Source organism: Streptomyces sp. O3 (genome assembly GCF_054788135.1).
This window is the reverse complement of the sequence record NZ_JBTVYK010000063.1, coordinates 1-42743: the sequence shown is the minus strand read 5'-3', so window position 1 is coordinate 42743 and position 42743 is coordinate 1. Positions and strand designations below refer to the sequence as shown.

Genomic DNA, 42743 nt, shown 5'->3' with positions numbered 1-42743 from the left:
TGGCCACCCTGCTCGGCCGCGCCGGGCGGTGCGGAGGCGGGCGGCGCGGCTGTGGCGGGCGCGGACGCCGAGGGCGCGTCCGGGCCCGGACGGCGGGTGCGGGTCGTGCTCGTCGACGACCACCGGATGTTCCGTACGGGCGTGCAGGCCGAGATCGGCCAGACCGAGCGCACCGGCGTCGAGGTCGTCGGCGAGGCGGCCGACGTCGACCAGGCGGTCTCCGTCATCACCGCCACCAGACCCGAGGTCGTCCTCCTCGACGTGCACCTGCCGGGCGGCGGCGGCGTCGAGGTCCTGCGCCGCTGCGCCTCCCTGATGACCGCGCCCGAGAACGCCGTGCGCTTCCTGGCCCTCTCCGTCTCCGACGCCGCCGAGGACGTGATCGGCGTGATCCGCGGCGGCGCGCGCGGCTACGTCACCAAGACGATCACCGGCACGGACCTGGTCGACTCGATCTTCCGCGTCCAGGAAGGCGACGCGGTGTTCTCGCCCCGGCTGGCGGGCTTCGTCCTCGACGCCTTCGCCTCGACCGACGCCCCGCCGGTCGACGAGGACCTGGACCGCCTCACCCAGCGCGAACGCGAGGTCCTGCGCCTGATCGCCCGCGGCTACGCCTACAAGGAGATCGCCAAACAGCTTTTCATCTCCGTGAAGACGGTCGAGTCCCATGTCTCGGCCGTACTGAGGAAGCTTCAGCTCTCCAACCGGCACGAGCTGACTCGGTGGGCCACGGCCCGCCGTCTGGTGTGAGCCGCAGCTCGAACCACACCGTCTTGCCGATGCCGCAGGCGCGTGGCTCCGCGGCCCAGGCGTCCGCGAGCGCGGCGACCAGGGCCAGGCCCCGGCCGGAGACGTCGTCCGGGGCGGCCTGACGGGGCTGCGGAAGCGTCCCGTTCGCGTCGGACACCTCCACGCGGAGCCGGTCCGCCGCGAGTGCGCACCGGGCCCAGATCTCCCGGCCCGGCGAGACCGTGGCGTGCCGGTACGCGTTCGTCGTCAGCTCGCTGAGCAGCAGTTCGGCGGTGTCGGTCACCTCGTCCGGGAGCTTCCACGCGCTGGCCTGTTCGCGCAGCAGCGCCCGGACCAGGCCCACGCTGCGCGGGTGCCGCGACAGTCGCCACTCGATGTCACGCGGGGGAGGGGGAGTTCGCTCGTTCACGGGCAAAGCGTGCTGGTCACGCCCTACCGTGGGTGAGTAGCCACACGGGTACAGAGGGTTCCTGTACCCGTCGTGGACCTGAGAGGTGGGGTGCCGTGACCGAGGGGAACTCTCAGCCGGCCTGGCGTTACTGCGGCAGCCAGATCAAGCTCTGGCGCGCGGACGCGGGGGTGAGCCGCCAGTCGCTCGCCGACGAGGCGAGCTATGACTACGAGTACGTCAAGTCCATGGAGAACGGCCGCAGACGGCCGACGCTGCGGTTGTTGCAGGTGGCGGATCAGTTGTGCGGCGCGGGTGGGAAGTTGCGCGCGGCGCATGAGCATCTGAAGCCGGAGCCGTTCGCTGAACGTGCGCGCGAGTACGTGCTGATCGAAGCCGAGGCGATCACGATCCAGTGGTACGAGCCGTTGCTCATCCCTGGCCTGCTCCAGACTGAGGCGTACATGCGGGAACTGTTCGACGACAACTGCCCTGCTCTGGACGAAGAGACGGTGGCTGAGCGGGTGGCAGCCCGACTGAAGCGGCAGGAGAAGCTGACCAGCAGGCCGCCAACGCACTTCAGCTACGTGATCCACGAGGCGGCGCTGCGTTCGATGGTGGGCAGTGATGAGGTCATGAAGGGCCAGCTCGGCCACTTGCTGGGGGTGGGCAAGCGGCGTCACCTGTCGATTCAGGTTCTGCCCTTCGCCCTTGCGCCTGCTGCGGCACTCAACGGGCCGATGGTGCTTGTGGAGACCGCTGAACACGAGCGGTGTGCCTTCGTGGATGGGCAAGAGACGGGTGCACTCTACGGCGATGGAGGCAAGCTCAGCATCCTCACCCAACGCTATGGCATGATCCGCATGCAGGCGCTCAGCGTTGAGGAGTCTGCCCGGTTCATCAGGAAGGTGGCGGAGGAGCTGTGAGCAACCAGCTGTCGTGGTTCAAGTCCAGCTACAGCGACTCGTCGGGCAGTGCCTGCCTCGAAGTCGCCTACGCCTGGCGGAAGTCCAGCTACAGCGACACCGAAGGCAGTGACTGCCTCGAAGTCGCCGCCTGCCCGCACGCCGTGCATGTCCGGGACTCGAAGCTTGGGGCTCAAAGCCCCCAGTTCGCCGTGGCCGCCGACGCCTGGGGCGCGTTCGTGGCGCACGCGCGGGGGGTCTGACAGTCGGGGCTTGAGCTTCGAGGTTCGGGGGTCGAGAGTCGAGCTCCCTTTATGTGGAATGGGTGGGTAGTTAGAGAGGGTGTGACCACCCTCCCTCCCTTACCAACGCGCGTGCGTGCCAGCCGATATGACTATTGGTGATCGGATTGCCACGGGGTGTCGCGAGGCTCTAGGTTCGCCACAACAAGCGACCCCGGCGGGTGTTAGCGCACCGACCGGGGTCTGACCTCAAGATCGTCAGGAGCGATCCCGTGGCTTCCGAAGACCTTAACGCGCCCCTGCCCGCGTCCGTACACCCCATGGCCAACCCCGGTTTCGGGAAGCGCTCCGCGCCTGATCAAGAGCCCCGTCGGCCGGGCGAGTTCGGCCATCTGCCCGCGCGTGCCGCGTACGTCGCCGGGTTCCTCGACCGGCTGGTCGAGGGGTCAGCGATGGACGCCAAAACCCTCGCCAAGGCGATCCCGCTCTACGGTCAGCAGGCCGTCCGTACCGCGCTCAACGAGCTGTCGGCGGCCGGGCATCTGCGCCGGGTGCGTCGACGTGCCGAGACGGCGGACGGGACTACGCGGTGGGTGTTCCACACGTTCTGGTCCCGAACCGCACGGGATGACGCATGGTGGTCGCGCGTCATCGACGGTGACGTGCCGTCACCGTCACTGTCGCCGCCACCCCCGCCCCCGCCCCCGCAGCGGCAGGCCGACGCCGAGACGCGGCAGCACGCGCGGCCCGCGCCGCAGGATCCGAAGCCGCAGGATCCGACGCCGCAGCCGTCGGCCGCGTACGCCGCACTCGCGCGGGTCGGCCGCGCCGAGCCCCGTATGGCGCTGTCCGCAGCGGACTGCGCGGCGCTGGAAGAGCTGGCCGCCGAGTGGCTCGCGCGGGGGGCCAGCGCGGGCCAGCTCGTACAGGCGCTCACGGCCGGGCTCCCCGAGCCGGTCCACTCTCCGCGCGCCCTCGCGCACCGGCGGCTGACCAGCAAGATGCCGCCCGAGCTGCCAGCGGCCGGTGCGTCTCGCACGCTGCTGGAGTGCACCGACTGCGGCGTCCCCGGCAGCCCGGCCGCCCTGCCGGGCGGCCTGTGCCGCGCGTGCCGTACGGCCCCGGACCCGGCCGCAGGACGGCCCGCGTCGCCAGCCGCGCGTGCGCGACTCGACGCCGCTGACGTGCGCGAGCGCACGGACCGGCTGCGCGGCACTCTGGCGGGTACTGGGCGAAGTGCGAGGGGCGTATGAGCGCGCAGCCGGTTGAGCCGCAAGAGACGAGCGCCTACTACCAGCTCCGGGACCTCGCCAACGTCATCGTGGACGTGGCGGATCGGCGGGGTGAGCGCGTGCGTGCTGATGTCGGCGGTCAGGCGATCCGGGTCACGTTGGCCGACTCGTCTCCCCGTCACGGACGCATCGTCCCGATCCTTGCCGCTGGCGGCAGACTCCCGAGTTGTTCGGACCGTCGTGGTCGACGGTGCACCGACGCTTTGTCGAGTGGAGCGAGGCCCGAGTGTGGGCCAAGCTCCACCGCCTGGTCCTCGATGAACTCGGCTCGAACGGCGACCTCGACTGGTCGCGGTGCGCGATCGACTCGGTGAACATGCGGGCGGTGAAAGGGGGGACCTGACAGGCCCGAATCCTGTAGACAGGGGCAAGAAAGGATCAAAGATCCACTTGATCACCGAGCGGACCGGTCTGCCCCTCTCCATCGGAATCTCCGCCGCGAACACCCATGACAGCCAGGGACTTGAAGCCCTGGTCCGGGACATACCGCCGATCCGCTCGCGCCGCGGCCCCAGGCGGCGCCGTACCGCCAAACTCCACGCGGACAAGGGCTACGACTACGACCACCTGCGCCGATGGCTCCGCTCCCGCAACATCACACCCCGCATTGCCCGCCGAGGGATCGAGTTCTCAACCCGCCTGGGACGGCATCGGTGGACCGTCGAGCACACCGTGAGCTGGCTGGGCGGCTTCCGCCGCCTGCACCGCCGCTACGAGCGCGGGGCCGAACACTTCCTCGCCTTCGTCGGCATCGCCGCCGCCCTCATCTGCTACCGCCGACTCGCAAGGTAGCTACACCTGCACACGTACCAGGTCAGCGCCACTCGGGCGGAATGTTGGAGAGCTGCTTCAGCAGGTCCCAGCCGGCCGGCCGGACCTTTGGGTCGTGCCACTGAGCGCCATTGGCGACCCAGAATCCACGTAGTTCGCGGACCTGCGACACGTTGTCATCGCCGATGCCGGACTCGTTGTAGCAGCAAGGGCAGATGACGTACTGCGGCACGCCGTACTCGTTGAACACCGCTTCGCCAACGTCGTACCCGCAGATCCGGCAAGCGGTCTCGGTCTTGTCTTCCACGCTCATCTCGACCACACCCTACCGACCGACGCCAGATGCAACGACCTCTTAGTAGTGGTAGCGGGCCTTCAGGATGACGATTTCTTTCTCGGTGGCCCGGTAGATGAGGCGGTGCTCGTCGTCGATGCGGCGAGACCAGTAGCCGGACAGGTCGCCTTTCAGGGGTTCGGGCTTGCCGATGCCGCCGAACGGGTCGCGCTGGACCTCTCCGATGAGGCGGACGAGTCTACGGAACAGCTTCTTGTCGGTCGCTTGCCAGTGCAGGAAGTCGTCCCAGCCGCTGGGGCGGAACCTCACGTCCCTCACCGATCGGGCTCGCCTTCCGTCAGGGCCTCCAGCTCCTCCAGGGTCTTGGTGACCATGGGGGTGTCGGCTGCCTTGTCATCGGCGACGGCGGCCATGAGGCGGGCGGCGTTGGCCGGGGACCGCAGAAGGTAGACGGTCTCCTGCCAGGAGCGGTAGTCGTCGGCGGACATCAGGACGGCGTCGCCGTTCTTGGACGCGATCTCCACCGGCTCGTGGTCGTCGTTGACCTGCTGGATGAGCGGGAACAGGCGGGCGCGGGCGTCGCTGGCGCTTATGGCCATCGGGCTCCCCTCTCGTCAGTGGTACGGGATCATCGTACCGCTCTTGGCGTCTGAGTGGTACGGATTTCTGGTACGACTGGTACGGCTGGTGCGAGGGGGTCGGTCAGGCCACTCTGGGTCGGGTCGCCGAGCGTTCAGTCAGCGCACCAGCAGGTCGATCACGCCCGTCAGGTCCTCCTCGCCGCTGCCCTTGGCCAGGCGGCGGCGCATCAGCTCGAAGTACGGGCTGAGCAGGTCCGTGCTGACGCCCTGCTCCTCGGCCGTGCTCAGGATCGTCGGAGTGGCGGCCACCTGCATCGCGAGATTGGAGACGACGTCCTTGGCGTAGTCGCCGCTGCGCAGCTGTTCGGCGGTCTGGTGAACTGCCGGAGCCATCGCGGTCAGCCAGTCGGCGAGCAGCGGGGCGAGCGACGCGGGGGCGATGTCTTCCTTACGGATCAGGGCGAAGGCGTGCGCGGCCCCGGAGAACATCCCGTACATGGCGCTGAGCAGGGCCACGTCGTGCAGGGCGGCGAAGCCCGCGTCCTCGCCGACGTAGGTGGTGCCGTCCGGGACGCCGAGCACGTCCCGGTACCGCTCGAACAGCTCCCGCGAGCCGCTGTAGAAGGTGTAGGCGCCGGTCTCCGGGACGCCGATCATCGGCGGGACCGCCATGATCCCGCCGTCCAGGTAACGGGCGCCGCGCTCGCGGGCCCACTCGGCGCGGGCGCGGGCCTGGGCGGGGGTGCTGGTGGTCAGGTTGACCAGGTCACGGCCGGTCAGGTCGACGCCGGTCAGCGTCTCTTCGACCGACGCGTCGTCCAGCAGGCAGACGACGACCAGGGGGTTCGCCGCGACTGCCGCGGCGGCGCTGTCCGCGACCCTCGCGCCCTCGGCGGCGAGCGCCGCGGCGCGGGCCGGGGTGCGGTTCCAGACGGTGAGCGGGTGGCCTGCGGCAAGCCAGGCGCGGGCCAGCGCGGTTCCCATCGCGCCGAGGCCGAGCAGGGTGACGGGGGTCTTCTCAACGGCGTTCTGTGTCATGTCGATTAGGCTGGCCGAGGGCCCGGAGGTGATCAAGTACGCACTTCCGAGTGGGTGGTTACTTCAGGGTGAGCGAGCAGGTCAGAAGGGCGGGGCATGGCAACGCTGAACCGGCCGGGTGCATCAGGCGAACAATCCTGCGGGGTCGAAACCGCGATAGAGGTGATCGGCGGCAAGTGGAAGGTGCTGATCCTCTGGACGCTGCACGAGCGACCTCGCCGCCGTTTCGGCGAGCTGCGCCGACTGCTCCCAGGGGTCACTGAGAAGGTGCTCGCCTCCCACCTGCGCGAGATGGAGGCGGACGGCGTCGTGGACCGCGTCTCCTACGACGAGGTGCCGCCCCGCGTCGAGTACTCGCTGACCGAGGCCGGTGAGCGCCTCAACGAGGCGCTTGAGCCGTTGGCCGTGTGGGGGCGTGAGCGGCCGACCGGTTCCCGTGCGGGAACGGGGCCAGGCTCGTCAGACCACTCGGGTAGCCGCCGCGAACGGCATGGAGCTGATGGGGGAGACCTTGACCGGGCTGCTCGGGTTGGGGGCGTGGATCATCTGGCCGTTGCCGATGTAGAGGCCTACGTGGCTGAGGCCGGAGTAAAAGAAAACCAGGTCGCCGGGGGCGAGTTCGGAGCGTGAGACGCGGCGGCCCGCGTTGACCTGGGTGTAGGTCGTACGGGGCAGGGAGACGCCCGCCGAGCGATAGGCGGCCTGGGTGAGGCCCGAGCAGTCGAAGGCATTCGGGCCCGTCGCGCCCCAGACGTACGGGCTGCCGACGGCGTTGCGGGCGTAGGCGATGGCCTGGGCGGTGCGGGAGGAGCTGGGGGCGGGGGCCGCTGTGCCGCCTCGGGGCGCGGCGGGGGGCGCGGCGGGCTTCGCCGCAGCGGAGGGCGCGGGCGTGGGCGCGGGGGTGCGCTGGGGTGCGGGCTCGGCGGCGCGCGCTCGGTCCGCGGCGGCGCGCGCCTCCAGGGCGCGGGCGCGTTCTTCGGCGGTCAGCTGGCTCAGGAGACGCTTGGCCTTGTCCAGCTTGTTGGTGATCGTGGCTTTGTGGCGCTTCAGTTCGGCCTGGCGGGCGCGGAGTTCCCGCAGGCGGCCGTCCGCCTTGGTGTGCAGGCGGTCGACCGCGCGCAGCTGTTTCCGTACGCCGGTGATCGTGGCGGCCTGGCGCAGGCTCGCGCGGTCGGCGAGGGCGGCGCGCTCCAGGTAGTCGTCCGGGTCGGAGGCGAGGGCGAGCTGGAGTGCGGGGGCGACGCCGCCGGTGCGGTACTGGGCGGTGGCGGCCGAGCTCAGTGCCGTACGGGCGTCGTTCAGCTCCTCGGTCTTGCGGGCGGCCTCGTCCTGGAGGGCGTCGACCTCGCGCCGGGCCGCCGTGGCCTTCTCGGTGGCCCCGTTGTACTTCTCGGTGGCGATCTCCGCCTCCTGGTACAGCTTGTCCACCTTGGCCTTCACCTGGGCCGGGGTGAGCCGGGGCTCGGCGACCGACGCGCCCTCGAAGGCGGTGGCGCTCGCGGCTCCGGCCAGGGCGAGGGTGAGGGCGGTGCGCGCGGTGGCGCCGTTGAGCGGGGACTGCTTGGGCTTGCGATGAGCGGCCACGGAGTCGTCGTCTCCCTATGTATCCCTACGTACGCATCCGGCGGCGGCCCGCACAGGGGAGCGGGACGCCGCCGGACCTTTCGGCGGGGGTGACCGACTGCCGTCCGGGGCGGTCCGGTCGGCGGTGGGGAGCCGGTCACCTGGGGAGGGACGCTAGCCCCGCGATCCGGGAGCGGGCCGGTGATTGTGCGTAAGTAGTGCTAATGCGTGAAGCGGTGACTGGATGGGACCGACTGGGTTCCGAGTGTGACGGGCGCGGGCGGGCGTTGTGCGCCGAGGTGACCGATGGCCCTGACGGGGCCCACCTGGCCGCCGTGGCGTGGTAAGGGCCCGGCTAGGCGGCGGTCGGCGTCGACGGTGAGACCGTCGCTGTCGGCCCCGTCACGGTGCTGTACGTTCTCGCTGCCCAGCGTCTGGGGAAAGGTTCACGCTGCGGGGCCAGCGGGGTACGTTGGGCAGGCGGGACACCCGCAGTGGGACGGGGAAGCTGCGAAGGGGGAGGCATGGCGTATCTCGTGGAGCTACCGGTCACTGTGGCGGGCGGACCGCCGGAGATTGTGAAAGTCCAGATCGAGCAGGCCGGAGACGGTCTGGTCCAGGTTGCCCGGCCGGGACAGGTCGTGGCACGAGCCACGAGGTCTCTGAGCGACATGCTGGCCGGGGTTCGGCCGGTGGCGCAGAATTTCGTCGAGGGCTTTCGCGGCATGGTGGACGCACCCGACGAGATTGGCGTCGAGTTCGGAGTGTCTCTTACCGCCGAGGCGGATGTGGTGATCTCCAGCACGGCGGCCCAGGCCAACTTCAATGTCACGCTTACCTGGCACAGATCGTCAGCCGGTGCCTCCGATTCCACCGCACCCGCGCCACCATCGGAGCCTGCGCGGTGACGCCGTTAACCCCCGGCACCGTGGAGGGAACCGGGCCGAAAGCCCTCGACGCGGCCGTACTGCGGATCCGCACCGCACAGGGCGAGCCTGTGGGCCTGGCATTCCTGGTGACCACCGAACTGGCCCTCACCTGCGCCCATGTAGTGTCCGCAGCGCTCGGCACTCCGGAGGACGCCGTGCCTGCCACCTCCGCACGGCTCCACGTCGACCTGCCGCTACTGCCTGCATCCGGACCGGGCGGGCAAGGCGTCACGGCCAGCGTTGAACACTGGGTGCCGGCGCAGTCGTCCGGCACTGGGGACGTGGCTGTGTTGCGGCTGAGCGCTTCACTGCCCGGCGGCCGCCCGATCCGGCTGGCTGAGGCGCAGGACGTATGGGGACACCCGGCGCGGGCCTTCGGCTTCCCCACCGGGCGGGCTGGAGGGGTGTGGCACTCCGGCGTGCTGCGGGCGCGGCAGGCCAACGGATGGGTGCAGGCCGATCTGGCCGAGAACGGCTACCGCGTCTCCAGAGGCTTCAGCGGCAGTCCTGTGTGGGACGAGAAGCTCGTCGGCGTGGTTGGCATGGTGGCGGTGGCCGAGGTCGACGAGCCCCCAGTGAGCTATCTGATCCCCACCGACGGTCTGCTGGAGGCCTGGCCCGAGCTGCGCGGCCTGGCCCTGCCTCCGTCGCCGTTCCGGGGCCTGTCGGCGTTCCGGGAGGCCGACGCGCCGGTCTTCCACGGCAGGCGAACGGAGACCGACGAGCTTGTCGGGATGCTGCCTGGCGCACAGTGGACCACCGTCGTCGGTCCCTCCGGCGCGGGTAAGTCGTCGCTGGCCATGGCCGGGGTGCTGCCGCGGCTGAGGGAGGCCGGCACCTCGGCGGTCGTCATGCGGCCAGGCTCCGGCAGCAGTCCGCTGTCCGCCCTCGCCGCCGCACTGCTGCCGCTGCTGGAACCCGAGACGTCCGCGACGCAGCGGCTGGAGCGGATCCCTGCCCTGGTCGGCAGGCTCGCCGCGGACAACGGGCTGGCCGATGTCGTGCCCCCACTGCTCGACCGGCACCGAAGCCGTCAACTGCTCATTGTGGTCGACCAGTTCGAGGAACTGCTGGCGCTCGCACCCGCAGCCGTCGATGAACTGGCCGGTGTCCTGTTCGGCGACACACTGCCGGGTACGGTCAGGGTGCTGACCACACTGCGGGCCGATTTCCTTGAGGCGGCCCTCGCCCATCCCCGCCTCGGGCGTGCCCTCAGCCGACAGGTCTACGCCCTCGGTCCGATGGGTCCCGAGGGACTCCGGGACATCATCACGGTGCCGGTCGATGACGTTCCCGGCGTGTCTTACGAGCCCCACCTGGTCGACCGCATCCTGGCAGACATCGGCAGCGACGCCGGCGCCCTGGCTCTGCTCGGTTTCACCCTCGATCTGCTGTGGCAGCGGCAGAGCGGCGGCCTCTTGACACACCAGGCGTATGAGGAACTCGGCGGTGTTACCGGTGCATTGGGTGACCATGCCGACCAGGTCTGGACGGAATATGTCCCGGCAGCGGACGAAGCGGCTGCCCGGCGGCTGTTCACCCAGCTCATACGGGTGCCGATAGGGGCAGCGGCGGCGACACTGCGCACCGTGCCCTGCTCGGAGCTCGGCGCGGACGAGTGGCGAGTCGCGCAACGGCTCGCAGCCACCCGGCTGCTCGTCACGGGCCGCAGCGCCGAAGGCGTCGAAACCGTGGAGCTCGCACACGAGGCACTGATCAGTGGCTGGGGCAAGCTGCGCGGCTGGGCTGAGGAGGACCGTTCGTTCCTGGCCTGGCGGGAGACACTGCGGCACGACATGGACCGTTGGGAGCGTGGCGAACGTGCCACCGAGCTCCTGCCGACCGACCTCGCGCTGGCAGGTGCCCAGCGGTGGCTGCGCGAGCGCGGCACCGACCTGAGCGAGGCCGAACGCGACTACCTGGAGCGGGGGCGACGCCATCGACGGTCGCGGACCCGCAGACGGCGGGCGTTCGTCTCCGGGCTCGCCATCGTCATCGCGCTGGCGCTGGTCTTCGGAGGGCTCTGGCTGTACGCGCGCGGGCAGAGCCAGGAACGTGAGGCGATCGCCAACTCCCGCGCGCTGACCCAGGCGGCACAGAACGAGGAGCTCTACGATCCGGCGCAGTCGGTGCTCCTGGCCATCGCCGCGTATCAGGCTTCCCCGACGCAGGAAGCGCGTAACGAACTGTTGCGGAAGTACGTGACCCACGGGAGCTCGGCCCGTGTGCTCTCCGGGGTGCCGGGGAATATCAGATGGCTGGTGGCAAGCCGGGACGGCGATGTGCTGGTGGCTCAGGACAGGCTGGGCGGGCTCATGGTTTTCGTGCACGCCGCCAAGGGCAGGGTGCGCAGCGAAATGGTGGCCCAGAACGTGAAGGTGCAAGACGTCATGGTCTCCGGGGACGGGCGCCGGGCCGGTTTCGTCGCACTCGACGGAACCGTCTCGTGGTTCGACGTGAACGCGGACGCGGAGCAGATCGCCGGTCCGGTGCACAAGCTTCCCAAAGTGCGGGGGGTGGGGCCTCGTTCACAAGGTGGCAGGGCCGCGTTCTCGACAGACGGACGGATGATTGCTGCCAGAGCGATGAACGCCAAGGGCAAGGGACGTCTGGTGTGGTGGAACCTGGACGACGGCACTGTCGGCGGCGCGCTGCCCTCGCCGCCCTCCCTGGAGCCCGTGATCTGGTTCGGCCCGGACAACCGTTCCCTACTGATGAACGAGCCCCAACCGGAGAACGGCACCACCACCAAGGATCCCGAGCAGTACAAATGGCGTTTGGTGTCCGTCGACCTGGACACGGGGGCGAGCCGGACCGTGGTGAAGGATTCGAATGCCCCCCTGCTGGTCTCCGGCGACCGGACAGGGGCAGTGGCCTGCCACCACCAGAGCGGCAAGTCCGACTACATCCTTCATCGTGTCGCCGACGGCACCCCGCAGGGGCGCCCCTACCGCGACGAGGGGGGCTTCGACTGCAACATGGCGGCCACCGACGAGAAGGGGCACCGGATCGCCCTCAGCCGCACGCGCTCTGGGTCCACCACCCTGCATTTGGTGGACCTGGACCGGGGCGCTTTGGTCACCCGGGCGGTGCCGAGACCATCCGACATCCCGCTCGAGGAGCTGGTGTCGATCGGTGGAAAGCTGCATGCCGTTGGGTACAGCGGTATGAGCATCGCTTATACCGCATTCTCCCCGTCCCCTGGGATACTTGACGTCGGAAAGCAGGTGCTCACCCACGACGGCAGCAAGACGATCACCGTTCTGCGGGACGGCTCCCAGCTGCAGCTGCGGTCCGTGTCCAGCGACCGGCTGCTCGCCGAGGTCCCCCGCCCCAAGCCGTACTGGGACGGAGGGAAGAGCCCGATCAGGCTCAGCCACAACGGCAGGACCTTCGCCAGCCGCCAGGGGAGGAACACCGTCTCAGTCCGTGAGGTCTCCACCTTCCGCGAGACGGCACGGATATCCACCGCCAAGCCGCCCGAACCGGATCTCGACGATCCCAAGAGGGATCCCAAGTGGACGGGTTTCGACTACTTTTTCGACCGAGCTGGCTACCTGGTGACCGTTTCGGGCACCAGGGTGCAGCAGTGGGACCCGAGCACCGGCGCAATGCGCGCGCACTTCGACGCCGAGGTCTTCCGCCCCAAGACCACCGGCGATGTGCCGAAACTGGCCGTCAGCAGCTACCCAGAGGCGAACCATGTGGCCGTGCTCGTCGCAGACGATCCCGTCGTCCGAATCGTTGACCTGACCACAGGCCGTACGGCCTCGACGGTCAAGACGGTCGACGATGCCCAGAACATCCAGTTCGACGACACCGGCCGCTACTTCGCTCTGACCCGCGACGCGGATGCCGTCGAGCTATGGCGGCGCGACCCGCTCCGCAAGGAGATGGGCCCGCTGCGCGGCGTCGCCATGGATTCCAGGAAAGCAGTGACGCCAAGCGAGTTCCTCGGCGGCGCAGGCCGCTTCCTCGACCACGAGGGCCGCTTTGTGATGGCCGCCAACAGCACTGTGCAGACCTACGACATCGAGGAGCACCGCTACCTCGACTTCTACAACTTCGGCCGTGTCGCCTCCAGCAGTTCCAGCTCCTGGTACCCGTATTCGTTCGTTGATGTCTCGAAAGACGGAAGGACCGTGATCTACGCAGACGAGCGCGGCAATGGCGCTCCACTCACCCTCGACCCGATCCAGTGGCAGCGCGAGCTGTGCCGCACCATCGCCTACCGCACCTTCACCACCGACGTGCAAGACCGCCTTCCCTTGCAAGTATCGGCGCGTTCGGTCTGCCCTGATCCCTAACGAGCCCGTGCATGGCTGGGGGTGGCGCGTTTCGCGCATGTGCTCGCGGCGGCGCTCGGTACGCAGCCGATGGCCGGGCGCGATGGTGCAGCCCCGTTCGGCCAGGAGGGGGCGCACTTCACTAGGCTCCACCTCATGGACGTACTGATCAATGTCTTCGTCGGTCTGCACATCATCGGCATCGCCTCGCTGCTCGGCGGTTTTCTGACGCAGATGAAGGCGATGAGCGCGGGCGCGGCGCGGTTCACGCCCGCGATGCTGCACGGGGCGCTGACCATGCTGGTCACCGGGGTCGTGCTGGTCGGTCTGAACCAGGCCGACGACAACTCCGTCAACAACGTCAAGATCGCCGTGAAGATGGCGGTGCTGATCGTGATCCTGGCGCTGGTGTACGTGAAGCGCGACGAGGAGAGCGTCGACAAGTCGATGTTCGGCGCGGTCGGCGCGCTGACCGTGGCGAACATCTTCATCGCCACGGTCTGGACCTGAGGCCGGGCCTGGGGCCGGACCTGAGACCCGGGCCTGAGGGTCGGGTGGGATGCGACGACGGCTGCCCTCGGAAGGGCAGCCGTCGTCGGTCAGCGCGGCGTCAGTTCAGGGATCTGAAGCCGGACAGGCCGGTGCCGATCTTGTTTCCGCTGCCCTGGATGTTCGGGTAGAACAGCAGGTTGCCGGAGGCGTCGACGGACCAGATCGACGGGTTGCCGTCGCCCAGTACGTCCGGGACCGAGGTGACCAGCGGGCGGTTCGTCGTCGTCCAGCCCGTGCCGATCTGGGCGCGGTCGGCGCGTACGGCGAGGCCCTCGCCGTTCGGTCCGGTGCCGGTGTAGCGGTACAGCTCGCCGCTGCTCTTGTAGCGGGCGAGCAGGTCGACGCGCCCGTTCCCGCTGGCGTCGCCCGGCGCGGCGAGGTCGTAGCCCGACCAGCCGCCGTCGCCGATCAGCACCGGGGGCTGCTCCAGGTACTCGTCCAGGTAGCCGGACGGCGAACCGAAGTAGAGCCAGAGTTGGTCGCCCTGCTTCACCAGCAGATCGGGGTGGCCCGGCCGGTCGTCGGGGCCGATCACGCCGTCGCCGTCGGTGTCCAGCGGGCCGTCCACGTCGCCGATCGCGAGGATCTGGTCAGCGCCCTGCCAGTGGTCGTTCTCCGGCTCCCAGACGTTCAGCTCGCGGATGTCGCCCGTGTCGACGGCTCCCGCTCCGTCGTTGGCGTGGACCCACATCCGGTCGCGCCGCTCGGTGGCGTCGGGGGCGAGGACCAGCAGATCCTCGATGCCGTCGTCGGTCCAGTCGCCGCGGCGGGTGGTCTTGGCGTCCCGGTAGTTTCCGGCCGCCGAGGCCGCCTCGCTGGCCTGTACGGCGTTGCCCGCGCCGTCGCCGAAGTAGCGCCGGAGGGTTCCGTCGCCGTCCACGGCCCACAGGTCGGGGTGGCCGTCGCCGTTCAGGTCGCCGGGCTTGTCCGGGACCGCCGCGCCGTTGACGTAGAAGAGATACGCCTTGAGGTCGGACTTGTTCTTCGCGCGGTCGAGGCTGCGCACGAACAGGTAATGGGAGCCCGCCTTGGCCGGGGTCAGCTCGACGGTCACGCCGCCGTTCAGCGTGGACGGCGTGAGGGTGCGCACGGTCGAGTCGAGCGTGGACCAGTACTCGTACGAGGCGACGTCCTTGGCCTCACCGGGGGTGATCCGGAATGCGCCCTTGGTGCGCACGGCACCGGTGTCCACCGGCCAGCCGTCCTCGCCGTCCGGGAACTCCGTGGAGCTGACCGTGGGCGGGGTGCTGGGACGCTCGGGGTCGAAGACGAAGCGGCAGCCGGGCGCGCCCTTGGTGGGCGTCCAGTCCGAGTACAGCGAGCCGTCGTTGGCCTGTGCCTTCCAGGAGAAGTTGCCCTTCGCGGTGCCGAGATGCGGCAGCAGCGTCGACTTGGCGACCTTGAGCTTGGCGACCGCGCCCGAGGTGACGGGGACGATCTTGTTGACGATCATCACCCCGTTCGGGTCGGAATTGGGGTGGTGACCGGTCGCCCAGAGATGGAACTTGACGTTGACGGTGCCGCCGTCCGGGTCGCTGCCCTTGGCCGTCAGGTAGATGTCGGTGTCACCGATGAGGCCGTACGGGGCGGTGTCGCCGCAGCCCGCGCTGTTCTTCGTACTGGGAATGGTGTCCAGGCTGGAGGGCGCGGCGGGCGGCGAGTTGTACTGAGTGGAGATCACCGCCGTCTTGGCGTCGAACTTCTTCCAGCCGAAGGTGTCGCTCTCGCTGGCCTTGAGGCCCAGTGTGATGGTGTTCCACTTCTTCGCCGAGGCCTTCTTGGCCGCGTCGAGCGTGGAGAACTCCAGGTTTCCGGCCGGGCAGGAGGACGACCAGCCCTTGGCGGCGGTCACGCTGTCCTGCCTGGTGCTCCAACTGGGCTGTTTGTTCCAGGTGGTGGAGGAATTGATAGTGCCGGTGAGGTAGAGCCCGACCCACTTCTTGGTGCAGGACCAGGAATGGCTGTTCTTGATTCGGAACGTGGACTTGGTGATCGTCTTGCCGTGCAGTTTCCGGGCGTCCATGGTGAAGAACGAACGCCAAGTGCCGCCGGTGTCCGACTCGTAGCCCACGCGCGCGACGTTGTCGCTCTTGTTCCAGAAGGCGGTAGTCGGGTACTTCTTCGCGACCGCCGCCCAGTTGTTGCGGCCGCCCGAGACGTACGGGTCGATGTGCACCGGGTACACCGTGTCGGGCGCGGAAAGCAGCTCCTGGTCCGGCGTCAGCTCCAGCTTGCCGCGCTTGACGGCGGCGGGCAGCGGGGCTTCCTTGGCGCCGACGGCCGGAACGAAGCCCTCCTCGTCGACGCCTGATCCGACGGCCGGGCCCGCGCCCGATCCCGCGCCCGATCCCGAGCCCGATCCCGAGCCCGGTCCCGTGCCCGATCCGGTTCGCGGCATCGGAGCGGCGGAGCGCGCGGAGGGTGCGGAGGGTGCGGAACGCGCGGAGGGTGCGGCGAGCGCTTCGCCGGCGGAGCGGAGTCCCTTGGGCGCGGGCTCGGCGGCGGCGCCGGAGCTGTCCCACATCATCGGGGTCGGCGCCGTGAACACCTTCTGGCCCGCCGGGTTGACGGCGGTGAGGTTGCCGGCCTTGTCGGTCTTGGTGCTGACGCCTTCGGGCTTCAGCGCGTAGCTGAGCCGCTTGAGGCGGGGGTTCGCGGCCGCCTTGCGGTTCTTGACGACCAGCAGCTGCTGGAAGCCGGTGACGCTGGCGCGCAGCTTGAGGTCGACGCCGGGCAGGACCTCGGCGTACGTCGCCGTGTCGCCGTCGAGCGTCGGCGCGGGGAGGGTCTGGTCCCAGTCCAGCGCCATGCTGCGGCCGTCGCGGGCGATGGTGGCCATGGTGGTGTCGCCGGCCTTGCCGCCGCCGGAGAACTCGATGCCCACGGCCGTGGCCTTGGGGCGTACGACGCCGTCCTTGCCGCGTACGAGCGTCGGGTCGGCGTCGACCAGGCGTCCGTTCTGGCGGACCCGGACCGGGACGGTGTGGGTCTCCTGCGTGAAGGTGCCCTCGGGGTCGGCGAACGTGCTGGAGTACTCCGTTCGCTCCGAGAGGACCTCCACCCGCCGGCCGGTCTCAGCGGCGCGCTCCAGGGCGCGCTCGGTCTCCGGGCGCTCGACCTCGGGGGCGCTGTCCGCGGCTGCGGATGTGGTGGCGGACGCGGTGGCGGGGGCGACGGCCCCCGCCAGGCCGATGACGACCGCGCAGGCGACGAGTCGGCGCAGCCCCCCGCTCGCTATGCCGCCCAATGGTGGTCTCTTCCTCAAAACTCTCCCCTCCCCGCATTCCTGACGGGCCGTCGGGAATTTCCTCGGCTCGGGAATGCGTGCGCGCGGCGGATTGTCGCGCCGCGCATCATCATCAGATCGGAGAGAAGAGTAAACGCCCCCGCTCTGACCTGACATGCGGGGCCCTTTGATCACATGTCGGAAACATTTTCCGTGCGGGAAATGCTCTTGAGTCGTTTGTCCGTCAAGTCCGACTTGTCCGGCATCAAGTCCGGGTAATCTTCCGGGTTGTTTTCAACTCACAGGGGGCGGGACATTGTTGAATCCCTTGCGTGGCGCCGCCGCGAAATCGCGTCGGAGAAAGCCACCTATAGCCAAACGACGGTGGGCCAGGGCCACGGCGGCCACCACCGCGACCGTGGTCGCCACGGGAATTCTGGGGACCGATTTCGCGGTGGCGATGGGCCGTCTGTCGCTGCCGAAGCAGGACGACGTCAAGCCCGTTCCGGTCTCCGAGGTCACCGCGAAGAAGGCGGGGGGCCGGGACGACGCCGCGCGGGACGCGCGGCGCGCGGCCGCGCCCGAGGCGAAGTGGCCCGCGGCGGCCAGCGGCGAGGCGGAGATCCCGCAGAAGCGCGGCGAGCAGCGGCGGGTGGGCAAGCTGCCCGTGTCCGTCGGCGCGGCTGAGGACGCCGGGAGCGCCAAGGACGCGAAGGACGCGAAGGACGCGAAGGGCGCGAAGAGTGCCAAGGGCGCGAAGAGTGCCAAGGGCGAGGACACGGCCGCGCCGGAGAGCGCCCAGGTCCGGATCCTCGACCGCGAGACCACCGAGAAGCTCGGGGTCGACGGCGTCGTCGTCGCGGTACAGGGCCACGGAGGCGGCGCGGACGCCAAGGTCCGCCTCACCCTCGACTACTCCGGATTCGCGCAGGCCTACGGCGCGGACTGGGCGTCCCGGCTCTCCTTCGTCCAGCTCCCGGACTGCGCCCTGAAGTCCGTGGACGCCAAGAAGTCCGGGAAGGGCGAGAAGGGCGAGAAGGCCGAGGACTGTGCCCAGCCCGCCGAGCCGCTGGCCACCGACAACGACACCGACGCGGGAACGCTGACCGCCGACGTGCCGGTCGACGCCACCGCCGAGCGGCCGGACGGCCCGCGCACCATGTCCGGGACGGCCGACGGCGGCGTGACCATGCTCGCCGCGACCGCCGGGCCCTCGGGCGGCGGCGGCGACTACACGGCCACCCCGCTCAGCCCCACCGGACACTGGGCGGCGGGCGACTCGTCCGGCGGCTTCACCTGGGCGTACGACATCCAGACGCCCGAAGCGCCCGGCAGCCTGGAGCCCGCACTGGGGCTCAGCTACAGCTCGCAGGCCCTCGACGGCCGTACCGCCGCCACCAACAACCAGTCCAACTGGGTGGGCGACGGCTGGTCGCTGACCGAGAACTACATCGAGCGCCGCCACAAGTCGTGCAACGCGGACATGACCGACGGCAACAACAAGGCCAAGAACGGCGACCTGTGCTGGGGCAGCGACAACGCCACCATGTCGCTCAACGGCCAGTCCCACGAGCTGGTCAGGGACGACAGCACCAAGACCTGGAAGCTCAAGGACGACGACGGCACCCGCATCGAGCGGCTGAAGGACACCGCCCGCGGCAACGGTGACGACGACGGCGAGTACTGGCGGATCACCACCACCGACGGCACCCAGTACCACTTCGGCTACAACCGGCTGCCGGGCTGGTCGTCGGGCAAGCCCGAGACCCACTCCACCTGGACCGTGCCGGTCTACGGCAACCAGTCGGGCGAGCCCTGCCACAAGAGCTCCTTCGCCGACTCGTCCTGCAACCAGGCCTGGCGCTGGAACCTCGACTACGTCGTCGACACCAACGCCAACGCCACCGCGTACTACTACGCGGCCGAGACCAACTACTACGCGCGCAACGCCAGCCCCTACACCGGCCTCGGCACCGTCACGAAGTACACGCGCGGCGGTCACCCGACCCGCATCGAGTACGGTCTGCGCGCCAGCGACGTCTACGCCGCCAACGCGGCCGCCGCGAAGGTGGAGTTCACCGTCGCCGAGCGCTGCCTGCCGAACTCCTCCTTCGACTGCGCGCCCGCGAAGATGACCAAGGCGAACGCCAAGCGCTGGCCCGACGTCCCCGTCGACCAGCAGTGCAAGAAGGGCGAGGACTGCAAGTCGAAGATCGCCCCGACGTTCTGGACCACCAAGCGGCTCACCAAGATCACCACCAAGGCCCTGGTCGGCTCCGGCTACCAGACCGTGGACAGCTGGCAGCTGCGCCACCAGTTCCCCGACCCCGGCGACGGCTCGACGCCCGCGCTGTGGCTCGCGGGCATCACCCGTACCGGCCACACCGGTGACACCCCGATCAAGCTCCCGGAAGTCACCTTCCTGGGGCAGCAGCTGGCCAACCGCGTGGACACCACGGGCGACGGCGTCCCGCCGATCGTCCGCTACCGCGTCCGCCAGGTGAACACCGAGACCGGCTCCACCATCGGCGTCACCTACTCGGTGCCCGAGTGCACTCCGGGCAACCTGCCCGACGAGGCCTCCAACACCAAGCGGTGCTACCCGGTCTACTGGTCGTCGGCCGACTCCCCGGCCGCCGACTACAAGCCGGTGAAGGACTGGTTCCACAAGTACGTGGTCACCCGGATCCTGGAGAACGACCTGGTGGGCGGCTCGCCGACCCAGCAGACCGACTACACCTACGTGGGCGGCGCGGCCTGGGCCAAGAGCGAGGCCGAGTTCACCAAGGCCGAGCACCGCACGTACAGCGACTTCCGCGGCTACGGCGAGGTCCGCACCCAGGTCGGCAACGGCGCCGACGGGCCCAGGCTCGACAGCCGCACCCGCTACTTCCGCGGCATCGCGGGCGCCAAGGTCGCGGACTTCGAGGGCAACGAGGTCGCCGACCACCCCGCCCACCGGGGCGTGCGGCGCGCCACGGCCACGTACGCCAACGGCGAACTGCTCTCCGAAGAGACCACCGTCCCCTGGCGCAAGGGCCCCACGGCCAGCCGCGCCAGGCCGGGCCTGCCCGCGCTCACCGCGTACATGACGGACGTCAAGGAGGAGACCGACCGCCAGCCGCTCAAGGGCGGAGGCTGGCAGCGCACCAAGTCCGAGCGGACCTTCGACGCGTACGGCATGCTCGCCGCCGAGACCGACCACGGCGACGTCGCCAAGACCGGCGACGAGTCCTGCACCACGATGACGTACGCCCGCAACAAGGGCGCGAACATCCTGGAGCTGACGGCCTCGGCGAAGACGACCGCGGGCACCTGCGCCTCTCCCGGCGCGGTGACGAGCGAAGCGCGTACGTACTACGACGGCAGCGGCACCCTGGGCGCCGCGCCCACCAAGGGCAACGCCACCCGCCAGGACGAGATCGACGGCAAGGGCACCGGCTTCATCACGGCCGCCACCACGTCGTACGACGCGTACGGGCGGCCGGTCTCGGTCAAGGACGCCGAAGGCGGCACGTCGAGCACCACATACGTCCCGGCCACCGGCCCGGTGACCAAGACCGTCGTGAGCAACCAGCTCAAGCACACCCTCACCACCGAGTTCGACCCGCGCCGCGGCGTCGCCGTCGCCGAGACCGACGCCAACGGCAAGCGGTCCGACATCGCGTACGACGCGCTCGGCCGGGTGTCCAAGGTGTGGGAGCCGGGCCGCGCCAAGGCGACGTACCCCGACTCGCCGTCGGCCGCGTACACCTACCGGATCTCGCGCACCGAGCCCGCCGCCATCACCACCACGCAGCCGCGGGGCGACGGCTCGACCGAGACCAGCTATGTGCTGTACGACGGCATGCTGCGCCAGCGGCAGACCCAGACCCCGTCGGCGACCGGCACCGGCAGGCTGCTGACCGAGTCGCAGTACGACTCGCGGGGCCTGCAGTGGAAGACCTTCGACGACTACTACGCCACGGGTGAGCCCGAGGCGAAGCTGGTGACCGGCGACGACACCAAGTCGCCCGCGGTGCTCCGCACGGAATTCGACGGCGCGGGACGGCCCACGGCCGCCGTGTCCATGAAGTACGGCACGGAGACCCGGCGTTCCACCCTGGTCTACGACGGCAACCACACCACCGCCATCGCCCCCAAGGGCGGCAAGTCGGAGACCACCGTCACCGACGCCCTGGGGCGCACCGTCGAGGTGATCGAGTACACCAACGCGGCCAGGACGGCCTCCCAGTCGGTGCGCTACGCGTACGACAAGAAGGGGCACCTCACCAAGGTCATCGACCCGAAGGGCAACGAGCGCGTCTTCACCTACGACGCGCGAGGCCGCCAGATCAAGACCGAGGACCCGGACCAGGGCGTCAGCACCGTCACATACGACGTCATGGACCGCCCGGTGACCAGCACCGACGCCCGAGGCGTCACGCTGACCACCAGCTACGACGCGCTGGGGCGCACCAGTTCGGTCAAGCGGGGTTCCACCACGCTGTCGGAGTGGACCTACGACACCGTCGCCAAGGGCGAGTTCGCCGAGGCCCGGCGCTATGTGGACGGCCAGGCGTACGTGCAGCGGGTCACCGGCGTGACGGACGACTACCAGGCCACCGGGCTCGAGGTCACGATTCCCTCATCGGAGGGCGAGCTGGCGGGCACGTACAAGTGGAGGTTCTCCTACAACAAGCAGACCGGGCTGCTGACGCAGATCGTCCAGCCCGCGATCGGCGACCTGCCCGCGGAGCGCGTGGTCACCCGCTACGGCTCGGACGACGAGGCGCAGGGGCTGACCGCGAACGGCCGCATCCTGGTCAACTCGGCCGCGTACGACGCCTTCGGGCGGGTGCAGCGCACCGAGTACAACGACCGGGCGCGCCGCCTGTACCGCAGCTGGTCCTACGACGAGCACACCGGTGAGCTGCTGCGCGTCACGACCGACCGGACGATGGCGCCTCAGCGGGTCGACGACACGCACTACACCTACGACCTGGCGGGCAACGTCACGCGCATCAAGACGCTGACCGGCCAGGGCGAGGCGCGGCAGACCGACACCCAGTGCTTCGTCACCGACGCGCTGCAGCGGATGACCGAGGCGTGGACCTCGACCGACGACTGCGCCGCTGGCCCGTCCACGGCGAACGTCGGCGGCCCGAAGCCGTACTGGACGTCGTACAGCTACGACGCGCTGGGCAACCGGACCGAGGAGACCCGCCACGACATCAGCGGCGGCGAGGACACCGTCCGGGGCTACGGCTACGGCGGGTCCGGCGCGGGCCAGGGCGGGCCGACCGCGCTGGCCTCGGTCGAGACGACCAGGGGCGGAAAGGCGACCTCGACCGACTCCTTCACCTACGACGAGGCGGGCAACACCGTCACCCGCAAGGCCGGCGGCCGCGACCAGACGCTGACCTGGAACGCGGAGAACCAGCTCGCCACGGTCGAGGAGCCGGGCAAGGCCACCACCAGCTACACCTACGACGCCGAGGGCAACCGGCTGATCAGGAAGGACGGCCAGGGCGCCACGCTGTATCTGCCCGGCGGCAACGAGCTGAAGCTCCAACCGGACGGCAAGAAGACGGGCACCCGCTACTACGACTTCGACGGCGAGACCGTCGCGGTCCGCACGGGCGGAGACCTCGTCTTCCTCTTCACCGACCACCACGGTTCGGGGACGACGGCGATCGACGCCACGACGCAGGAGGTCACGCACCGCTCGCTCGACCCGTTCGGCGCGGAGCGGGGCACGGTCAGCGCCCTGTGGCCGGTGGACCAGGGCTTCGTCAACGGCACCATGGACGGCACGGGTCTGACCCAGCTGGGCGCACGCGCCTACGACCCGAACCTGGGCCGGTTCCTCAGCGTTGACCCGATGGCCGACTTCAGCGAGTCGCAGCGGATGAACGCCTACGCCTACGCGAACAACAACCCGGTCACCTTCTCCGACCCGGACGGCCTGTTCTTCGGCAAGATCACGAAGGCCTTGAAGAAGGGCTACAACAAGGCCAAGAAGGTCGTCAAGAAGACCGTCAAGAAGGCCAAGAGGGTAGTCAAGAAGGTCAAGAAGACCGTCAAGAAGGTCGCGAGGACCGTCAAGAAGGTCGCGAAGAAGGTGAAGCGGGCCGCCAAGAGGGTGGCCAAGGTCGCCAGAAAGGTCGTGAAACGCACCGTACGGGCGGTCAAGAAGTACGCGGTCAAAACGGCCAAGTACGTCAAGCGAAAAGCCCGGAGCGTCAAGAGAGCCGCTGGCAAGGCCTGGAAAGCGACCAAGAAGGGCGTGTCCAGTGCGAAGAAATGGGTGACGTCAGGCGAGTGGAAGAAAACCGCCGCCAAGGCCGCGAGCGTGTTGGGCAAGGTCAGTACCGGGCTCGGTGTCGCGGCGTCGATCGTCACACCGTTCGCCCCGCAACTCGGGGCCGCGCTCGGCGCCGCGTCCCTGGCCACCGGAGTGGCGAGCGCGGGTCTGTACGCGGCCAGCGGTGACATGAAGAACGCGGGCACCGCGCTGGTGGGCACCGCGCTGGCCATCGCAGGCGGCGGTGCGGGCAAGGTCATCGGCGGAGCGGTCGCCAGGGTCGCCGGACCGCGGATAGGATCGGTCGCCGGCGGCGGCCTGCGAAGCCTGATGCCAGCTCACGGCAAGGCCAAGTCCTTCGTCGGAATGACCGGCAGGGTCTATTCGGCGAGATCGCAGAACGCGTGGACCGCCGGAGCGCATTTCATGGCGGACGCCCCCGGAAATCTCTGGGGGGCCACTCACTGGTGAGCCAGCCCACCTGAGGTGAGGAATACCGGTCTGTGGCGCACGGGCCACCCGTGCGCCACAGACCGGTAACCAGTCACTAGTGACTGACAGCTAGTGACCAGCAAACAGCAGCGGATGGAAAGCAGGTAAGGCGCATGCGGCTCAGTGATATTCCGGTGGGAGGGATGCTCGCTGTCTGCCTGGTGGCCGCGGCCTGCTTCGCGGCGGTGTGGATGCCGCTGATGCCGAATCGTTCCTTTCGGATCAAGGTACTGATCGGCTGTTTCGCGCCCCTGGGCATTCTGGCGGCGACGGCCGCACTCCGCGACTGGTCTCCGCAGGTCGCCATGGCGTACTACATCTGGGCTGTCGTCGCCCTGGCCTGCGCCCCCTGGGGGAAGAGGAAGGAGACCGCCGCATACGTCCGCGCGGAGTCGGAGGGACGGGGCTCCGACTACAAAAAGGAGGCTCGGGCTCTCGCCTACCGCGTGGTCGCGTATATGGTGCCGCTCTTCATCGCTCTTTCCGTCTATTTCGAGGACTTCTGATGCTCGCCGGACTGATCATGACCGTCGCGGGAACCGCCGGAGCGCTGGCCGCCGCCGCCAGGGGCGACGACACCCTCGTGGTTCTGGGGCTGGCGGCCCTCGCCCTGTCCGGCGCCCTCAAGATCTTCATGACCAGGGCTCGTGGGTAAGTGACGCGCTGGCCTCGCGGGCGGGAGCGGGCCGGTGGCGGGGCTGTGTGGGGCTGTGTGGGGAACCCGGAGCCGGGTGTCAGTGGGGACGCCTAGACTCGGTAGACGATGAGCAGCCTCTTTGACGACAGCTTCCTGGCGGACCTCAAGCCCTCGGACGAGGAGCCGCCGCCGCCCGAGGAGCACGCGCCGGAACCCGGAACCGAGCGCGAGGAGATTCCGGACGACCTCTTCGGGGGCCGGTTCGACGCGCCCGTGGACCGGGACGCGTACTACCGCGACGGCGCGCCGCGCCCCGTGGTGGACCCCGCCGCCCTGCTGGAGGGGCTGAACGACAACCAGCGCGCCGCCGTGGTGCACTCCGGGACCCCGCTGCTCATCGTGGCCGGAGCCGGGTCCGGCAAGACCCGCGTGCTGACCCACCGCATCGCCTATCTGCTCGCCGAGCGCGGGGTGCACCCCGGCCAGATCCTCGCCATCACCTTCACCAACAAGGCCGCGGGCGAGATGAAGGAGCGCGTCGCCGATCTCGTGGGGCCGCGTGCCGCCGCGATGTGGGTGATGACGTTCCACAGCGCGTGCGTCCGCATCCTGCGTCGCGAGTCCAAGCGGCTCGGCTTCACCTCCTCGTTCTCGATCTACGACGCCGCCGACTCCAAGCGGCTGATGGCGCTGGTCTGCCGCGATCTCGACCTGGACCCCAAGCGCTTCCCGCCCAAGTCCTTCAGCGCCAAGATCTCGAACCTGAAGAACGAGCTGATCGACGACGAGACCTTCGCCGGGCAGGCCGTCGACGGCTTCGAGAAGACCCTCGCCCAGGCGTACACGATGTACCAGGCGCGGCTGCGCGAGGCGAACGCCCTCGACTTCGACGACCTGATCATGACGACGGTGCACCTGTTGCAGGCGTTCCCGGATGTCGCCGAGCACTACCGTCGGCGCTTCCGGCACATCATGGTCGACGAGTACCAGGACACCAACCACGCCCAGTACGCCCTGGTGCGCGAGCTGGTCGGCCAGGCGGGCGGCGAGGCGGGCGGCCAGGCGGGCGGCCAGGGCGACGCGGATCCGGGGGCCCAGGACCCCGGCGCTGTGGAGCCGGGCGAGCTGTGCGTCGTGGGTGACGCGGACCAGTCCATCTACGCCTTCCGCGGCGCCACGATCCGCAACATCCTCCAGTTCGAGGAGGACTACCCGGACGCGACCACGATCCTCCTGGAGCAGAACTACCGCTCCACCCAGACGATCCTGACCGCCGCCAACGCCGTCATCGAGCGGAACGAAAGCCGCCGCCCGAAAAACCTGTGGACCAACGCCGGCACCGGCGCGCGGATCACCGGCTACGTCGCCGACACGGAGCACGACGAGGCGCAGTTCGTCGCCGAGGAGATCGACCGGCTCACGGACGCGGGCCAGGCCAAGCCCGGCGACGTCGCGATCTTCTACCGGACCAACGCCCAGTCCCGCGTCTTCGAAGAGATCTTCATCCGCGTCGGCTTGCAGTACAAGGTCGTCGGCGGGGTGCGGTTCTACGAGCGCAAGGAGGTCCGGGACGTCCTGGCCTATCTGCGGGTGCTGTCCAACCCGGAGGACTCGGTACCGCTGCGCCGCATTCTCAACGTACCCAAGCGCGGAATCGGCGACCGCGCGGAGGCCATGATCGACGCGCTGGCGCAGCGTGAGCGGATCAGCTTCTCGCAGGCGCTGCGGCGGGTGGACGAGGCGTACGGCATGGCGGCCCGCTCGGCGAACGCCGTCAAGCGCTTCAACACGCTGATGGAGGAGCTCCGTACGATCGCCGAGTCCGGCGCGGGACCGGCCACGGTCCTGGAGGCCGTACTGGAACGGACCGGCTATCTCGCCGAGTTGCAGGCTTCCACCGACCCACAGGACGAGACCCGGATCGAGAACCTCCAGGAGCTGGCCGCGGTGGCCCTGGAGTTCGAGCAGGACAGGGCGGCCGCGGCCGAAGGCACGGCCGAAGGCGGGGACGCGGGCGAGGGCGCGGCCACGGGCTCGTCCGGGACTCTGGCGGAGTTCCTGGAGCGGGTCGCCCTGGTCGCCGACTCCGACCAGATTCCGGACGAGGACGACGACGGCTCCGGCGTCATCACCCTGATGACGCTGCACACGGCCAAGGGCCTGGAGTTCCCCGTGGTGTTCCTGACCGGCCTGGAGGACGGCGTCTTTCCGCATATGCGCGCGCTGGGGCAGGTCAAGGAGCTTGAGGAGGAGAGGCGACTCGCGTACGTGGGCATCACGCGGGCGCGCGAGCGGCTGTATCTCACGCGCGCGACGATGCGCAGCGCCTGGGGACAGCCCTCGTACAACCCGCCGTCCCGCTTCCTGGAGGAGATCCCGGACCAGCATCTGGAGTGGAAGCGGACCGGGCCTTCGGTCCCCGCGCCGTCGGCCGCGCCCGGCAGGGGCGGCGGGTCGGGGCCGGTGTCCTCGCTGACGTCGTCGCTGTCCTCGTCGCGTGCGCGCGGCGGCCCTTCGGGCTTCGCCACGCGCCGGGCGGGCGACAAGCCGGTGGTGTCGCTGGCGGTCGGGGACCGGGTCACACACGACCAGTTCGGTCTGGGCACCGTGGTGGCGGTGGAGGGCTCGGGCGACCGGGCGCGGGCGAGCATCGACTTCGGCGACCCGAAGCCGAAGGTGCTGCTGCTGAGGTATGCGCCGGTGGAGAAGTTGTAAGGGGAGGGCCGGGCCGGACTGGGTCCGGCTTCGGGCCGGACTGGGGAGGGCCGGACTGGGCCCGGCTTCGGGCCGGGCCTCGGCTCTAGGCCGGGTTGATGCCGTGGCGGAGGAGCCAGGCCAGCGGGTCGATCGCCGAGCCGCCGCCGGGGCGCACCTCGAAGTGCAGGTGCGGCCCGGTGGAGTTGCCCGAGTTACCGGCGTACGCGATGACGTCCCCCGCCTTGACCGCGCCGCTGCGGACCTTCGTGCTGGAGAGGTGGCAGTACCAGGTCTCGGTGCCGTCCGGCGCGGTCACGATCGCCATGTTGCCGTAGGCGCTGTTCCACTGGGTGCGCACGGTGCCGTCGGTCGCGGCCATCACCGGAGTGCCGTACGCGACCGGGAAGTCGATGCCGCTGTGCACGGACATCCAGTTGATCCCGGCCTGTCCGAAGCGCGCGCTGAGCCCTCGGCGCGTCACGGGCGCGGCGAACTTGGGGCGCAGCCGCTCCTTGCGCTCCGCCTCCTCGATCTTGCGCTTCCGCTCGGCCTCCTGGCGCGCCTTGAGGTCGATGCGTTCCTGGGTGCGGCTGGCCCGGCCCGCGAAGTCGTCGGCTTCGGCGGAGAGATTGGCCAGCTGGGTGTCGAGCTGGCTGTTGACCTGCGCCGGTTTGACCGTGGGGGTGAGCGTGGCGGTCGCGTCGGGTGCGGCCTGGGGCTTGGCTTCCTTCTTGTCGCCGTCGCTGAGGCCGGTGGTCACCGACGCGGCGGCGATCCCCGCGACGCCGAGCGCGCAGACCGACGGCACGGCGACGGTGAGCAGCGCGGAGCGCTTGGCGGGGGCGCGGCGGCGCGCGCGGTTCGCGCTGCGGCCGGTGCCGCGGTCGCGGGGGCGGGTGGCGGTCGGGGTGTCCGGGGTGGTGTTCGGTGTGGTCGGGGCCAGGTCCAGGTCCAGGTCCGGGGTTTCGTCGGTGGCGGTGCCGTCGTGGTCCTCGGCGTACGGGGTGTGGTCGTCGTAGCCGTCGGGGCCGTCGGCGTGGTCGGGCTCGGCCGCTCCCGCGAATTCCGCCGTGCTGAACTCCCCCTCGGGGGACGGCTGCTCGTATGTCAGCTGTCCGTACGTCGCCGTCGCCGTCTGGTCGTGGGGGTACCCGTCCGCGTACCCGGCGTAGGCGCCGTACGCGGTGGTGGCGCTGGCGTCGGTGTTCCAGGCAGTGGCGTCGTAGGCGCCGGAGTCGTAGAGCCCCGCCTGCCACTGGGCGGTGCCGTCCCACTGCTCGGCTGGCTGGGGTCCCGGCTGGGCCGGGATGTCCGCGAGCTGCTGGTAGCCCCCGGTCGACCAGTCGGCGGTCGTGTCGTAGCCGCCCGTCTGGTACGGGTCGTAGGTGACTGTGCCCAGCGTGTCGTGCGCGGTGGTGGTCCACGCGGTGCTGCCCCACTGGCCGCTCTGCCCCGAGCCGTACGCGCCGCCGGACGGGTCGCCCGTGCCGGGCAGTGCGCCGAACAGGGGGTCGGTGGCGAAGCTGGTGGTGTCGAAGGCACCGGTCGCGTTGCCGTCGTATCCGGCGGCGTAGCCGTGCTGGTCGTTCACCAACGTCTCTTTCGCCTCGACGGTGGGGGGAGGGGCCGAGCAGTGCGGTGACTGTACCCGGCGGTATGCGACGGCGACAATCTTCGGCGGGTTCCGGGCCTTCAGGAAACGGGCAATCGGCCGACTTTCGGCTGTTCATAGGGACAGCCTTGGCCTTCTGTTCGACTCTCGTTCGACCGTGGCGCGGGTGAGTCAGGCTACGGAAGCCGATGCGGAGGCGCGGGACGCCGGGGTGTCGGCGTCGATCGCCTGCCGGATGCTCGCCGCGACGGCGGGGTGCACGGGCAGGGCCAGGTGCCCGATGCCGGTCACGGGGACGTTGTGGGCGCGCAGGTCCGGGTGGTCGACGCAGGCCGTCTCCGGCGGGACCATCACCTGGTCGAGGTCGCTCCAGAAGCCGACGAACCTGGTACGGCAGCCGGGAGCGGGCTGCCTGAGCTCGGCGATCACGTCCGAGTCGGGGCGCATCTGGCGGACGATCGGGTGCGTGTTCATCAGCGGGGCCACGCTGGTGCCGCCGTGCGGCGAGCCGAGGGTGACCAGGGTGCGTACGCGGTGGTCGCCGCCGCGGTGCTGTACGTAGTACCGGGCGATCAGGCCGCCGAGGCTGTGCCCGACGATGTCCACATCGCGGTGGCCGGTGCGTTCGCAGATCTCCTCTATACGGAGTGCGAGCAGCTCGGCGGCGGCGCGGATGTCGCGGGTGAGGACCGAGTAGTTGAGCGACTCGACGTGGTGCCTGCCGTGCCGGGCCAGGGAGCGGCGCAGCAGGACGAAGACCGAGCGGTTGTCGATGAAGCCGTGCAGCAGGACCACCGGCCTGCCGGTGTCGGCGGACGGGAGGCGCGGTGTCCGTGGTGTCCGTGATGTCCGTGGTGTCTGTGGTGTCTCCGGCGGCTGGGTGGCGGGGTGGCGTTCCTGGGTGATGCCCGAGGGGTAGAGGAGCAGGTGCCCGGCGAGGACGGCCAGCTCCAGCGCGGTCGCCTTGAGCAGCGCGACGGAGATTCCCAGGCGCTGGGCGGGCTGTGCCTGGCCTATGCGAAACAGGATGGGCAGGACCCTCATAGCCGACCTCCGAACGGCACGCGGAGGGCGGCTCTGTCCCCCGTGTCCCCCGTGTCCCCGTGAACGTGTCCCTTCGTGTGATTTCCCCCTCCCTCTTCACCGCGAAACTGCCGGGTAGGGGATGCTGGGGATAACGTTCGTTCACGTCTTCCGGGGGCGTGGCGGGTGCATCTCCGTTCGTCTCGGTGCATCCCGGTATATCTCGGTATTCTCGGTAACGTCGGTACATGGAGGCAGTGATGGGTGTGGCAACCGGCCCGATCCGCGTGGTGGTCGCCAAGCCAGGTCTCGACGGGCACGATCGCGGGGCCAAGGTGATCGCGCGTGCGCTGCGCGACGCGGGTATGGAGGTCATCTACACCGGTCTGCACCAGACGCCCGAGCAGATCGTCGACACCGCGATCCAGGAGGACGCCGACGCGATCGGCCTCTCCATCCTCTCGGGCGCGCACAACACGCTGTTCGCGAAGGTGATCGAGCTGCTGCGGGAGCGCGACGCGGAGGACATCAAGGTCTTCGGCGGCGGGATCATCCCGGAGGCGGACATCGCGCCGCTCAAGGAACAGGGCGTATCGGAGATCTTCACGCCGGGCGCGACGACGGCGTCGATCGTGGACTGGGTCCGGGCGAACGTACGCCACCCGGCCGAGGCGTAACCGGGGTCCCGGCCCCGCGCGTTCTGTTTGTTGTGGGTCGGGGGTGGGGTGGGAGGTACGTGCTCACGGCGACTGGTTGCCCGGAAGCTGCGAACCGCGTGCTGCCCAGGTCACAGTCCCCGCTCCGCTCGCACCCCCCACCCCACCCCCTCACCTCCGTGAGCGGCCGCGGGCCGGTGGGGGTACGCGGTCCACCCCCTCACGTCCGTGGGCGGCTGGCGGACCAGTCAGGTTTCGGTTGGTTCGTTCTCCAGTTCCGCGCGCATCGCCGCGCGCAGCCGCAAGGTGCTCACCAGCCGCTGGAACGCCTCCGACCAGTACCCCACCGCGCCCGGCGCCCCGTCGTCCGGCTCGTCCGGTATCGCGGTGAGGGCCTCCAGGCGGTCGGCCTCGTCCGGGTCGAGGCAGCGCTCGGCCAGGCCCATCACCCCGCTGAAGCTCCACGGGTAACTTCCCGCGTCCCGCGCGATGTTGAGCGCGTCGACCACGGCGCGGCCAAGCGGCCGCGACCACGGCACCACGCACCCGCCGAGCAGCTGGAACGCCTCGGACAGCCCGTGCACCGAGATGAACCCGGCGACCCAGTCGGCCCGCTCGGCGGCGGGCAGCACCGCCAGCAGCTTGGCGCGCTCGGCGAGCGACACCGCGCCGGGCCCACTCGCGTCCGGCACACGCCCTAGCAGCGCGCGGGACCAGTGCGCGTCGCGCTGGCGCACCGCGGCCCGGCACCACGCGCCGTGCAGCTCGCTCTGCCAGTCGTCGGCGACCGGCAGGGCCACGATCTGCTCCGGCGTACGGCCGCCGAGCCGCGCCGTCCAGGAGGCGAGCGGGGCGGACTCGACCACCTGGCCGAGCCACCAGGCGCGGCGGCCCCGGCCCGCTGGCGGGTTCGGTACGACGCCGTCGCGCTCCATCGCCGCGTCGCACTCGTGCGGCGCCTCCACGGTGAGGGTGCCGTCGGAACGGTCGAGCGCCACACAGGACGCGGCGCGCGCCGCCATCCGCGCCGCGAGCGCCGAACCGGGCAGCGCGGAGAGCAGCTCGGCGGCGGTGGTCCGGACGTTGCGGCCGCGGTCGGTGAGCGCCTGCTCCAGGAAAGGTTCGTCGGCGTCGGCCAGGCCGGTGCGCAGCGAGTCGAGGAACATCAGCCGGTCCTCGGCCCGCTCCGCGGTCCAGGTCGTGGCGAGCAGCTCGCGCGCGGCGTCGGGGTCAGCCGCCCGTACGGTGCTGAGCAGCGCCACCCGCTCCGCGAACAGGCCCTCCTCCCACAGCCGTCGGACCGCGGCGGTCTCCTCAGGCGCGGGCAGTGCGGTACCGCCGGGTGCGGCGCGCAGGGCGAACCGCCAGTCGGGGTTGAGCCGCGCCAGCCACAGCGCGCGCGGCCCTGCGAGGGTCAGCGCCTGCGGCCGCAGGTCCGTACGTCCGCGGGCCGCGTCCAGCAGCGCGGGCAGCAGCTCCGGTGGCGCGGCGAAGCCCCGCTGGTTCGCCAGGGCCAGCCACTGCGGCAGCAGCTCCGTCAGGTCGGGAGCCGAGCCGCGCCGCCCGCCTGAGCCGCCCCCGGTGCCGGGACGGCCGGAGAGCAGCGTCGCGAGCCGTCGCTTGGCGGCGTCCGGCAGCGTGGGCCGCGGATCGGGCGCGGCGGGCTCGGGCGGCGCGGCCGCGGGCGCGGGGCGCAGCCCCGCCCTGCGCCGCACGGTCTGCGCGGCCGCCGCGTCCAGCAGCGCGCCCGCCGCGTCCTGATCCGGCGCGATGCCCGACGGCGTACGCCGCTCAGTCCCCAGCAGCGCCGCGGTAACGAGCTCCTCCCACCGCACGCCCGTGTCGGGGCTGGCAGCGGTTCCCGCACTGACCCCGGTGCCGGCGGCCGTGCCTGCGTCGGTGCCGGGGCCGGTCCCCGTCCGCGTACCGCCCCCTGTGCTGGTGGCAGGGTCGGGGGCGGTGTCCGTGTCGGCGGCGCTCATAGGGTCTCCTGTCGGGGTCGAACGAGCTGGTGCCGGTGCCGTCGCCCGGTACCGGTGTGTGCTGGCCCGCCGTGATGTGGTCTGGGCCGACAGGGCCCAGGGCCTGTCGTCAGCACAGGGGGACCGCGTCGGAGGTCGGGGCGGTCGCGGGGTCTGGCCAGGCGGTGAGCGGGGTGAAGCCCCGGTGGCCGCACTCGCCGAAGACCGTGACGGGCGCGCCGCCCGAGAGTGCGGCGAGCTTCCACAGGCCTGGGCGTGACAGTGCCGTGGCGGACAGGGGGAGTGCCGACTTGCCTTCCGCGTCGGCCAGCTGCCAGGTGTCGCCGGTCGGTGTCGGTATCACCCGGTCCAGGGTGACCGGCCAGGAGTCCAGCCAGGGGTCGTCGCGCAGCGCGGTCCCGTAGGCGGCCGCGGCCTCCTCGGTGTCCATCCCACGCGGGCGCGCCCGCGTGGGTTCCGGCGCGGCGAACCGCTCGCCGAGCCCCGCGCGCAACTGCCCGGCCCCCGGATACGCCGACAGCTCGGCGTCGAGCGCCAGGCCGACCGGCAGCGCGAGCTCGGGCGCCCGCCCGGCCGCTCCGAAGGACAGCAGCAGTGCCGTACGCCCGGACTCGATGCCGTGCAGCCATATCCGACGCGCCGTCAGCTTGGCGTCCACCGTGTCGTACTGGGCGAGCACCAGCCAGCGGTCGCGCACCGGCGGGCCGTCGGGTGACGCGGGCAGCCCGACGCGTGCGCGGACGGTCGCGGCCAGCGGCTCGGGCAGCCGCTCCCGGCGCAGCCACGCCCGGTCGAGCAGATGCAGCAGCGCGCACTCCTCAAGCAGCCGCACCGGCCAGTCAGCGCCCGACGCGGGTATGGCGCCCAACTCCCGTACCCGCGAGGCCAGCCCCGGCGCCTGCGAGTCGACCATGCGCCGGGCCGTCTCCTCCCATATCCCGTACCCCGCCTGCTCCGCCGCGGCGAGCCCGCCGCGGAGCAGATCGGTCAGGCGCTGCTCCAGCTCCGACGCGCCCGCGGTGATCCGCTCGGCCCTGCGCTCCGCTCTGCGCCTGGCCGCCTCCGGATCGGCGGACCCGGCCGCGCCCGCCGCCCCGGCGTCGCCCCGCTGTCTTTCCGCGCGCGCACGTCGGCCGGTCAGCCACTGCTCGGCCCACTCGGGCGGCGCGGCGTCCGGTACCGTGCCGTCCGCTCCCGCCCACAGCAACAGCAGTCCCAGCGCGTGCTTGCACGGGAACTTCCGGCTGGGGCAACCGCACTTGTACGCCGGGCCCGTGGTGTCCACGACCGTCTGATACGGCTTGCTGCCGCTGCCTTTGCACAGCCCCCATATCGCCCCCTCGCCCGAGCTGCCCGTCTCGGACCACGGCCCGGCCACGCCGAGCCTGCTTCCCGCCTTGCGTGACGACGCGTCAGGCGCCAGTGCCAGCACCTGCTCCGCCGTCCAGCGAACCCCCTGCTGAGTCATGTCTCCGACGGTAGGTCCCGCCACTGACAATCGCCCTCGACAGGGCTCTGACCTGCGTCGGAGGTCGATTGTCAGTGGCGTGGTGCACGGTTGTTCGCACAGCCGGAGAGTTGCCGGAGACCCGGAGGGGGACCCATGACCGAGCCTGTCGACTCCACCACGATCAGCTCGCCCAGCACCGCCGCGCCCGGCGCGGACACCGTGTCAGACGCCTCGTCAAGCGCCGCGCTGCGGCCGCATGCCGAGGACGCGTTCGCGGACGAGCTCGCGGCGCTGGCCGCGGCCGACGACCGTCCGCGGCCCGCCCGTTGGCGTCTCTCGCCGTGGGCGGTGGCCACCTATCTGCTCGGGGGCGCACTCCCGGACAGGACGGTGATCACACCCAAGTACGTGGGCCCGCGCCGCCTCGTCGAGGTCGCCGTCACGACACTCGCCACCGACCGGGCGCTGCTGCTGCTCGGCGTGCCCGGCACCGCCAAGACCTGGGTGTCGGAGCATCTGGCCGCGGCGATCAGCGGCGACTCCACGCTGCTCGTACAGGGCACGGCCGGCACACCGGAAGAGGCCATCCGCTACGGCTGGAACTACGCGCAGCTGCTCGCGCACGGGCCCAGCCGGGACGCGCTGGTGCCCAGCCCGGTCATGCGCGCCATGGCCGACGGCATGACCGCGCGGGTCGAGGAACTCACCCGTATCCCGGCCGACGTACAGGACACGCTGATCACGATCCTGTCCGAGAAGACCCTGCCCATCCCGGAGCTGGGCCAGGAGACACAGGCCGTCCGCGGCTTCAACCTGATCGCCACGGCGAACGACCGCGACCGCGGGGTCAACGACCTCTCCAGCGCCCTGCGCCGCCGTTTCAACACCGTCGTCCTGCCGCTGCCGGAGAGCGTCGAGGCCGAGGTCGACATCGTCTCGCGCCGCGTCGACCAGATCGGCCGCTCGCTGGAACTGCCCGCGGGCCCCGACGGCATCGACGAGATCCGCCGCGTCGTCACCGTCTTCCGCGAGCTGCGCGACGGCGTCACCGCCGACGGGCGTACGAAGCTGAAGTCGCCCAGCGGCACCCTGTCCACCGCCGAGGCGATCTCGGTCGTCACGGGCGGTCTCGCGCTGGCCGCACACTTCGGCGACGGGGTCCTGCGCCCTGGCGATGTGGCGGCCGGAATCCTCGGTTCGGTCGTCCGCGATCCGGCGGCCGACCGCGTCATCTGGCAGGAGTACCTGGAGGCGGTCGTCCGCGAGCGCGACGGCTGGAAGGACTTCTACCGTGCCTGCCGGGAGGTGACGGCGTGAGCGCGACGAAGGAGTCCGGGGGCGGCCCCTGGGTGCTCGGGGTACGGCACCACGGGCCCGGCTCGGCGCGGGCGGTGCGGGCCGCGCTCGCCGCGCGGCGTCCCACCGCCGTGCTGATCGAGGGCCCGCCCGAGGCCGACGCGCTGGTGGAACTGGCCGCGGACGAGGAGATGCGACCGCCGGTCGCGCTGCTGGCCCATGTCACGGACGAACCGGCGCGCTCCGCGTTCTGGCCGTTCGCCGAGTTCTCACCCGAGTGGGTGGCGATCCGCTGGGCCCTGGACCACGACGTACCGGTCCGCTTCATCGACCTCCCAGCGGCCCACACGCTGGCACTCCGGCCGGATGAGGAGGAAGAGGAGGAGGGAAGCGCGCCGCCGGACGGTCATGTTAAGCGGCCTGGGGAGGGTGCTGGTCGTGGGGCGAGCGGCGACGGGGTGCGGGGGGATCCGTTGGCCGTGCTTGCCGGGGTCGCGGGGTATGACGATCCCGAGCGGTGGTGGGAGGACGTCGTCGAGCACCGGAGGGACGAGGGCACGGCTGCCGACCCGCTCGCCCCGTTCGAGGCGCTCGGGGACGCCATGGCCGCGCTGCGTGAGGAGTACGGACACGGCGGCGGGCACCGGGAAGCGGCGCGCGAGGCGCACATGCGGCTGCGGCTGCGGGCGGCGCGACGCGAGTTCGGGGACGGGGTCGCGGTCGTTTGCGGGGCCTGGCATGTGCCCGCGCTGCGGGCGAAGAGCACCGTCAGCGCCGACCGCGCCCTGCTCAAAGGCCTGCCCAAGGCCAAGGTCGACCTGACCTGGGTGCCCTGGACTCACCGCCGACTGGCCCGCGCCGGTGGATACGGCGCCGGGATCGACTCGCCCGGCTGGTACGCGCACCTCTTCGGCGCTCCCGACCGGCCCGTCGAGCGCTGGATGACCCGAGTCGCCGGACTGCTGCGCGACGAGGACCGGCCGGTGTCGTCGGCCCATGTCATCGAGGCCGTACGGCTGGCCGACACGCTCGCCGCGATGCGCGGCCGGCCGCTGCCGGGCCTGACGGAGGCGACCGACGCGGTGCGGGCCGTGATGTGCGAGGGCTCCGACGTTCCGCTGGCGCTCGTACAGGACAGGCTCGTCGTCGGCGACGTCCTGGGCGAGGTGCCCCCCGCCGCGCCCGCCGTGCCGTTGCAGCGCGACCTGACCCGGCTGCAGCGCACCCTGCGGCTCAAACCGACGGCGCTGGAGCGCGAACTGGAGCTCGACCTGCGCAAGGAGACCGACGCCGCGCGCGGCAGGCTGCTGCACCGGCTGCGGCTGCTCGGCGTGGACTGGGGCGAGGCCGCGCGGTCGGCGCGCGGCACGACCGGCACATTCCGGGAGACCTGGCGGCTGCGCTGGGAGCCCGAGCTGGCGGTGCGGGTCGCCGAGGCGGGCGTCTGGGGCACCACCGTGCTGGCCGCGGCCACGGCGAAGGCCGAGTCGGACGCGGTCGGCGCGGTGAGACTGGTCGAGGTCACCGAACTGGCCGAGCGGTGCCTGCTCGCCGAACTGCCGGACGCGCTCCCGGTGGTGATGCGGGTCCTGGCCGACCGCGCGGCCCTGGACAGCGACGTCGGCCACCTCGCCCAGGCCCTGCCCGCCCTGGTCCGCGCCCTGCGATACGGGGACGTCCGCGGCACCGGGAGCCAGGCCCTGGCCGAGGTCGCCGCGGGCCTCGCCGAGCGCGTCTTCGTCGGCCTGCCGCCCGCGTGCGCGGGCCTGGACGCCGACGGCGCGGCCGAACTGCGCGACCACGTGGACGCGGTGCACACTGCGGTGGGACTGCTCGACGACGCCCCGGCCCTCCAGGGTCCGGACGTCCGAGGGGCCGGCATCCGGGGGCGCTGGCACTCCGTGCTGCGGGTGCTCTGCGGGCGGGACACCGTGCCCGGCGTCCTTCGCGGGCGTGCCGTACGGCTGCTGCTCGACGACGGTGAACTGAGCGAGGACGAGACGGCGCGGCTGATGGGCCTCGCCCTGTCACCGGGCACGCCGCCGCCCGACGCGGCCGCGTGGATCGAGGGCTTCGCCGGGGGCGGCTCCGGCGGCGGCATGCTGCTGGTGCACGACGGGCGGCTGCTCGGTCTGCTGGACGGCTGGCTGAGCGGGGTTCCCGCGGAGGGCTTCACCGACGTACTGCCGCTGCTGCGCCGCACCTTCGCGGCGTACGAGCCGGGAGTGCGGCGCACACTCGGGGAGCTGGTACGCCGCGGCCCCGAGCCGGCGGGGGCGGCGCGCCCGGCGGACGCGGCCGCTCCGGGGTTCGCACCGGAACTCGACCAGGAGCGCGCCGACGCCGTCCTGCCGGTACTCCGGCTGCTGCTCGGCACGGATGACGTGGACGCCGCGCATGCCGACGACCATGCCAGCGATCATGCCAACGACGTGGTGGAGGTGGCCTGATGGGCACGATGGACGAGCGGCTCAGGCGGTGGCGGCTGGTGCTCGGCGGGGACTCCGCCGACGGCACCGGACGCGCGCTGACCGGCCGGGACGCGGCCATGGACAAGGCGCTCAGCGCGCTCTACAGCCAGGGGGAGCAGCGAGGGAAGGGGCGGGACACCGGGCGTGCGAGAGGCGCGGGCCTGGGGGCGTCGGCGCCGTCCGTCGCCCGCTGGCTCGGGGACATCCGGACGTACTTCCCCTCGTCCGTCGTCCAGGTCATGCAGCGCGACGCGATCGACCGGCTAGGGCTCTCCGCGCTGCTCCTGGAACCGGAGATGCTGGAGGCCGTCGAGGCGGACGTACACCTCGTCGGGACGCTGCTCTCACTGAACAAGGCCATGCCGGAGACGACCAAGGAGACCGCGCGCGCCGTGGTCCGCAAGGTGGTCGACGACCTGGAGAAGCGCCTCGCCACACGCACCCGCGCCACCCTCACCGGCGCCCTGGACCGCTCGGCGCGGATCAACCGGCCGCGCCACCGCGACATCGACTGGAACCGCACCATCGCGGCCAACCTCAAGAACTACCTGCCCGAGTACGGCACGGTCGTGCCCGAGCGCCTCATCGGCTACGGCCGGGCGTCCCAGTCGGTGAGGAAGGAGATCGTGCTCTGCGTCGACCAGTCGGGCTCGATGGCCGTGTCCGTCGTGTACGCCTCCGTGTTCGGCGCGGTGCTCGCCTCCATGCGGTCCGTCCAGACCCGCCTGGTCGTCTTCGACACCGCCGTCGTGGACCTCACCGACCAGCTCGACGACCCGGTGGACGTCCTGTTCGGCACCCAGCTCGGTGGCGGCACGGACATCAACCGGGCGCTCGCGTACTGCCAGTCGCAGATCACCCGCCCCGCGGACACCGTCGTCGTTCTTGTCTCCGACCTCTACGAAGGAGGCATACGCGACGAGATGCTGAAGCGCGTCGCGGCCATGAAGGCGTCGGGCGTGCAGTTCGTGACGCTGCTCGCGCTGTCGGACGAGGGCGCACCCGCCTACGACCGGGAGCACGCGGCGGCGCTCGCCGGGCTCGGCGCACCGGCGTTCGCCTGCACCCCGGACCTCTTCCCGGAGGTGATGGCGGCGGCGATCGAGAAGCGGCCGCTGCCCATACCGGACACAGCGCGCTGAGAGCCGTGCCCGCCGCGGCTTCCGAGCGCGCCGTGATCCGCCGTCCGGCCCACAATCTGTGACTGTAATCACCGCTCGAGTGTGACCTGCGATTTAGGGCCCCAGCTCCTGCGGCGATAATCTGCGAGACGGACATGCCGCGGCCACGGTCACCGTGTACGCCTTCCCTGTGACGGTGCAGTCACGTTGCCCTTCGCGGCACGCCCACGCAGACAACGAATCGCAGAGCGGCGAGAACACTGCTCGCGAGACCACTGAAAAGGGATGGACGCGCGTGGACCTGTTCGAGTACCAGGCGAGGGACCTCTTCGCCAAGCACGGTGTACCGGTGCTGGCCGGTGAAGTCATCGACACGCCTGAGGCGGCGCGCGCGGCGACCGAGCGTCTCGGCGGCAAGTCCGTCGTCAAGGCGCAGGTCAAGGTCGGTGGCCGTGGCAAGGCCGGTGGCGTCAAGCTCGCCGCGACCCCGGACGAGGCCGTCGCCCGCGCGACGGACATCCTCGGCATGGACATCAAGGGCCACACGGTCAACAAGGTGATGATCGCCGAGACGGCTCCGGAGATCGCTGAGGAGTACTACGTCTCGTACCTCCTCGACCGCACGAACCGCACGTTCCTCGCCATGGCGTCCGTCCAGGGCGGCGTGGAGATCGAGGTCGTCGCGGAGGAGAACCCCGACGCCCTCGCGAAGGTCCCGGTCGACGCCAACGAGGGCGTCTCCATCGAGAAGGCCCGCGAGATCGTCGCCCAGGCGAAGTTCCCGGCCGAGGTGGCCGAGCAGGTCGCCGAGATCCTGGTGACCCTGTGGACGACCTTCATCAAGGAGGACGCGCTCCTCGTCGAGGTCAACCCGCTCGCCAAGGTCTCTGACGGCCGCGTCATCGCGCTGGACGGCAAGGTCTCGCTCGACGAGAACGCCGACTTCCGCCAGCCCGGCCACGAGGCTCTTGAGGACAAGGCCGCAGCCAACCCGCTCGAGGCTGCCGCCAAGGCCAAGAACCTCAACTACGTCAAGCTCGACGGCGAGGTCGGCATCATCGGCAACGGCGCGGGGCTCGTGATGAGCACCCTCGACGTCGTCGCGTACGCCGGTGAGAAGCACAGCGACGTCAAGCCCGCCAACTTCCTCGACATCGGCGGCGGCGCCTCCGCCGAGGTCATGGCGAACGGCCTGGAGATCATCCTCGGCGACCCGGACGTCAAGTCCGTGTTCGTCAACGTCTTCGGCGGCATCACCGCCTGCGACGAGGTCGCCAACGGCATCGTGCAGGCCCTGGCCCTCCTGAAGTCCAAGGGCGAGGACGTCACCAAGCCGCTGGTCGTGCGCCTGGACGGCAACAACGCCGAGCTGGGTCGCAAGATCCTCTCGGACGCGAACCACCCGCTGGTGCAGCGCGTGGACACCATGGACGGCGCGGCCGACAAGGCCGCCGAGCTCGCCGCAGCCGCGAAGTAAGGACGAGGGACTCCCACACCATGGCTATCTTCCTCACCAAGGACAGCAAGGTCATCGTCCAGGGCATGACCGGCGCCACGGGCATGAAGCACACCAAGCTCATGCTCGGTGACGGCACTGACATCGTCGGCGGCGTGAACCCGCGCAAGGCCGGTACGTCCGTCGACTTCGACGGCACCGAGGTCCCCGTCTTCGGGACCGTCGCCGAGGCGATGGAGAAGACCGGCGCCGACGTGTCCGTGCTCTTCGTGCCGCCCGCCTTCGCGAAGGCCGCCGTCACCGAGGCGATCGACGCCGAGATCCCGCTGGCCGTCGTGATCACCGAGGGCATCGCCGTGCACGACTCGGCCGCGTTCTACGCGTACGCCGTCGAGAAGGGCAACAAGACCCGGATCATCGGCCCGAACTGCCCCGGCCTGATCACCCCCGGCCAGTCCAACGCGGGCATCATTCCGGGCGACATCACCAAGCCGGGCCGCATCGGCCTGGTCTCGAAGTCCGGCACGCTGACGTACCAGATGATGTACGAGCTGCGGGACATCGGCTTCACCTCGGCCGTCGGCATCGGTGGCGACCCGGTCATCGGTACGACGCACATCGACGCCCTCGAGGCGTTCGAGGCCGACCCCGACACCGACCTGATCGTCATGATCGGCGAGATCGGCGGCGACGCCGAGGAGCGCGCGGCGGCCTTCATCGAGAAGAACGTCAGCAAGCCGGTCGTCGGCTACGTCGCGGGCTTCACCGCGCCCGAGGGCAAGACCATGGGCCACGCGGGCGCCATCGTCTCCGGCTCGTCCGGCACCGCCCAGGCGAAGAAGGAGGCCCTGGAGGCCGCGGGCGTCAAGGTCGGCAAGACCCCGACCGAGACCGCCGAGCTGGCGCGGGCGATCCTCACCGCCTGAGCCGCACGGTAGGCGCTGGTACGTATGCGATGGGCCCGCACCCCGGCAAGGGGGTGCGGGCCCACGCGCGTACGCGGACCCGTGGCCCGTGTGCGGGCTCAGCGTGCCTGGGGGGTCAGGCGTTCCGGGCCGTTCGCCAGTTCCGCCCGCAGCTTCTTGTGCAGCTCGTTGTCCCGCTGGGACAGCGGACCGGGCCCCATCCGAGGTGGCACGCCGCTGATCGACTCGCCCGGCGCCCGCGCCGGTTCGTAGTGGCGCGGCGCGGTCGCCAGGGTCAGCGCGGAGGCCCCGACGATCATCGTGGTGAAGGCGATCGCCGCGCGGGTCCAGAACCGCGACCGGCGCTCGCTCGCCGTACGGACCCGGCGCGCGGGCTCGGCGGTGAGCCGCTCGGCCCCGGCCAGCTCGGTGAGCCGCCGGTGCAGTTCCGCGGGCGCCGACAGCTCCGGCAGCCGCTCGGCGACGGCCTCGCGGGCGTGCAGCAGCCGGTTCGCCGCGGCCGGGGTGCTCGCCTCCGTCTCGGCCGCGGTCTCCGGCAGGTCGAGCCCCACGCCGTCGTAGAGCACCAGCGTGCGGCGGTACGGGGCCGGGAGGCTCAGCAGCGCCTTGAGCAGCTCGCGGTCGTCGCGTGCGGCGGGCGGCGGCTCCGGGTATCGGTGTCCGCGGCGCAGCCGATGCCAGGGCGACAGGGCGTACTCGTACGCCGCGGCCCGTACCCAGCCCGCCGGGTCCCGGTCGACCGCGACCTCCGGCCAGCGCTCCCACGCCTGGTGGAAGGCCCGCTCGACGGACTCCTTCGCCAGCGCGCGCCGCCCGGTGAGCAGATAGGTCTGGCGTACGAGTCCGGGGGCGCTGAACGCGTACAGCGCGTCGAACGCCTGGGCGGGGGTGAGCGGGGGCGGTACGGGCGCGGCGTCGGCGTCAGCCTCGGCCGGGGCGTCGGTCGCGGCGGCGTCGGCCGGGGCGTCGGTCGCGGCGGCGTCGGCCGGGGCGTCGGTCGCGGTGTCCGGCGGGGCCTTGGGCGGGGCGGCGGGGTTCTGGGGCATGTCGGACTCTCCACACCGTGGCCGTCGGGGGCCGTAGGACCGTTTTCCGCACGGGGGTGCGCGCAGGGCGCGCCAGCTCGACGCACCTCACCGTTCGGAAAAGTACATAAACGTATCTTGGGCGACACTTCCGGTATTCGCCTGTTACGTGGCGGGAGCGCGTGTCGTTGGGAGCATGGCCGCGTGCCGCACACGACCGATCGCACCCGTCGCGCGAACCCGTTCGCCGCCCTGTTCCCCGCCCTGCTCCCCGGCCCGTTCCCCGGCCTGTTCTCCGGCCTCGCCAGGCGTCGCCGCGCATCCGGCGTCGCCGCGGCGCTGCTCGGCGGCGCGCTCGCCGCGGGTCTCGGGCTCGGCGCGCTGGCCGTCCTGGTGATGGGGCTGTGGATCAGCTCGCCCTATCCGGACAGCGGTCCTTCCGGGGCGCTGCACGTCGCCGCCGGAGTGTGGCTGCTCGCCCACGGCACCGAACTGATCAGGACCGACACGCTCTCCGGCGCGCCCGCGCCGATCGGGCTGACCCCGCTGCTGCTGGTCGCGCTGCCCGGCTGGCTGCTGCACCGGGCGGCCCGCGACGCGGTGTACGCCGGGGACGGCGCGACCGCGCCGCGCGGGGCGCTGTGCGGGGTGGTCGCGGGATATCTGCTGGTCGGCGCGGCCGCGACGGCGTACGCGACAGGGGGGCCGCTCCGGCCGGACGTGCCCAGCGCCGCGCTGCACGTGCCCGCCGTCGCGGTGCTCGCGGCGGCGGCCGGGGCGTGGACCGGGCACGGC

Annotated in this window: 30 protein-coding genes and 2 pseudogenes; 20 read left to right on the top strand and 12 right to left on the bottom strand. The window is 71.0% G+C overall.

From position 1 onward, the window contains the following. Positions 1-51 precede the first annotated feature (51 nt). Complete coding sequence (locus tag ACX6XY_RS25890) at positions 52-750, top strand: LuxR C-terminal-related transcriptional regulator (protein ID WP_460335511.1); 699 nt, start codon at positions 52-54, stop codon at positions 748-750. Here ACX6XY_RS25890 and ACX6XY_RS25885 read toward each other — a convergent pair. Next, entirely contained in the window at positions 641-1159 is a 519-nt protein-coding gene (locus ACX6XY_RS25885; RefSeq protein WP_460335505.1) for an ATP-binding protein, read from the bottom strand. The two genes, ACX6XY_RS25890 and ACX6XY_RS25885, sit on opposite strands and share 110 nt — an antisense overlap. Positions 1160-1254: 95 nt before the next feature. Between ACX6XY_RS25885 and ACX6XY_RS25880 the strand changes: the two genes are divergently transcribed. From ACX6XY_RS25880 to ACX6XY_RS25865, 4 genes and pseudogenes are all read left to right on the top strand, one after another. Beyond that, positions 1255-2064 (top strand): helix-turn-helix domain-containing protein, encoded by an 810-nt coding sequence (locus tag ACX6XY_RS25880; protein WP_460335502.1) that lies wholly within the window; start codon positions 1255-1257, stop codon positions 2062-2064. Next, positions 2061-2306: a DUF397 domain-containing protein gene (locus ACX6XY_RS25875; protein ID WP_460335499.1), complete on the top strand. Its 246-nt coding sequence runs from the start codon at positions 2061-2063 to the stop codon at positions 2304-2306. The genes ACX6XY_RS25880 and ACX6XY_RS25875 overlap by 4 nt, the downstream gene beginning before the upstream one ends. A 251-nt stretch (positions 2307-2557) precedes the next feature. Beyond that, positions 2558-3538: a hypothetical protein gene (locus tag ACX6XY_RS25870; protein ID WP_460335496.1), complete on the top strand. Its 981-nt coding sequence runs from the start codon at positions 2558-2560 to the stop codon at positions 3536-3538. A 181-nt stretch (positions 3539-3719) separates the two neighbouring features. Then, a pseudogene (locus ACX6XY_RS25865) lies at positions 3720-4369 on the top strand (IS5 family transposase); the annotation flags it as partial. A 22-nt stretch (positions 4370-4391) separates the two neighbouring features. Here the strand turns inward: ACX6XY_RS25865 and ACX6XY_RS25860 are convergent. From ACX6XY_RS25860 to ACX6XY_RS25845, 4 genes are all read right to left on the bottom strand, one after another. Continuing rightward, positions 4392-4661 carry a hypothetical protein gene (locus tag ACX6XY_RS25860; RefSeq protein ID WP_460335493.1) on the bottom strand — a complete coding sequence of 90 codons (270 nt, stop codon included), beginning with the start codon at positions 4659-4661 and terminating at the stop codon, positions 4392-4394. Between the two features lie 42 nt (positions 4662-4703). Then, positions 4704-4961, bottom strand: a complete 258-nt coding sequence (locus ACX6XY_RS25855; RefSeq protein WP_460335490.1) for a Txe/YoeB family addiction module toxin — start codon at positions 4959-4961, stop codon at positions 4704-4706. Next, positions 4958-5242 (bottom strand): type II toxin-antitoxin system Phd/YefM family antitoxin, encoded by a 285-nt coding sequence (locus tag ACX6XY_RS25850; RefSeq protein ID WP_460335487.1) that lies wholly within the window; start codon positions 5240-5242, stop codon positions 4958-4960. Before ACX6XY_RS25850 ends, ACX6XY_RS25855 begins: the two co-directional genes overlap by 4 nt. 138 nt (positions 5243-5380) lie before the next feature. Further along, entirely contained in the window at positions 5381-6262 is an 882-nt protein-coding gene (locus ACX6XY_RS25845) for an NAD(P)-dependent oxidoreductase (protein ID WP_460335484.1), read from the bottom strand. 96 nt (positions 6263-6358) lie between these two features. Between ACX6XY_RS25845 and ACX6XY_RS25840 the strand changes: the two are divergent. Further along, a pseudogene (locus ACX6XY_RS25840) lies at positions 6359-6622 on the top strand (winged helix-turn-helix transcriptional regulator); the annotation flags it as partial. A gap of 99 nt (positions 6623-6721) precedes the next feature. Here ACX6XY_RS25840 and ACX6XY_RS25835 read toward each other — a convergent pair. Further along, positions 6722-7846, bottom strand: coding sequence for a C40 family peptidase (locus ACX6XY_RS25835; protein ID WP_460335481.1), 1125 nt, complete (start codon positions 7844-7846; stop codon positions 6722-6724). A 503-nt stretch (positions 7847-8349) separates the two neighbouring features. Between ACX6XY_RS25835 and ACX6XY_RS25830 the strand changes: the two genes are divergently transcribed. From ACX6XY_RS25830 to ACX6XY_RS25820, 3 genes are all read left to right on the top strand, one after another. Next, complete coding sequence (locus ACX6XY_RS25830) at positions 8350-8733, top strand: CU044_2847 family protein (protein ID WP_460335478.1); 384 nt, start codon at positions 8350-8352, stop codon at positions 8731-8733. Further along, positions 8730-13061, top strand: coding sequence for an nSTAND1 domain-containing NTPase (locus ACX6XY_RS25825; protein ID WP_460335475.1), 4332 nt, complete (start codon positions 8730-8732; stop codon positions 13059-13061). Before ACX6XY_RS25830 ends, ACX6XY_RS25825 begins: the two co-directional genes overlap by 4 nt. Positions 13062-13196: 135 nt before the next feature. After that, complete coding sequence (locus ACX6XY_RS25820) at positions 13197-13550, top strand: hypothetical protein (RefSeq protein WP_460335472.1); 354 nt, start codon at positions 13197-13199, stop codon at positions 13548-13550. Positions 13551-13650: 100 nt separating this feature from the next. Here ACX6XY_RS25820 and ACX6XY_RS25815 read toward each other — a convergent pair whose 3' ends face one another. Continuing rightward, the gene (locus tag ACX6XY_RS25815; RefSeq protein WP_460335469.1) at positions 13651-16839 is read right to left on the bottom strand and encodes an FG-GAP-like repeat-containing protein; all 3189 of its coding nucleotides are present in this window, start codon (positions 16837-16839) and stop codon (positions 13651-13653) included. A 397-nt stretch (positions 16840-17236) separates the two neighbouring features. Here ACX6XY_RS25815 and ACX6XY_RS25810 point away from each other — a divergent pair, with 397 nt between their 5' ends. The 4 genes from ACX6XY_RS25810 to pcrA all read left to right on the top strand — a co-directional run bounded on the left by ACX6XY_RS25810 (position 17237) and on the right by pcrA (position 26948). Next, the gene (locus ACX6XY_RS25810; RefSeq protein ID WP_460335466.1) at positions 17237-23575 is read left to right on the top strand and encodes an RHS repeat domain-containing protein; all 6339 of its coding nucleotides are present in this window, start codon (positions 17237-17239) and stop codon (positions 23573-23575) included. 164 nt (positions 23576-23739) lie between these two features. After that, the gene (locus ACX6XY_RS25805; RefSeq protein ID WP_460335463.1) at positions 23740-24102 is read left to right on the top strand and encodes a hypothetical protein; all 363 of its coding nucleotides are present in this window, start codon (positions 23740-23742) and stop codon (positions 24100-24102) included. After that, positions 24102-24251: a hypothetical protein gene (locus ACX6XY_RS25800; RefSeq protein ID WP_460335460.1), complete on the top strand. Its 150-nt coding sequence runs from the start codon at positions 24102-24104 to the stop codon at positions 24249-24251. Before ACX6XY_RS25805 ends, ACX6XY_RS25800 begins: the two co-directional genes overlap by 1 nt. Before the next feature lie 108 nt (positions 24252-24359). Beyond that, entirely contained in the window at positions 24360-26948 is a 2589-nt protein-coding gene (gene pcrA / locus ACX6XY_RS25795) for a DNA helicase PcrA (RefSeq protein WP_460335457.1), read from the top strand. Between the two features lie 85 nt (positions 26949-27033). Here the strand turns inward: pcrA and ACX6XY_RS25790 are convergent, their stop codons facing one another. Then, positions 27034-28521: a M23 family metallopeptidase gene (locus ACX6XY_RS25790; RefSeq protein ID WP_460335454.1), complete on the bottom strand. Its 1488-nt coding sequence runs from the start codon at positions 28519-28521 to the stop codon at positions 27034-27036. Positions 28522-28713: 192 nt separating this feature from the next. Further along, on the bottom strand, positions 28714-29586 hold the full coding sequence (locus ACX6XY_RS25785) for an esterase/lipase family protein (protein WP_460335451.1): 873 nt from the start codon (positions 29584-29586) through the stop codon (positions 28714-28716). A 239-nt stretch (positions 29587-29825) separates the two neighbouring features. On the opposite strand from ACX6XY_RS25785, the gene ACX6XY_RS25780 reads away from it, so the two are divergent. Continuing rightward, positions 29826-30242 carry a cobalamin B12-binding domain-containing protein gene (locus tag ACX6XY_RS25780; RefSeq protein WP_460335448.1) on the top strand — a complete coding sequence of 139 codons (417 nt, stop codon included), beginning with the start codon at positions 29826-29828 and terminating at the stop codon, positions 30240-30242. A gap of 227 nt (positions 30243-30469) precedes the next feature. Here the strand turns inward: ACX6XY_RS25780 and ACX6XY_RS25775 are convergent, their stop codons facing one another. Both ACX6XY_RS25775 and ACX6XY_RS25770 read right to left on the bottom strand, forming a co-directional pair. Then, complete coding sequence (locus ACX6XY_RS25775; protein WP_460335445.1) at positions 30470-32203, bottom strand: DUF5691 domain-containing protein; 1734 nt, start codon at positions 32201-32203, stop codon at positions 30470-30472. A 109-nt stretch (positions 32204-32312) separates the two neighbouring features. Further along, positions 32313-33671 carry an SWIM zinc finger family protein gene (locus ACX6XY_RS25770; RefSeq protein ID WP_460335442.1) on the bottom strand — a complete coding sequence of 453 codons (1359 nt, stop codon included), beginning with the start codon at positions 33669-33671 and terminating at the stop codon, positions 32313-32315. A 135-nt stretch (positions 33672-33806) separates the two neighbouring features. On the opposite strand from ACX6XY_RS25770, the gene ACX6XY_RS25765 reads away from it, so the two are divergent. The 5 genes from ACX6XY_RS25765 (at position 33807) to sucD (ending at position 40923) form a co-directional block, all read left to right on the top strand. Continuing rightward, complete coding sequence (locus tag ACX6XY_RS25765; protein ID WP_460335439.1) at positions 33807-34970, top strand: ATP-binding protein; 1164 nt, start codon at positions 33807-33809, stop codon at positions 34968-34970. Next, entirely contained in the window at positions 34967-37399 is a 2433-nt protein-coding gene (locus ACX6XY_RS25760; protein WP_460335436.1) for a DUF5682 family protein, read from the top strand. The genes ACX6XY_RS25765 and ACX6XY_RS25760 overlap by 4 nt, the downstream gene beginning before the upstream one ends. Continuing rightward, on the top strand, positions 37399-38562 hold the full coding sequence (locus ACX6XY_RS25755; RefSeq protein WP_460335433.1) for a VWA domain-containing protein: 1164 nt from the start codon (positions 37399-37401) through the stop codon (positions 38560-38562). Before ACX6XY_RS25760 ends, ACX6XY_RS25755 begins: the two co-directional genes overlap by 1 nt. A 274-nt stretch (positions 38563-38836) precedes the next feature. After that, positions 38837-40018: an ADP-forming succinate--CoA ligase subunit beta gene (sucC, locus tag ACX6XY_RS25750; protein ID WP_460335430.1), complete on the top strand. Its 1182-nt coding sequence runs from the start codon at positions 38837-38839 to the stop codon at positions 40016-40018. A gap of 20 nt (positions 40019-40038) precedes the next feature. Continuing rightward, positions 40039-40923, top strand: a complete 885-nt coding sequence (gene sucD, locus ACX6XY_RS25745) for a succinate--CoA ligase subunit alpha (RefSeq protein WP_460335427.1) — start codon at positions 40039-40041, stop codon at positions 40921-40923. Positions 40924-41021: 98 nt separating this feature from the next. Here sucD and ACX6XY_RS25740 read toward each other — a convergent pair whose 3' ends face one another. After that, complete coding sequence (locus ACX6XY_RS25740; protein WP_460335424.1) at positions 41022-41969, bottom strand: SigE family RNA polymerase sigma factor; 948 nt, start codon at positions 41967-41969, stop codon at positions 41022-41024. 243 nt (positions 41970-42212) lie between these two features. Between ACX6XY_RS25740 and ACX6XY_RS25735 the strand changes: the two genes are divergently transcribed. Further along, a partial coding sequence (locus tag ACX6XY_RS25735) for a cell division protein PerM (RefSeq protein ID WP_460335508.1) occupies positions 42213-42743 on the top strand: 531 nt, incomplete at its 3' end.

Coding starts and splice junctions, on each gene's coding strand:
- ACX6XY_RS25860 (WP_460335493.1), bottom strand. CDS start 4,661: ATGAGCGTGGAAGACAAGACCGAGACCGCTTGCCGGATCTGCGGGTAC.
- ACX6XY_RS25850 (WP_460335487.1), bottom strand. CDS start 5,242: ATGGCCATAAGCGCCAGCGACGCCCGCGCCCGCCTGTTCCCGCTCATC.
- ACX6XY_RS25845 (WP_460335484.1), bottom strand. CDS start 6,262: ATGACACAGAACGCCGTTGAGAAGACCCCCGTCACCCTGCTCGGCCTC.
- ACX6XY_RS25830 (WP_460335478.1), top strand. CDS start 8,350: ATGGCGTATCTCGTGGAGCTACCGGTCACTGTGGCGGGCGGACCGCCG.
- ACX6XY_RS25820 (WP_460335472.1), top strand. CDS start 13,197: ATGGACGTACTGATCAATGTCTTCGTCGGTCTGCACATCATCGGCATC.
- ACX6XY_RS25805 (WP_460335463.1), top strand. CDS start 23,740: ATGCTCGCTGTCTGCCTGGTGGCCGCGGCCTGCTTCGCGGCGGTGTGG.
- ACX6XY_RS25800 (WP_460335460.1), top strand. CDS start 24,102: ATGCTCGCCGGACTGATCATGACCGTCGCGGGAACCGCCGGAGCGCTG.
- pcrA (WP_460335457.1), top strand. CDS start 24,360: ATGAGCAGCCTCTTTGACGACAGCTTCCTGGCGGACCTCAAGCCCTCG.
- ACX6XY_RS25785 (WP_460335451.1), bottom strand. CDS start 29,586: ATGAGGGTCCTGCCCATCCTGTTTCGCATAGGCCAGGCACAGCCCGCC.
- ACX6XY_RS25780 (WP_460335448.1), top strand. CDS start 29,826: ATGGGTGTGGCAACCGGCCCGATCCGCGTGGTGGTCGCCAAGCCAGGT.
- ACX6XY_RS25775 (WP_460335445.1), bottom strand. CDS start 32,203: ATGAGCGCCGCCGACACGGACACCGCCCCCGACCCTGCCACCAGCACA.
- ACX6XY_RS25770 (WP_460335442.1), bottom strand. CDS start 33,671: ATGACTCAGCAGGGGGTTCGCTGGACGGCGGAGCAGGTGCTGGCACTG.
- ACX6XY_RS25765 (WP_460335439.1), top strand. CDS start 33,807: ATGACCGAGCCTGTCGACTCCACCACGATCAGCTCGCCCAGCACCGCC.
- ACX6XY_RS25755 (WP_460335433.1), top strand. CDS start 37,399: ATGGGCACGATGGACGAGCGGCTCAGGCGGTGGCGGCTGGTGCTCGGC.
- sucD (WP_460335427.1), top strand. CDS start 40,039: ATGGCTATCTTCCTCACCAAGGACAGCAAGGTCATCGTCCAGGGCATG.
- ACX6XY_RS25740 (WP_460335424.1), bottom strand. CDS start 41,969: ATGCCCCAGAACCCCGCCGCCCCGCCCAAGGCCCCGCCGGACACCGCG.